This is a genomic window from Vibrio sp. L85, from assembly GCF_963871815.1.
In the GTDB taxonomy this organism is placed as follows: Bacteria; Pseudomonadota; Gammaproteobacteria; order Enterobacterales; family Vibrionaceae; genus Vibrio; species Vibrio harveyi.
Genome location: NZ_CAWMYL010000143.1, coordinates 56,454 through 114,124, shown reverse-complemented (window position 1 = coordinate 114,124; position 57,671 = coordinate 56,454). Strand labels below are relative to the sequence as shown.

General features: G+C 43.1%; 59 protein-coding genes (2 of these 59 cut by a window edge). 28 read left to right on the top strand and 31 right to left on the bottom strand.

What is annotated here, in order from left to right:
• From AACR11_RS14805 to AACR11_RS14790, 4 genes are all read right to left on the bottom strand, one after another.
• Positions 1-349, bottom strand: the 5' portion of a protein-coding gene (locus AACR11_RS14805) for a hypothetical protein (protein ID WP_053409817.1). Its footprint begins 182 nt before the window's first position; the window shows 349 of its 531 coding nt (coding positions 1-349); the start codon lies at positions 347-349; its stop codon lies beyond the left edge, outside the window.
• Between the two features lie 128 nt (positions 350-477).
• Positions 478-1,386, bottom strand: coding sequence for a carbon-nitrogen hydrolase family protein (locus AACR11_RS14800; RefSeq protein ID WP_053409818.1), 909 nt, complete (start codon positions 1,384-1,386; stop codon positions 478-480).
• Between the two features lie 239 nt (positions 1,387-1,625).
• On the bottom strand, positions 1,626-3,044 hold the full coding sequence (locus AACR11_RS14795) for a hypothetical protein (RefSeq protein WP_053409819.1): 1,419 nt from the start codon (positions 3,042-3,044) through the stop codon (positions 1,626-1,628).
• A 7-nt stretch (positions 3,045-3,051) separates the two neighbouring features.
• Positions 3,052-3,900, bottom strand: a complete 849-nt coding sequence (locus tag AACR11_RS14790; protein WP_139374581.1) for a hypothetical protein — start codon at positions 3,898-3,900, stop codon at positions 3,052-3,054.
• A gap of 133 nt (positions 3,901-4,033) precedes the next feature.
• On the opposite strand from AACR11_RS14790, the gene AACR11_RS14785 reads away from it, so the two are divergent.
• From AACR11_RS14785 to AACR11_RS14775, 3 genes are all read left to right on the top strand, one after another.
• The gene (locus AACR11_RS14785) at positions 4,034-5,200 is read left to right on the top strand and encodes a hypothetical protein (RefSeq protein WP_139374580.1); all 1,167 of its coding nucleotides are present in this window, start codon (positions 4,034-4,036) and stop codon (positions 5,198-5,200) included.
• A gap of 10 nt (positions 5,201-5,210) precedes the next feature.
• Positions 5,211-6,284, top strand: a complete 1,074-nt coding sequence (locus AACR11_RS14780) for a S1 family peptidase (protein WP_053409822.1) — start codon at positions 5,211-5,213, stop codon at positions 6,282-6,284.
• A gap of 85 nt (positions 6,285-6,369) precedes the next feature.
• Positions 6,370-6,939: a hypothetical protein gene (locus tag AACR11_RS14775; protein WP_139374579.1), complete on the top strand. Its 570-nt coding sequence runs from the start codon at positions 6,370-6,372 to the stop codon at positions 6,937-6,939.
• A gap of 25 nt (positions 6,940-6,964) precedes the next feature.
• On the opposite strand, the gene AACR11_RS14770 is transcribed toward AACR11_RS14775, so the two are convergent.
• The gene (locus AACR11_RS14770) at positions 6,965-7,387 is read right to left on the bottom strand and encodes a hypothetical protein (RefSeq protein WP_053409824.1); all 423 of its coding nucleotides are present in this window, start codon (positions 7,385-7,387) and stop codon (positions 6,965-6,967) included.
• A gap of 69 nt (positions 7,388-7,456) precedes the next feature.
• Here AACR11_RS14770 and AACR11_RS14765 point away from each other — a divergent pair, with 69 nt between their 5' ends.
• From AACR11_RS14765 to AACR11_RS14740, 6 genes are all read left to right on the top strand, one after another.
• Positions 7,457-7,915, top strand: a complete 459-nt coding sequence (locus AACR11_RS14765) for a DUF6884 domain-containing protein (RefSeq protein ID WP_053409825.1) — start codon at positions 7,457-7,459, stop codon at positions 7,913-7,915.
• 71 nt (positions 7,916-7,986) lie between these two features.
• Complete coding sequence (locus AACR11_RS14760; protein WP_053409826.1) at positions 7,987-8,664, top strand: hypothetical protein; 678 nt, start codon at positions 7,987-7,989, stop codon at positions 8,662-8,664.
• Between the two features lie 12 nt (positions 8,665-8,676).
• Positions 8,677-8,973, top strand: coding sequence for a hypothetical protein (locus tag AACR11_RS14755; protein WP_053409827.1), 297 nt, complete (start codon positions 8,677-8,679; stop codon positions 8,971-8,973).
• 113 nt (positions 8,974-9,086) lie between these two features.
• A complete protein-coding gene (locus AACR11_RS14750) occupies positions 9,087-9,782 on the top strand; it encodes an NYN domain-containing protein (protein WP_053409828.1) in 696 nt (231 codons plus the stop codon).
• A gap of 48 nt (positions 9,783-9,830) precedes the next feature.
• On the top strand, positions 9,831-10,229 hold the full coding sequence (locus AACR11_RS14745) for a hypothetical protein (protein ID WP_139374578.1): 399 nt from the start codon (positions 9,831-9,833) through the stop codon (positions 10,227-10,229).
• Positions 10,230-10,237: 8 nt separating this feature from the next.
• The gene (locus AACR11_RS14740) at positions 10,238-10,999 is read left to right on the top strand and encodes a hypothetical protein (protein WP_053409830.1); all 762 of its coding nucleotides are present in this window, start codon (positions 10,238-10,240) and stop codon (positions 10,997-10,999) included.
• Between the two features lie 39 nt (positions 11,000-11,038).
• On the opposite strand, the gene AACR11_RS14735 is transcribed toward AACR11_RS14740, so the two are convergent.
• The 6 genes from AACR11_RS14735 to AACR11_RS14710 form a co-directional block, all read right to left on the bottom strand.
• Positions 11,039-11,191, bottom strand: coding sequence for a hypothetical protein (locus AACR11_RS14735; RefSeq protein ID WP_258718588.1), 153 nt, complete (start codon positions 11,189-11,191; stop codon positions 11,039-11,041).
• 74 nt (positions 11,192-11,265) lie between these two features.
• Positions 11,266-11,784, bottom strand: coding sequence for a hypothetical protein (locus AACR11_RS14730; protein ID WP_053409933.1), 519 nt, complete (start codon positions 11,782-11,784; stop codon positions 11,266-11,268).
• Positions 11,785-11,819: 35 nt separating this feature from the next.
• Positions 11,820-12,110: a hypothetical protein gene (locus tag AACR11_RS14725; RefSeq protein ID WP_079324404.1), complete on the bottom strand. Its 291-nt coding sequence runs from the start codon at positions 12,108-12,110 to the stop codon at positions 11,820-11,822.
• A 107-nt stretch (positions 12,111-12,217) separates the two neighbouring features.
• The gene (locus AACR11_RS14720; protein WP_053409832.1) at positions 12,218-14,122 is read right to left on the bottom strand and encodes a BRCT domain-containing protein; all 1,905 of its coding nucleotides are present in this window, start codon (positions 14,120-14,122) and stop codon (positions 12,218-12,220) included.
• A 234-nt stretch (positions 14,123-14,356) separates the two neighbouring features.
• Positions 14,357-14,980: a class I SAM-dependent methyltransferase gene (locus AACR11_RS14715; protein ID WP_053409833.1), complete on the bottom strand. Its 624-nt coding sequence runs from the start codon at positions 14,978-14,980 to the stop codon at positions 14,357-14,359.
• Between the two features lie 94 nt (positions 14,981-15,074).
• A complete protein-coding gene (locus AACR11_RS14710; protein ID WP_053409834.1) occupies positions 15,075-16,130 on the bottom strand; it encodes an ion channel in 1,056 nt (351 codons plus the stop codon).
• Between the two features lie 163 nt (positions 16,131-16,293).
• On the opposite strand from AACR11_RS14710, the gene lepB reads away from it, so the two are divergent.
• From lepB to AACR11_RS14695, 3 genes are all read left to right on the top strand, one after another.
• The gene (lepB, locus tag AACR11_RS14705) at positions 16,294-17,019 is read left to right on the top strand and encodes a signal peptidase I (protein WP_053409835.1); all 726 of its coding nucleotides are present in this window, start codon (positions 16,294-16,296) and stop codon (positions 17,017-17,019) included.
• Between the two features lie 101 nt (positions 17,020-17,120).
• Positions 17,121-17,438, top strand: coding sequence for a hypothetical protein (locus AACR11_RS14700; protein WP_053409836.1), 318 nt, complete (start codon positions 17,121-17,123; stop codon positions 17,436-17,438).
• Between the two features lie 23 nt (positions 17,439-17,461).
• The gene (locus AACR11_RS14695; RefSeq protein WP_157052367.1) at positions 17,462-17,632 is read left to right on the top strand and encodes a hypothetical protein; all 171 of its coding nucleotides are present in this window, start codon (positions 17,462-17,464) and stop codon (positions 17,630-17,632) included.
• 64 nt (positions 17,633-17,696) lie between these two features.
• Here AACR11_RS14695 and AACR11_RS14690 read toward each other — a convergent pair whose 3' ends face one another.
• The 4 genes from AACR11_RS14690 to AACR11_RS14675 form a co-directional block, all read right to left on the bottom strand.
• A complete protein-coding gene (locus tag AACR11_RS14690; protein WP_189338765.1) occupies positions 17,697-19,775 on the bottom strand; it encodes a tandem-95 repeat protein in 2,079 nt (692 codons plus the stop codon).
• Positions 19,753-21,225 (bottom strand): tetratricopeptide repeat protein, encoded by a 1,473-nt coding sequence (locus AACR11_RS14685; protein ID WP_053409838.1) that lies wholly within the window; start codon positions 21,223-21,225, stop codon positions 19,753-19,755. Before AACR11_RS14685 ends, AACR11_RS14690 begins: the two co-directional genes overlap by 23 nt.
• 117 nt (positions 21,226-21,342) lie before the next feature.
• On the bottom strand, positions 21,343-22,815 hold the full coding sequence (locus tag AACR11_RS14680; protein WP_079324398.1) for a tetratricopeptide repeat protein: 1,473 nt from the start codon (positions 22,813-22,815) through the stop codon (positions 21,343-21,345).
• A gap of 146 nt (positions 22,816-22,961) precedes the next feature.
• Positions 22,962-25,451, bottom strand: a complete 2,490-nt coding sequence (locus AACR11_RS14675; RefSeq protein WP_053409840.1) for a phosphoadenosine phosphosulfate reductase domain-containing protein — start codon at positions 25,449-25,451, stop codon at positions 22,962-22,964.
• Positions 25,452-25,576: 125 nt separating this feature from the next.
• Here AACR11_RS14675 and AACR11_RS14670 point away from each other — a divergent pair, with 125 nt between their 5' ends.
• A complete protein-coding gene (locus AACR11_RS14670) occupies positions 25,577-25,957 on the top strand; it encodes a hypothetical protein (RefSeq protein ID WP_139374577.1) in 381 nt (126 codons plus the stop codon).
• A 7-nt stretch (positions 25,958-25,964) separates the two neighbouring features.
• Complete coding sequence (locus AACR11_RS14665; protein WP_053409842.1) at positions 25,965-26,540, top strand: hypothetical protein; 576 nt, start codon at positions 25,965-25,967, stop codon at positions 26,538-26,540.
• 95 nt (positions 26,541-26,635) lie between these two features.
• On the opposite strand, the gene AACR11_RS14660 is transcribed toward AACR11_RS14665, so the two are convergent.
• The 13 genes from AACR11_RS14660 to AACR11_RS14600 form a co-directional block, all read right to left on the bottom strand.
• Entirely contained in the window at positions 26,636-27,391 is a 756-nt protein-coding gene (locus AACR11_RS14660) for a hypothetical protein (protein WP_053409843.1), read from the bottom strand.
• A 51-nt stretch (positions 27,392-27,442) separates the two neighbouring features.
• Positions 27,443-28,261 carry a PRTRC system ThiF family protein gene (locus tag AACR11_RS14655; RefSeq protein WP_053409844.1) on the bottom strand — a complete coding sequence of 273 codons (819 nt, stop codon included), beginning with the start codon at positions 28,259-28,261 and terminating at the stop codon, positions 27,443-27,445.
• A 16-nt stretch (positions 28,262-28,277) separates the two neighbouring features.
• A complete protein-coding gene (locus AACR11_RS14650) occupies positions 28,278-29,042 on the bottom strand; it encodes a hypothetical protein (RefSeq protein ID WP_053409845.1) in 765 nt (254 codons plus the stop codon).
• Positions 29,043-29,149: 107 nt separating this feature from the next.
• Entirely contained in the window at positions 29,150-30,535 is a 1,386-nt protein-coding gene (locus tag AACR11_RS14645; protein ID WP_079324394.1) for a hypothetical protein, read from the bottom strand.
• A gap of 105 nt (positions 30,536-30,640) precedes the next feature.
• A complete protein-coding gene (locus AACR11_RS14640; RefSeq protein WP_017190476.1) occupies positions 30,641-30,862 on the bottom strand; it encodes a hypothetical protein in 222 nt (73 codons plus the stop codon).
• A 20-nt stretch (positions 30,863-30,882) separates the two neighbouring features.
• A complete protein-coding gene (locus AACR11_RS14635) occupies positions 30,883-31,467 on the bottom strand; it encodes a hypothetical protein (protein WP_053409847.1) in 585 nt (194 codons plus the stop codon).
• A gap of 128 nt (positions 31,468-31,595) precedes the next feature.
• Positions 31,596-33,440, bottom strand: coding sequence for a ParB/RepB/Spo0J family partition protein (locus AACR11_RS14630; RefSeq protein ID WP_053409848.1), 1,845 nt, complete (start codon positions 33,438-33,440; stop codon positions 31,596-31,598).
• 247 nt (positions 33,441-33,687) lie between these two features.
• The gene (locus AACR11_RS14625; protein ID WP_053409849.1) at positions 33,688-34,122 is read right to left on the bottom strand and encodes a hypothetical protein; all 435 of its coding nucleotides are present in this window, start codon (positions 34,120-34,122) and stop codon (positions 33,688-33,690) included.
• A 329-nt stretch (positions 34,123-34,451) separates the two neighbouring features.
• Positions 34,452-34,853: a hypothetical protein gene (locus AACR11_RS14620; RefSeq protein WP_053409850.1), complete on the bottom strand. Its 402-nt coding sequence runs from the start codon at positions 34,851-34,853 to the stop codon at positions 34,452-34,454.
• Positions 34,854-34,873: 20 nt separating this feature from the next.
• Positions 34,874-35,500, bottom strand: a complete 627-nt coding sequence (locus AACR11_RS14615; protein ID WP_053409851.1) for a phage repressor protein CI — start codon at positions 35,498-35,500, stop codon at positions 34,874-34,876.
• On the bottom strand, positions 35,487-35,723 hold the full coding sequence (locus tag AACR11_RS14610; protein ID WP_053409852.1) for a hypothetical protein: 237 nt from the start codon (positions 35,721-35,723) through the stop codon (positions 35,487-35,489). The genes AACR11_RS14615 and AACR11_RS14610 overlap by 14 nt, the downstream gene beginning before the upstream one ends.
• A gap of 10 nt (positions 35,724-35,733) precedes the next feature.
• A complete protein-coding gene (locus AACR11_RS14605; RefSeq protein ID WP_053409853.1) occupies positions 35,734-36,144 on the bottom strand; it encodes a hypothetical protein in 411 nt (136 codons plus the stop codon).
• Between the two features lie 115 nt (positions 36,145-36,259).
• Positions 36,260-41,332 carry a DEAD/DEAH box helicase family protein gene (locus AACR11_RS14600; RefSeq protein WP_053409854.1) on the bottom strand — a complete coding sequence of 1,691 codons (5,073 nt, stop codon included), beginning with the start codon at positions 41,330-41,332 and terminating at the stop codon, positions 36,260-36,262.
• Between the two features lie 189 nt (positions 41,333-41,521).
• Between AACR11_RS14600 and AACR11_RS14595 the strand changes: the two genes are divergently transcribed.
• The 4 genes from AACR11_RS14595 to AACR11_RS14580 all read left to right on the top strand — a co-directional run bounded on the left by AACR11_RS14595 (position 41,522) and on the right by AACR11_RS14580 (position 43,991).
• A complete protein-coding gene (locus tag AACR11_RS14595) occupies positions 41,522-41,779 on the top strand; it encodes a hypothetical protein (RefSeq protein ID WP_053409855.1) in 258 nt (85 codons plus the stop codon).
• A gap of 271 nt (positions 41,780-42,050) precedes the next feature.
• Positions 42,051-42,221 (top strand): hypothetical protein, encoded by a 171-nt coding sequence (locus tag AACR11_RS14590; RefSeq protein ID WP_157052368.1) that lies wholly within the window; start codon positions 42,051-42,053, stop codon positions 42,219-42,221.
• 351 nt (positions 42,222-42,572) lie between these two features.
• Entirely contained in the window at positions 42,573-42,965 is a 393-nt protein-coding gene (locus AACR11_RS14585) for a phage protein NinX family protein (protein WP_053409858.1), read from the top strand.
• Between the two features lie 42 nt (positions 42,966-43,007).
• Complete coding sequence (locus AACR11_RS14580; RefSeq protein WP_053409859.1) at positions 43,008-43,991, top strand: hypothetical protein; 984 nt, start codon at positions 43,008-43,010, stop codon at positions 43,989-43,991.
• 316 nt (positions 43,992-44,307) lie between these two features.
• On the opposite strand, the gene AACR11_RS14575 is transcribed toward AACR11_RS14580, so the two are convergent.
• Positions 44,308-44,886 carry a hypothetical protein gene (locus AACR11_RS14575; protein WP_053409860.1) on the bottom strand — a complete coding sequence of 193 codons (579 nt, stop codon included), beginning with the start codon at positions 44,884-44,886 and terminating at the stop codon, positions 44,308-44,310.
• A 441-nt stretch (positions 44,887-45,327) separates the two neighbouring features.
• Here AACR11_RS14575 and AACR11_RS14570 point away from each other — a divergent pair, with 441 nt between their 5' ends.
• Both AACR11_RS14570 and AACR11_RS14565 read left to right on the top strand, forming a co-directional pair.
• The gene (locus tag AACR11_RS14570; protein ID WP_053409861.1) at positions 45,328-45,813 is read left to right on the top strand and encodes a hypothetical protein; all 486 of its coding nucleotides are present in this window, start codon (positions 45,328-45,330) and stop codon (positions 45,811-45,813) included.
• The gene (locus AACR11_RS14565) at positions 45,813-46,121 is read left to right on the top strand and encodes a hypothetical protein (RefSeq protein ID WP_053409862.1); all 309 of its coding nucleotides are present in this window, start codon (positions 45,813-45,815) and stop codon (positions 46,119-46,121) included. The genes AACR11_RS14570 and AACR11_RS14565 overlap by 1 nt, the downstream gene beginning before the upstream one ends.
• Before the next feature lie 99 nt (positions 46,122-46,220).
• Here the strand turns inward: AACR11_RS14565 and AACR11_RS14560 are convergent, their stop codons facing one another.
• Together AACR11_RS14560 and AACR11_RS14555 are read right to left on the bottom strand one after the other, a co-directional pair.
• Entirely contained in the window at positions 46,221-47,087 is an 867-nt protein-coding gene (locus tag AACR11_RS14560) for a hypothetical protein (protein ID WP_053409863.1), read from the bottom strand.
• A gap of 18 nt (positions 47,088-47,105) precedes the next feature.
• Positions 47,106-49,433: an Ig-like domain-containing protein gene (locus AACR11_RS14555; protein ID WP_223295710.1), complete on the bottom strand. Its 2,328-nt coding sequence runs from the start codon at positions 49,431-49,433 to the stop codon at positions 47,106-47,108.
• A 346-nt stretch (positions 49,434-49,779) separates the two neighbouring features.
• Between AACR11_RS14555 and AACR11_RS14550 the strand changes: the two genes are divergently transcribed.
• The 8 genes from AACR11_RS14550 to AACR11_RS14515 form a co-directional block, all read left to right on the top strand.
• On the top strand, positions 49,780-50,094 hold the full coding sequence (locus tag AACR11_RS14550; RefSeq protein ID WP_139374576.1) for a hypothetical protein: 315 nt from the start codon (positions 49,780-49,782) through the stop codon (positions 50,092-50,094).
• A 17-nt stretch (positions 50,095-50,111) separates the two neighbouring features.
• Positions 50,112-50,939 carry a thioredoxin fold domain-containing protein gene (locus AACR11_RS14545; RefSeq protein WP_189338764.1) on the top strand — a complete coding sequence of 276 codons (828 nt, stop codon included), beginning with the start codon at positions 50,112-50,114 and terminating at the stop codon, positions 50,937-50,939.
• An 84-nt stretch (positions 50,940-51,023) separates the two neighbouring features.
• A complete protein-coding gene (locus AACR11_RS14540; protein WP_053409867.1) occupies positions 51,024-51,539 on the top strand; it encodes a hypothetical protein in 516 nt (171 codons plus the stop codon).
• 81 nt (positions 51,540-51,620) lie between these two features.
• A complete protein-coding gene (locus AACR11_RS14535; RefSeq protein ID WP_053409868.1) occupies positions 51,621-52,070 on the top strand; it encodes a hypothetical protein in 450 nt (149 codons plus the stop codon).
• Positions 52,071-52,073: 3 nt separating this feature from the next.
• Positions 52,074-52,457, top strand: a complete 384-nt coding sequence (locus AACR11_RS14530) for a TraR/DksA family transcriptional regulator (RefSeq protein WP_053409869.1) — start codon at positions 52,074-52,076, stop codon at positions 52,455-52,457.
• Between the two features lie 39 nt (positions 52,458-52,496).
• Positions 52,497-52,805: an HU family DNA-binding protein gene (locus AACR11_RS14525; RefSeq protein ID WP_053409870.1), complete on the top strand. Its 309-nt coding sequence runs from the start codon at positions 52,497-52,499 to the stop codon at positions 52,803-52,805.
• A 193-nt stretch (positions 52,806-52,998) separates the two neighbouring features.
• Positions 52,999-57,213 (top strand): Ig-like domain-containing protein, encoded by a 4,215-nt coding sequence (locus tag AACR11_RS14520; protein WP_079324390.1) that lies wholly within the window; start codon positions 52,999-53,001, stop codon positions 57,211-57,213.
• A gap of 387 nt (positions 57,214-57,600) precedes the next feature.
• Positions 57,601-57,671, top strand: partial view of a S26 family signal peptidase gene (locus AACR11_RS14515; protein WP_169780639.1) — the start only. It continues 466 nt past the right edge of the window; only the first 71 of its 537 coding nucleotides appear in the window; it begins with the start codon at positions 57,601-57,603; its stop codon lies off the right edge, out of view.

The window sequence follows — 57,671 nt, the reverse complement described above, 5'->3', positions numbered from 1 at the left end:
TGTCCAATGAGCTCACGTCTTGAGGAAGATCGTCGTTTATTGCAAGAGCGGTAATTGCTCGCTTAACCAGTGACAATAAGAAGGCATCTTGACTTTGTTGAATCGCTAAGCGCTTACACCAAAGCTTTGTTAAAGCACCAATTGAAGTGCCGTCTAGCTCTTCGTCGAGTACAAATATTGAAGCTGGGATCGCTTCATCAACATCTGCGCTTTGCGGGAGGGATACAGAGCATCCTTCAATTGCTTCTATAAGCATATCGATGGTGCCATTGAATTCGCCTGTTGCGGCAACCACGTTGGCCAACTGGTGAGGAAGAGCGTTGCGTAGTATTTGTGGTACATTTTGCATATTTAAAATCTCAGTCGTTTGTTATCTGATATTTCAAATACTGCGGTCAAAACGAGATCGCGCAACTCCCTGGGCAGATACTAAAAGAGCCGCGTAATTGCAGCTCTTTTATCAAATAGAAGTTGGTATTAATTCGTCACTCTAAAAGTAGCTATTTCGGAAAACCTAACTGTAGACTCTGTGTATTTGCCTGACGGTGAGCTAAAACCGCTTGAACCGCAATAGTAGGATGGTAAGTTGTTACCGTATAAACGTTCTCCGGTACCATTTGAACCAAGCACATAAGCCGATAGATATTTTGCAGCATGACTAGCCATGCCGGTTGCATTAAAGCCGGGGTTCCCGCATTGAGATTGCTCGGACGAAGTGACGCCCCACGGTACAATTATAACGTTAGCGTTTGTTTTTTTTACTCGATCTAAAGTACCTGTGATATTGCCTTGACCTGGCACGTAGGCATCCGCACAAACGAGTAAGGTTGTTTGGCCAAAATCAGTCTTGACCGTTTTTATGTCTTCGACTTTTCCTGGTGTGTAGCCGCATTTGGTTTTGTTTAAGTACCGTTGGCAGTCATCGGGGTCAAACGCATTACCTAATACATTCACTTTGCGATTATGGAGAACTATTTCTCCATCAGGATTAATGAGTATTCCACTATCATAGACGTTATAAGCGCCTGGTAAGCTGCCTGCTCCAGCGCGCTCAGCTCTCTCTGCAAGGCCAACGGCGACCCAAATATTTAAGCTAGATGCAATCTGGGCAAACTTCTCACTATATTTTCCGGGTATTGGTTCTGCCTGCATAAATGCGTTGGGATTTAGCCAGCCAAAAACAGAGCTCTCAGGGAAAATGACCAGTTCGGCGCCAGCGGCTTTGGCACGAGAGGCAAGTAGCTTCATTTTGAAGAAATTACCTACATCAGATGATTTGAGTTGAACCGCGGAAAACGTAAATGGTTTTGCTGGTGGTTCGGGCGAAGCGTTTGTCATGTTAGCGAATAGCATTACAGCACCGCACAAAAGAAGTCTGATTCTCATTTATTCACTTAAATTTGTTGTCCATAAATTTCAATCATTGTTGAATAGCCTTAGTCCCTCGGATGCGTTCTTTCCCTCTGCCGTTGCAACTGCCACACGGAGGCGAACCATTAGAGTCATAATACCCACTGCCATTGCAGGAAGTGCACGGAACTAGTATCCAACCATAAATAAACCGGAAGTAATATTCTTTTCTCGATGCCTTTCTTTCGTGAAACGTAGTCAAAACCATTTTCCTTTTAATTTAGTGTCTGGAGAAACTTTGTTGTTACTGCAAAGGCATAATCGATCGAGCTTTCCAACAGTTCATGATTTAGTTGTTCACCCGCTTCACTTAACTTGTGATCAAGTGCAGAAATGAAGTTTTTTACTGTCAGAGATTTCAAATCGTCGTTACAAACCGGCAATTGAATATATCGGCCGGCGCAATTGATTTTTAGCACGTGGTCGTTATCAGTAGATGACCATTCTTTATTGAACTTATTACAGCCTGATTCGCGTAACTTTCTATTAATGAATGGCAGATGACTACTCTCAATGGATTCAAGTACGGTAGCAACCTTAGTCACGGATGCAGCTACATCCAACGCGTGTTGAGTTCTCTGGTTTTCAATGTCCTGATCGCGTTTGACCATAGCGGCTTGAACGTCGGTGATTGAAACGCGGCCACCGATCAAATCGGAAAATGTAGGCAATGCCGAACGGCTTGAATAACCAAACTCAATGTTATGGATGTTCGTCAAGATTGGTTCTAGTAGATCTGATGCATCACTATCGATTAGCGTGCTGACCACCAACTCAACAGGAGTTTTTGAGTTGAATATTGCCTTGTTCATGATGATAAAAGCCATTCTTCTCGACTGATAATCGATGCGGTTAAGTAGATGGTTATAAGCTTCATTCATTTTTTCTAGTGTTGGGGTGTCAGCTCGCATGAACCATCCGTGTAAGCAATCTGATAATTTCGTGCATTGTTCTTTTGCCGTTGATGCCCGGCGATAAGCGAAAACAGCGCTAAAGGCTTTCTGACCAATTCGGGCTTTTAGTGTTTCATCAAAGCTGGTGGCGAGTTCAATGAGCCTAGCTGTCTTGTGATGTCTAAAGAACCATGTATCAAAGGCCAACCACTCTGCAGCTGCGTAGTGGGTATCAGAGTGCATTGGAACAGGAAAATCACCCAGCAGGTGTCGGGCTGCCAGTTTTGCCGCATTTTTTTTCTTTGTTGAGCTTAACCCGGCATCCTGCTTTGACAATTTATTTGCCAGATGCTCAAGGATGTCTTTCATTGGATCAGTGCTGCAGCGGTTAGCCCGGATTAAGCGCCTAGCCAAAGATAGGGAATCACTGCACTCGTAGTTTGGTAATGTGCTGTCTTGAAAATAATCCTCGGTATTTGCGTCGAAGGTTATTTCAGTTGAGTCTTGTAACTGGCGAACAACCGAAGACACGTAGGCATCCGATCCGTTCGGTAGCAATTTCTTGATCGGAATATTTACCGATTCGCCGGCATCATCGATGCAAACTGCACTTTTCGCGTTCTTCTTCTCAAGCTTGAAAATAGAACCATCAGGCATTTTAATGTTGTCACCAATCGCCACTTTGACCCATGAAAGTGCTTTTTCATAGTGTGTACCTTCACCTACTAGCATTGTTCCCATGACAGCCTCACTTAACAGATTGTGGATATTGGTTTTGAGTAATTCGCTTTACGGCTGCACTTATTACCTCGTGCTCGGATTCCGAAAGCAGGCGGTCAAAGTGTTGGAAAGGTAAGTCCGTTTCTGTGCTAAGAGCTTGAACAAAATCAACATACTCACTGTCATCGTTAACATTTAGCCAGTGTTCGCGCATATTTTCCTTGGTTTCTGGTTGTACGCTGCCGAATTTAACTAGGTCGCAGTATTGTTGCTTATGAAGAGAGATCCCCTTAAGTGTTAAATCAGACTTCAAACGATACGGTTGCCCTGTGAGGTCAGACCAAAAGGGCTTACGGTAGAAAGACATCAAGGCATCACCTTGCAAAGCGTCCAATAACGTCTCTGTATTTTTTGTTAAATCTCTTTCCATGAAGAATGTAATAAATTCATCCGATTCAACCGCGTTTGTTGAGCGAAACAAATAGTGTCCGTCAGTCGGTACCAGATTTGCTTTGTCTTCAATGACAGAAACTACCGCCAGTCGATTTAACTCAGTCGGTTCATTTTCAAACTTCTGGTTGTCACGCCCAACAATTACACCACCAAACAAGTTTGCTTTATCTGATTCGAAACGACGCCATATGTCATTCGTTGGTAATTCAGAAAGAGAGTGCTTTTCATAAGTCTCGCCAAATTCGTTTTTTGGAACAAAGGACGCCTTACGAACATGTATAAGGAAGGTGTTATCACCTGTTTTCTCACCGTACATCTCGTATCCAGATGCGTCACCCGCAGTGAGGCCATTAGTCAGCATTACGCCAGCAGCTATAAGGTTGTTGTGAATCTTTCTCAAGACAATTTCAAACTTATTAATCATGTTCATTTCTCGTATTCAATTGGTATACATGTATTAAACGACAGATGTAAAAACGCGCAAATTTGAAAACGATGGACTGTGTTGTATTTGATCTTGCGCGATTCTGATAGTCGTGTAATTTTGGAAATATGAGTTGGCTTGTATACTGAAATTACAAGCTGAATTGTTATGTGTATATGGAGTAGTTCAAATGGGAAATGATTGCCAAGAATTGAGTTTTTGGAATCGCTTGTATGTCTTGTTTACAGGTAAGTTACCAACCTCTGCTTTGGAAGTTGAACAAGAAGATAAATCACCAAATAGTGTTGAGCTTATGCTCGATTCTGATTTGAAACAGTGGGTAGAAAACTGTTCATATCAACAAAACTGTTCAGCAGTAGATTTCATTCAGAACACGTTAACTTCTGTGAAAGAATCAGAGACTGGGAACATTTCTGTATGCCTTGAAACGGTATGTTCTCGCTTCCGCTATGTTTTTGAAGTGCATAAGATAAATCCGTTCGACATCCCTCTGTTAATCAACAGCAAGGAGATTCCACGTTCAGTGCTAATGGATGATGAAAAGCTTATCGATACTTTAAATGATGATGTATTGGCTGAGGTATCGGAGCGTTTCAATGTCGACATCAAGTGGCTCAAAGGGACCGGCAAAGAATTCCAGAAACACGATGGTCAATTTAAAGTTTATAAAAACGTTGGTTCTCTAGCAGCAAAACTTGCAAAACTTAAACTCAAGAATGAACGAGTGGAACTTCAATTTGTGATTGGTACAGATGAACCAAACACAGAGTATGAATTGTCATTAGGAGATAGTGCCAAGAACGAAACTCAGATAGGAGTGATCTTCAAAAGAACGAAAGTAATAAATGGTAAAGAAATTGCTACTTACAGCGTTTCTGGAAGTGATGATTGGAACTACAAAAAATGCAGAAAACATTACAAGCTCTTGATGATGTTTTGTAAAAAAATGGACATTACGTACTCTGGTCTGTCACTTTCAAAAGATAACTTTAATAAGGTATTTTTTGGTGAATTACCTGCCATTTTAGTTGCTAAGTTCAAGAAAGATACATGGTATCCAACTAGCTACGTATCAAATGATTCTGAAAAGAATCCTGATTTCGAAGGCTACGAGCAATTAAAGAGCATTTACGGCACCCGAGAGGACGAATGCCATATGACTGAAATCGAGCATATCGAACGGGCGTATCGTTTCCCACATTTGGTTGTTGATCGTGACTTATTCGAAGATGGCTTATACGAGAAAAGCTTCATCAAATCAGAAGAAACAGAGAAGTAAAAAGGTTCAAATGAAGAAATTAAGTCTATTCGGTGCTATCTGTTCCGTGTTGCTCCTGACCAACACCTCCACCGCAAGTAGTGAGGAATACAGCACATATATTTATAACGGTTTGACTACTACTACAGATACTTGGCCTTCCTACGCGGCTCTTTATTACGACGCATCAAGTTACACTGGTGTTTATGGCCAATATTGCGGCGCAACAATTATAGATGCTAATCATGTCGCTACGGCTGCGCACTGTATTAGTGATGGAAGTGGAGGGTTGAACGAGGAATATCTTGTGTATACTGCAGTTCTTCCGCAGCTGTCGAATTCAAATCAATTTTTATCTGGTGCAGTAGAGAACATCAGAATTACGAATGTTTACCGTCATCCAGATTATGTGGATTCATCTAGTGAAAGCTCGGTGCCTTGGCCAAATGACATTGCAATCTTAGAGCTTGAAGATGATATGAATGTTTCCAGTTCTGATTACGCGGTGTTGGCAGAATCTACACAAGCAGATTCATACAGAGTAGAAGATGAAAGCTTCATTGCTGTTGGTTTAGGAATGACAGAGAGTGGTAGCTACTCAGATCAATTGTTATACACAACACTGACATATGTCCCAACTGACTCATGCGACATGGGAGCTGGGGAAAATCAGCTGTGTATGCAAGGTGCATATAATGCAAGCACTGGCGTTCGGAACTCTACATGTTCAGGAGATTCGGGAGGTCCTTTATATTGGTATGACGATGACTTGGCTGAATACGTGCAGGTAGGCATCACGAGTTATGGTTGGGATGGCTGTAAGAGTTCAACATCGAGTGATACGTCCGTATTCACTGAGGTTGCGGATTATAGTGACTGGATTGAGTCTGTGTTAAACGACGAAATTACTCCCGATCTGGTTGTGACATCAACAATGCGCGATTCATACAATACAACCGTTGAAGATGCCGATGACATCGATGTTTCAGGCGATGATGAATCAGATTATCAGGCAAACAGTGGTAGCTCTGGTGGTAGCACATCTTTTGGCGCCGTATTCTTCCTGTTAATGGCTGCTTTCATTCGCAAAAGATCTACAAAATAAATCAACGAAAGGGCGGTTTCACGTGTTGCGCGTTTTTTACTTCGATTTTTAATTGTGGGAGTCGAAACGAATAAAGGGCAACACAGTGAAACTATTCCACTACACACTTGGCATTAAACTCGAATCTATCTTTGAAATGGGGCTTTTACGTACCAGCCCGTTAAAGCCTCAGTATCCTGAGAAGCCTATATGCTGGCTATCATCCAACCCTAACTTTGAAATGTCGGCTCTAAAGCTTGGAATGGATATGAGCGGCCAATCCTCTCTGATGACACTCGCACAGATGGCAAAATATGGCGATGGCCTCTACCGTTTTGTTTTTGACTCTGAACAAATGCCGGTAGATATTTACCCTTGGGCGATCTTGAAGCCGCGTTCGAAAGCAAAGCCGAAGATTACTAAGCGACTCATTGAACGGGCTAAATTGGCCAATGCGAATCCAAATGAATGGTTTGGTACTTTGGACCAACCAATTTCAATTGCGAATGCTGTGCTTGAAGTAGGGGAGATTAAGCATAATGGTGAAATTGAATGGTCTGCAGTACACGGCCCTATTAATATTGATAGCCATGTTCTGCAAGTAACTTTAACAGATTTAAAGCGCGCTGGCTTGGGTGTGGAGTGCAGCAATCAAACTTGGGCCGTTGGTCAATAGCCAGTTAGTTTCTAGAGTCCTCGGCTTACGCTGAGGGCTTGTTCATTATCCATAACACCAATTCTTTTTTAGAGTTACCAGGTAGGTCGAAACAAACTTCATCACCATGCCAATGTACACCCTCTGTATCTTGGATACGAAATTCATTCCCCATGAAGTTCAAGTCGAGAGCAAGAACACCTAATTCCCCAGTGCTCGCGCAAATCTTAAACTTAGCCCAGTTACCCAAATCAGTAGAATCCACCTGCTCAATAGTTACGCTTACGCTATTAATAGTTAGCGTTTGTGTTGGTCTGAGAGTTATACTGTTAGATATGTTCTCACTTTTGTTGAACATGATCCGCAGTGAAACACTATCTTCACTTGGGATTAAGACTTGAGCTGATATTGGGAAATTAATTGCGTTCATCTTGATTTTGGGCTTCCACAGTTTTTGTTCAAGTTTCATAGTCTAAATTAGCAGCGGTTTTAAAGCCACTAACTTTCAAAATTGAATTCGTAATAGCAAAGGGAAAGTATGTCAAAATACGAGGTATACATTGTTTCTGCATCCGTAGAACAAGACTGGTCAGAAAAAGCGATTGAGGCTCATTCGTTGTATACGTCACCAATGTTCTGTGCGTGTAAGACATACGTTGAGAAAAAAGGCTCGCCTTGGCTGATTCTTTCGGACATGCATGGAGTCGTTTGGCCAGATACTATGCTTGCACCATATGATTCGGCTCAACTGAGCGATCAGGAAAAAAGTCATCGAATAGAAAGAGCATTTGACCCGGATGCTTTGGCATCAACCTTGATAGTTACCCTGCAGATTCAACCCGAACGCGGATTAGCAATGTCTCAATGGAAGAAAAATATTCTTTCCCAAACAAAATTCATACTCCTTGGTGAGTCTGATTCTCTAGGTTTAGCAGTGACAGAGCTGGGTTTAATTGGATCTCAGGTCGAGTTTTCGCATAAGGGAATCCCTGCATAATTGGCATATTGCGCGTTTACGAAACTGCAATTTAATTGGGGTATCAATTCACTAAATAGAGAATACCCCATATGAATTCTATCAATATCAATCTTACCTTTTCCGTGGAAGGTGTTGTTTTCCCCGAGTCTATATCAGAATCTCTCAAAGAAAATGTTCGTGCAGCAATTGAGGCAAGCATTGCCAACGGTCATCTAACAGACCCTGACGATACACAATCGGTCGTAAAACTTGAGTCTGTGAACGCAATCTCACCATCAGTTTATATTGAGCAAGAAAACGGGCGGTTGGACCGAGTTTTCACAAATGTTCCCGGATTAGAAGTAAACGCAGTAGACCTTGCAGATTGCGAGGAAGAAGAGAATATTTTCGTTCGTGAGGGAAACCATTTCTACCTTTATTCTGGACTAGATTTTAACTACCTATCAGACGTATGCGAAGACGGAACTTTCGACGCACAAGCCTTGAAAATAATCCGAAATGGTAACTTTGTTTCGGTTAGCAAAGAGGATTTTGTTCATAGCAATGCAGATATTGAGATGCGCGATGTATTCCATTCAATTGATGGTGGCTGGTCGACAACAATGCCTACAACGGAAAATGAAGGGATTATTGAATCTGGTTACGAACTTTTCTATGTCAAAGATGGACAAGAATATGTGTTGCACCGTTTTGCTAGAAAAAAGGCAGCTGAACGAGCTATGCCAATCTTTAGCGAAATCCGAGAACGCTTACGTGAAGAATACTAGGTAGGAGTACATATGATCCCAACACCAATATTAATCATGAGTATCGCACTGACGTTAACTATTGGGCTTTACTTTAAGTGGCAAGAGTTGAAGCAAAAGCAGGTATGCATTTCCGAAGGGTGGCAGGAATGCCGTGACAACATAGCAAACTATGAACTTGCAAGAGAAAACACGCATTTAGTTTACATTGGAATAACGCTAACCCTAGCTGTGTTGATTGCGATTGCTGGTGGAACCAACAATGTCGGCAATACGCTGGCAGCAACAGCTGGATTGTTACTCGTATACGGAACATCACGTCAGAAATAATGAAGACAATTTGACGATAATTACGCGGCCATTGCCGCGTTTTTTATGCCTTGCAGGTTGAGTGTTCCATGATTTCATTGGGCTTAACCTAGAAAAATGTGGAGCAAGACCCGATGAAAAGAACGATCTGTTTGATTGATGCTGAGAACTATTCAGCCAAGAAACTGAGTGAAGTGACTAAGTTTATTCAACGAACCGACAACCTTATAGAAATGCGTGTGTATGGTGACTTCTCAAGGCCGGGGCTCAAGACCTGGAAGAAATACGCCATCTCTAAAAGCATGGTTTTAGTTAATGAACCTGGGGCTGTTGCTGGGAAAAACAGTAGTGACATATCTTTAGTGGTAGATGCAATGACCTTGCTGTATGAGCGACGCAGTGAGTTTGACCAAGTAGCTTTGATCACTTCGGATTCTGATTTCGCAGTTCTAGCTCGACGATTCAGAAACTTGGGGGTCGATGTTCAGGGGTTTGGTGAAGCTAAGGCTCCTGAGAGCTTCCGTATGGCTTGCAATAACTATTGGTGCTACAACGAGGTGGTAGAAGAAAACAAACGTCCTCACGGTCTTTCTGGGCCGCTTTTAAAGCTTATCAAATTACTTAAGAAGGCCATTAAACAGAATTTGAATTCTGATGGCTGGGCTATGACCGCCAGTGTTAATAGAAGTGTACGTTCACTAAACCCTAGTATCCATCATAAACGTTATGGTGCGAAAAAATTCTCTGATTTGTTCAGGAGATCGGATTTGAGAACTATGTTCGAATTGAGAAGAGTAGGGGATTCATTACAGGTAAAAATAGCATGTTAACTTTTCATGGTGTTACAATAACGCTAAATATTGAAAGCGGAGTAATACGTGTATTTTGAAAATGGTTATCTGAGAAGCCGTACAATCGAGCAGTATCTAGAAAGACATCGATCAGGTCATTTAAGCAAGAAACAATCTACTCTGTTCCTGTTTTGCCTGTATATCCAAAACATTCTTGAGTCTTGGCTCTTTCACGGATTAATGGTTGTAACTATTGCGGTTAGCGCTACAGGCGCATTTGGAATTGAGCCGCCATTGTGGTCAATCCTGGTCACGAGTTTTCTTACGTTAACGTCACCACTGTTTCCTGTTGTGAAAGTGCTAAAAATTAGCTCTGCATACAAGGCAGGACGTGCAGATGCTGAAAACAATAAGCCATACAACAATCGATATAAGCGTTATAGCCAAGCCTTTGACGCATATAGCGCGGGCTATTCAGAGGGCTGATTCTAAAGATGGCAGTACTCCCGAAAGCAGAGAGACTGGCGTTACTTGCGCAGTCCACATACGGTAGTGGCAAGCATACTGGCAGCAATAGTAAAACAGCCAGTAAACAGCGTCGAACTGGGTTCAGGCAAGTTAGTGCAAAGCAACTACCTCAAAACGGAACCCTATCACTTGTAGAGTTCAATGACCTTACTGCACAGCAAGAAAAAATTGAAACCAATCCACATAAGCAAGAGATCATCCGTTTAGACGAACGTCCAGACCTGATTTCTAAAGACAGGGAGCATTACGAGCAAACTCTATTTTTTGACTACGTATATGAGCGTTATCCTGAGTATTACAATTTTTTAGCAGCAACACCAAACGGCGGTTTTAGACGCAAAGGTGAGCGTTTCAGGTTGTGCGCAGAAGGGCAGAAAGCTGGTTGGCCAGACTGCCAATTTGCCTGCCCAAAACTAGGGTTTCATGGGCTATACATTGAATTTAAACGACCTGTTGATTCATATCGCTCAATATCAGAAGCCAGAAATGCATTAAAGCCTCACCAATTGGCTACTCTACGGATGCTCCTATCACAAGGGTATGCAGCTAAAGTTGCTTACGGGGCACATGAGGCCATAGCGATTTTTGAATCGTATATAGGAGTTGGAGGTGATTATGACAACGTAGTGTTATTCTGTCCTAAATCGGTATTGAAACCACCTGAACCTGGGGAAGTATTAGAGCTTAAGCGAAATTCATTTGAAATATTAGAAGCCGAGTACGCTTAGCCCAAAGTAAAGGCGCATCATAGAATGCGCCTTTAGCTTTTATGACGTTAAGACAATACCAACCGTGGCGGTCAATATGCTTAGGCACAATACAAGAACAGAGAGTTGTACCAGTATTGGTTTGTCATCGAGGGTTTTGATCAACTTTGTTAGCGCGTTAATCAGCACTGTTAGAGCTTTGATATATTTCATTTGCTTTTTTATTTAAAAGAAGCATAGAAATTTTCTCTGGTGTACTGCAAGGGCAGCTTAGAAATAAATGCAATTTATTTTTTGCCAGAGGGTAGGGTTAGGTATAAGTCGTCTGCCGTGATTCGCCCCATAAACAGCATTATGTCAAGCACGTCCTTGTAGCCATCCAAGATTGCCTTTTTGGTCTGTTTGTAGGCTTCCTCTCTACCTCTGTTTCTGATCGAACGTACAACAGACTTCATCTTTCTTTGACCATTAACAACAACAGGGAATTTAGCCAAATAGCATTCATCAATGGTATCACCCCGTGGTTTAAATATGATCTTTGGTTCAAGTGTATGAGGCAACCGTGTGAAGAGATACCTATCTCTTAATACTTGATGCCAGTACTTACCCCAAGCTCGTTCGCCAATCTCGTCACGTATTTTAACAGCCTTTATTAACGCTAATCGTTCATTACTCTTTATGAATCCAATACTTTGAAAGGTTGTAGTGTCATCAGGTAAATGGACGTGGATTTTCACGGCTACATCCGATTTTGATATAAACCGGTATTTCACAGATGAAACCAAGTTCGACTTGTTTACACTCATTTTCTTCCCAGTCATACGGTTGTGATAGTCGATGTTTAGAGATCTTTAGGCACGTCTATCGTAGACATGAAATCAGTAAGATCTCTTGATGCTTTGATGTTCCTCTCTACACGAGAGACAGAGAAAATAACGCCAGATCCTGCTTGCCATGTTCCGCAGTGACCGTCATTCACATAAAACAAGGTTAGGTCTGAACCGTGCTCACTATGCTTTTCGGTAGTTATACTACAGTCAGAATATAGCGATTCAATCTTGTTGCGAAAAACGGCTAGTGAAACTGTGCCATCAAAGCGGTGTGCATCTGAGTTGTTCTGTGTGTTGTTCATTTGTATCTCAATGAGCTGTTGGATGATTTAATTAGGCTACGTTACTTGCTGCAACCCGCAATGAACAAAGCCAGCGTTTTAAGCTGGCCTTGTATGGTAGGAGATGGTTAGTCTTTATAGCGCTCCCAGTATTCACTCTCGGAGATGATTTCAACACCAAGCTCTTTAGATTGCTCTAATTTTTTCTGTCCCACTTTCTCGCCGCAGCAAAGTACATTCGTTTTCTTGTTAATAGATTTCTGAACGTTAGCGCCTTTCGATTTCGCATCTGCCTGCATTTCATCGCGGCTACCGCTCATAGTGCCAGTGAATACGATGTTAACGCCACTTAGTGAGCCATTCGCAGATGTCTCGCTTAATTCCTTTTCAATGTCCTGTGTATGCTGGATATTGAAGCCACGAGACAAAAGAAAGTTCAGAGAGTCACGACGCGCTGTAAGCGATTCTGAGATGTGCTTTGAGTTTTTCTTACCGAATCCATGAATAGCACTTAAATCACTCTCAGTAAGGCTACCCAGTTCGTCAATGCGGAAGTGTTTTAGAATGTTCATACTCGCTGAACGACCGAGTTTTGAAATACCTAAACTAGCGACAAGGAACTTATCTTGAATAGGCTCACGGATTCCTCGTTGAATTTCAGATACAAGGTTGGCAGCTTGTCCCGAACCAAAACCAATATTGATAAATGACTCTTCGTTCATTAGATAAATCTGTTCAAAACACGTGAAATCATTGTCAATTAGACGCTGAATCGTTGCGCTACCAAAGTTGTCAATACCAAGCATTTTGAAGTGATGCGAGATAGCGCGACCTTGTTGTGCAGGGCATGAAATGTTTTTGCACGCGATGAATGTGTTAATACCAGTCATAGGATTTTTAAGCCATTCTGTCGGCTCACCGCAGCACGGACAGTTAGTTGGAATGTTGGGGGTTACAGGCTCTAAAGTTGTTAAATGATTTGGGATAACTTCACCAGATCTTATCAAGCGAAATTTTGCTCCAATACCTAGACCGTGGTCTTTCACGTACTTTGCATTCTTCCCTGAAATCTTTGTAATCACTGCACCAGACAGTTCCGTTGGTGGGATAGTGAATACGTGGGTAATACGACCAGTCTTGCCAACAGAAAGTGTTTCACCAATGATTTCCACATCTACGGTTTCACCAGCCTCTTTCTTGGCTATTTGCCAGTTGTGGTAGCGATTGTTGCTACCCATTTTTACTTTGAGTTCATCAGATTCAACTTCAATGACAGTTCCGTCCAAAGGATATGGAGATGATTCTTTTGTGCGTAGTACAAGTTCATCAAGGTTAGCCAGTAGTTCGTCACCACTCACTACAATCACTGGCATGTCGCGGTACAGTACAAGGTGAATGGCTCCGTCCTTGAGAGCTTTTAAAGCCGCGTCGCTATATGTTGATGCACTAGCTGCTCCGCTTACGAAATTACGTGGATGTGCGAAGTCATCTGCTAGATTGTCTTCGAAATAGGCAGTAGGCATTACCACCTCACCCACGCCATCACGACTCGCGTCACCGACAATCACAAGCCCATTATCTAGCAGTTGGCTAATGTCGTTACCGAATGTTCCATCGCCTCGTGTTACAAGTTGGCGAGTGGAAGCTACATAGCGGCCTGCAATACCGTCCAGTTTTGCTAAGACACGGAACTTAACATCTTCTGGATTCATGCCAATTGAGGAAGCGATTGAATGGCAGCGATCAACATAGGTTTTGATTTCACTTAGTTCATACGCCTTGTCTGTCGAAAGCATGGGGGTTGGATGCCCTATACGACCTTTCGCATTGTCAGCGGCGGTGTCAGTAGGTTGTGGTTGTGAGAAGAAAACATTTTCAGGATCTTGAGCAAAAAGCTCACTAGCATAAAAGTCAAATGATTCGTCAGACACGACTGGAGAGCCTTTACGGTACTCGCTGTTTAGGTAAACACATAGCTCTGATAGCTGAGTAGTTGATAGTGTCTGAACTGGTTGCGTAAGTAGATTTTGCATTTAAATTTCCACAGTGTTTTGGTTGGTTTAAAACAACTATATTTACAATTGGAGATCGCACAATAGCTGAAAACATAGCGATATATGGGCAATAAGAGGGGAGGTTTAGGGGTATTAAAACTACGTTGAAGATAAACAGACAGAAGTCCCACAAGACACCTGCCTGTTATTGTTCTTCGGTGAGAAAATTGATTGTGACTTCTATGCAGCCCGGCGCGACTGCTCAACAGTAAGTTATTGTACTAGGCTAAGTTGCGTGGAGTTCCCTGTAACCTCTAAGAAGTCATGTGAGCACTCAACTAATCGAAATGCGCCTTTGGTTGGAATCTCTCTAACGGATGCAAAATACTGTTGTGCTTCCAGCTTTAGCTCGTTTTTCAGGTAACCTTTTTGGAATGTTGATCGGAGCGTCCTTAGACCGTCTTGCTCACGAACACCCTTTAAGCCACGGTCAGTGGAAGAACGAGCGGCAATGTACGCTTTTCCTTTACAAACCGAAGCCATTTGTTTCCATACATGGTCACGTGCAGCTGGTGGTAAAGTGTTAACGACGAAAGCAGAAAATACCGTGTCGTATGAATTACCCAGCAGTTCCGGGAAGGGAGCGTACACATAATCATAATCGTGGCAAAAAGCCACTTTGTTAATCGCGTCTGAATCTTGGCTAGTTCTGCCTTTGCCATAATTCAAGACACTACCTTTAATCAATCCTGCTTTGAGCAACTGCTTGAGTGGAGCCGATGGAGAGCTACGAGCTATAGAAGTCCTCGCACTGATTTTGAAGTCTTCTATGAGCGATTCTGTAGGCACTGTAGGCTGTAGAGAATCAATTGGTACAGAGAGTAACTGTTTGGGCATGTCTAAATCCTTCATTGTTAATTAGGATCTATATTTGCAGGCACTTTAAAACGCGCAAAAAAAATGGCCGCTGAAAGCGACCATTGATACGTGTTTAAGCAGCTTGCCAATCAACTTCATCGCTCATGACTCGATTAGCGGCGATGTAGTGAATAAAATGACCAGACTCTACCAAATGGTTTTCATCGGGATTAAGGATTACGTCATCACCAGACTGTAGTGTTGAAACTGCAATCAACGTGGCTTTATTTCTTTTCCTCATTATGTCGGATAGTTGCCCAATGCTTACTGGAGAGTGTAAAAGAGGGACTTGCAGAGAAAATTGAGTCGCACCCGTTAGAGGATTTAGCAACTGGCTAATCACTCGACTAGAGCCGGGGTCTTGCATCGATCGTGCAAGTAAAGATGATGTCCGGTTCGTGCCGCATTCAACATTCTTGCAGTGTTTGTCTAACAGCTCTGCGTTCGCAGGTGAATCAAAGTAAGCAACGATGTGGCATTTTTCATTTACAGCAGATGATAACGACAAAGAGGCCGTCAAGGTCTGTTCATCATTCTCTGCGTGGATAATTACTCGATTTGCCGCGTGTGCCGCGATTCGTTCAAGTTCATTTACATCTGAAAATGAGGTGACTTTAGCAAAGGACACCTCTGATAAGTCAGGCAAAGGGTGTGTCATTGAAGAATCTTTTACGCATAAGAGAATATTTCCGTTTTGGCGTCGTTCGTCAGATAAAATGCACTTGATCAGTGAATCCGTTTCTTCGCCCCGGTAGCCGACAACGAGAACGTGTTTATTAAAGCTATTAAAATCTGAGGTTCCATTCATGTTTCGCTCGATAATTTCCCGTGTTTGATTAATCATTTTCCCAAGTAACGCCCCGAAGATGGCTAAAGATACCGGTAACTGGTAGATGGCCATGAACAATGAGCCTGGGTCAGTTACAGGGGTCAGTACGCCGAACCCAACTGTGCTTCCTGATACCGACATGTAGCGGATAAAATTAATAGGTTGAATTAGTTCAAATTCACCACATAAGTAAAAGCCAGCCCAACAAATCGCGTAATGCAGCCCAACGACACCGAGCAACGACCGCCATGTCACTTTGTGTAGGTGGTGTGCAACAATCTGATAGACCTTACGTATCATTATCACTTGTTCACCCTGTAATTAACGAAAAATGCAATTCTAACGTTGAATATTGAACATGCAAGATGCGTGAGGGGAATAAAGTCTGCGTCATTACAAAACTGAGAGATTTTCAAGAGGTAGAGTGTAGGGTAATATTTACCACACTTTCAAAATATAATGTATGGCGGTTACCGTGGTAAACTTTTTCGTTTTGACACTGGCGTTTGTTACGTTGGTTTGTGCAATCATATGGCTGTTGGAGCGCCATGTATGGATGCCTGCACGCTATAAATCAATAGTTACATTGCATAGTGAGGTCACTAGCGACGTCAAGTTAACAGCCCGTCGCCCGGTGTTGATCTCAGTCATTTGTATGCTGTTTCCCGTTATCCTCTATGTATTTCTAGTACGCTCGTTTTTCTTTGAAATCTATAAAATCCCAACAAAATCCATGTTGCCGACGTACAAGGTTGGCACATCAGTGTTGATCGATAAATTTGCCTACGGGGTGAGCGACCCGTTATTCCACAATGTTTTGTTGTACCGGGAGAAACCAGAGCATGGTGATGTAGCTGTGTTTATGCTGCCTGATAATCCTGGAATAAATTACATCAAACGTATTGTAGGCGTCCCTGGCGACACGGTTATATACAAAGATAAAGTGCTTACTGTGGAATCTAAATGGCTAAAGTTAGTTGAGTTCGATAACGCCATTCAGATCGATAACACTAAATCCGACAGAATAGATAGCTTCTTCATTCAGAAAGACATGGAAAAGGGAGTCTGGAAAGTTCCAGAAGGTCAATACTTTGTTATGGGAGACAACCGAGATGAAAGTCAGGATAGTCGATTCTGGGGCTTTGTCCCTCAAAGCAATCTGGTAGGGAAAGTCATATACAGTTGGTAATCGGATTCAAGAAAAAGAAAATCATAGGGAAAGTCGACGTTTGGATACACATATCATTTCTTGCTGACAAAGGGCAGCATAGACTACAGGAAGAAGAGTAAATGAAGTCTTTGAAAGCGGTACGCAGTAAGTTCGTGGTTGCATTCATGGTGGATAAGATGGATATACCAAGCCGACTTAGTTTGTTAATCGCTATTGTCGGATTAGGCTGTCAGTTTTTGAGCACGTTGCTCGGTGGAGTGAATCACTTTGTCGGTAGCAGTGTAATTCCTCATGTTGCGGCAATACTGTCGATCACCTCCAGTGTATTTATATTAATCCTGTGTGTGGTTGTGGTGCAGGGGTTTATGTTACGTAACTATCTAGTTAAAAGGCGCACAGCCAAAAAATCAGCATTACAGTCTTCGGGATCTATCTAATCATGTAACAAGGGAAAAAACATATGCATTGGGTAATTGGCTCTTCCGGTGTGGCACTTTTAATTGTTCATTACCTAATAGAGCAGAATGTAATTTTAAATACTTTTGGTTGGATAGGAATCGGTTTAGGTGTGGCAATGTGGTGGCATAATGAAAAGGAATTAATTGCAAAAATCAGCAACAAGAAAATGTAGTGTAATTGCCAATAAAAAAGCCACCGTCTGGTGGCTTTTTGTTTATGTCTAACAAGGAGTTTTGTTACTTAACATCAAAGCTGATTTGGAAGTTAACAACACCATCTTCACCTGCTACTACCGGGATAGCTTTAACATCAACAACGCCTGGTGATGGAATGTCATAGGTAATCACTGTAGGTACACCCGGTTCAATTCTTTGGCCAAGAATAGTCACAGGGAAAGTTACTGAACTATCCATCGTGATGGTTAGGTCATATGTACCGGTGATTAGATTACCAAGACTGTCTTTAATGCCGGTAAAGTACACCGCGTTCATCTTCTTACCTGCTGGTGTTTCGAATTCCTGTGGAATACTGAACGTCTTAAGCAGGATAGAAGTTAGAGTTACTGGACGATCATCACGTACATATACCGCAATGCGTTTCATTGCCATACCGCTGTGGCCATCATCGACAAGTAATTCAAGTGTGTAATCACCCATGTCTGTATCACTAGGGCTCAACGTCAGAGTACCTTTTGAACCATCAAATGCGAACTTAGCCCACTCAGGAAGTGACGATTTGTTAAGTTCAGTCATTGTGGCCGTCAGGGTATCACCGTCAACGTCATTAGCGAGGTACGTGTAATCCTTAGTGGTTTCCACAGTGATCTTGATTTCCTCTTGTCCATCGACTGTAGGAGCATCCTGAACGCATTCAACGTTGATGTTTGATGTTGCTATGTTCGATTTGCCACCCTCAGTGGTGATTTGGTAGGTAAATGTATCAAAACCACAGTAGTTCTCTGCCGGGGAGTACAGTATGTTGCCATCTACCCATTCAGCTGTACCATTTGCTGGGTCAGAAACGATGTCATACTTAGAAATTACGCCGCCATCGATGTTGTAATTTGGCGAAAGTAATTTCGGTGTATCTTCAATAACAGTTTCGGTCACACCATCGAGTATTGGAGCGTCTACGACACACTCGACAAAAACGTCACCTTTCGCCAGTTCAGACTTACCTGCAGAGTTTGTCACGCTGTACTGGAACTCATCGTTACCACAATAATCAGGGTTTGGCGTATAAAGTAGTGAAGCACCTTGCCAAATTACCGTTCCGTTTGCTGGAGCAACTTCGATGTCACGTGATACGAGGTCACCACCGTCAAGGTTAACAGTCGGTGTCGCGCTCTTAGAGTTGTCTTCTAGTGTTTCAATGAAGACGTCACTAACAATCGGCGGATCAACAATACAAGTAACATTGAGGTTTGCAGTACCTACGTTTGAGTTGCCGGCTTCTGTAGCCACTTGATACGTGAATGTGTCAGCACCACAGTAGTTAGCATCCGGGGTATAAACAAGATTGTTACCATTCCAAACTGCCGTACCATGTGCAGGCAGAGACTTGATAATTCTCTTAGTTATTGTACCACCATCAATGTTGATGCTTGGACTTAGAGACTTGTTAGTATCTTCATCAAGCGTACCGCTCACATTACCAATGATCGGTAAGTCAACAACACAAGCAATACCAACAGTACCGGTTGCTATGTTTGAGTAGCCACCTTGAGTTTTAATGCGGTATTGGAAAGTATCTGAACCACAATAGTTATTCGTTGGGGTGTAAACAAGTTGGTTACCTGACCATGAGACAGAGCCGTGAGCCGGTTGAGTCGTCACGTAACGCCCAGAGATGGTGCCACCGTCAAGGTTCATGCCTGGCGATAGTGTTCCTTTAGTGTCTTCTGTGATGTTGGTGTTCGAATTACCAAGTACTGGAGCATCAACTACACAGGTCACGTTGATAGTCGCGGTACGCGTAGCAGACCAACCAGAAGAGTTGGAAGCAGAGTAGGTGAATGTATCTCGACCACACCAGTTAGCAGCTGGTTTGTAATAGACATTATTGCCTGACCAGCTTGCTGTACCATGTGCAGGGCCGCTATTGATTCTACGTCCAGTAATGGCAATAGAACTGCTTAGGCCCGGGTTCATTGTCGTAGCGCCGTCTTCATTGATTGAGCTAGATGTATTGCTCAATGATGGGACAGGAGCGGCAGCTGGTGGAGAACCACCACAGTTAGCACTTGCCTGATGACTTGTGACTATAAGAGCCATCATCAGCGCAAGTTTACGATTAAACGTTGGAGTTATTTTCAACTTGGAAATCTCCCTGTTTTGCATACACATCTAATTTCTCTTTTGCGCGTGTATCACCAATTCGATGCGCTTCCTTATATAAGCGAAGGGCAGCTTCGGTATTGGCATTAATCCCACGGCCTTTCTCATACATTTCGGCAAGGTTATAAGTACCTGATGGGTCATCTAGATCCGCGGATTTTTGATATAGCTTTATTGCCATTTCATAGTCTTGCTTGGTGCCAATTCCGTTCTCATACATCCAGCCAAGGTTGTAAATCGCGTTCGGATAGTTCATGTCAGCTGCGGCACTAATCAGTTCAAAAGCTCGCTTTTCGTCTTTCTCGATGCCTTGGCCGTGGATTAGCTGCCAACCTAAATTAACCATCGCATCAGCATTACCAAGTTCGGTACCGCGAATAAAATGCTCGACTGCTCTAGGAATATCTTGTTTTGTTCCGGTAGATGACAGGTAGAACTGCCCGGCATATGAGTGGGATAGTGGGTAATCCTGCTCTAATGATTTTTCTATCCAATGGAAAGCATCTTTATCATCAACCGTAATGCCTTCTGGTGCTAAGTCATTAAGGGATGAAATGGCAATTCCTAGCATGGCTTGAGCCCGAGGGTTTCCATTGGTCGCTGACTCTTTTAGCCACTCGACAGCTTGAGCTGGATTTCGGTCAACGTCATGGTCATACAACAAGATCTCGGCAAGCATTGTGTGCGCAGAATCGTTTCCTTGTTCTGCTGCATCTTCGAAAAGTTTTAGTGCCATCTCTTTGTCTTGCTTTACCCCGGTGCCTGAGTAGTAAGCATTACCGGCATCTAGCATGGCTTTCATGTCGCCAGTTTTAACAAGAGAGAGGTTCCATTGCATCACTTGAGCTTTTTTAGCAAAGCCTGGCTCAAAACGGGCACGTTCGACTAACCAACGAAGAGCTTTAGGACTCTCATTGTTTGCGGCGGTTAGATATAGTTCAGATGCCTTGTTTATGTCTTCTGGTACGTTGATTCCTAACTCATAGAAACTTGCTAAAAGTAGCGTGGCATCAATAGAGCCGAGGTCGGATGCAGTTTGATATAGCTTTAGTGCACGCTCTATCTTTGGTTCGCCGCCGATAGCACCCATTTCAAGGAGCTCAGCCAGCTTAATAATTGCGGATGTGTTTTTGGTTTGTGCTGCTGCAGAATAAAACTTATATGCAGCAAAATAATCATTAGATGACAACGCCTGGTCGCCATCTTCAATTAGCTTAAGGGCGTCAGGTTGCTGAGCAAGTGTAAGTTGATTTGCAGAGATTTCATCGGCGGTTAGGTAATCACTTGCCGATATTTGATCTTGCACTTCTACGGCTAACTTATCGTTTGTTGTCGCTTCACTAGATGGCAGGGGTAAAACGCCCTTGTAGCCAGCGATAGCGACACCAAGAGAAAGTGCCAATAGTGAATATTTAAATGGGCGTTTCATTGACCCCTCCGGTTACTTTGCAAAGTAACCTAGAAGGGTAGAGGTTATTCAAATACTGGGTGTTTAATAAGTAGTAGTATTTAGGTGGTGATAATTACTGGCTGAACAGCTGGGCTATTAATGATCACAAGCGTTTTTAACATCGAAAGACCCATTTTTATGGTAGGTATCGAGTTTGCGCTTTGCGCGTATATCACCTAACTCATCTGCCTTTTTGTACCACTCCAAAGCTTTGTTGGTATCTACGATTAATCCTAAGCCTTGTTCATACATAAAACCTAAATGGTATGCCGCCGAGGATATATTTAAGTCTGCAGCTTTATGGTAGTACTCCATTGCCTTTGCATAATCAACAGGAACGCCAGCACCTTTCTCATAGACAAAGCCTTTTTGGAAAATCGCATCCGGGAAATTCATCGATATTGCCTGGTCGATTAGCTGATTTGCGCGGTCATAGTCCTTATCAATACCGGTTCCCGACTTAAGTCGGAGAGCAAGACCAATCATAGATTTTGGGTCACCCAACTTCGCACCTTCTTCGAAATGCTCAACAGCTTTTTTAAGATCTACACCTGGTCCAAATGACGCTAGATAGAAATCCCCAGCGTACCCATGAGCTAATGGTAAGTTTTGGTCCAGCGCCTTCTCGATCAATTTAAAAGCCAGTTCGTTATCTGGTTCAATACCAAACTCTTTATAGTCGTTAAAACCGGATAGGGCATTACCTAATAAAGCCTGAGCTCTCGGATTGTTGTTGCCAGCAGAAATTGACAAAAGCTCTGTCGCTTTTACTGGATCGGTTTGTATGTCATGGTCATCGAGAAGTATTGTTGCCAACATAACTCTTGCTGAATCATTGTCGGCCTGTATCGCTTTCTCTAATAATTTGATAGAGGTAGTTTTGTCGATTTTAGTACCTAGCCCAATATAATACGCGTTGGCAGCGTCAATCATTGCTAGGGCATCACCTTGATCGACTAGAGATAGGTTCCATGCTAATACCTGCTCTTGACTTGCAAATGCAGGCTCACTTTTAGCACGCTCTATTAGCCAATGAATTGCTTTGGAATTCCCTTTATTTGCGGCTATTTGATAGTAATGTGATGCCTTATCAACGTTCTCTGGTACGTTAATTCCCAGCTCATAGAAATTAGCAAGGATAAGAGTCGCATCTAATGACCCCAGATCAAATGCGACGTTATAGAGTTTTAACGCACGATCAATTTCGGGCTTCCCGCCAATGGCTCCCATTTCCAGTAGTTCAGCAAGTTTGATAATGGCCGTGGTATTGTATTTTTGCGCGGCTGCGCTGAAAGCTGAGTATGCTGCGAAGTAATTGTTCTCAGAGAGGGCATTATTACCGATGTTTAATAAATCTAATGGGTCAGGGTGCTCGTTCAGCATGATTAGGGATGACTGAATCTCTTCATCAGTTAAGAACTCAGTTGCCGGTGGCAGACTGGCAGACGCAGTATCCTGCAGTTTGTTTGAAGCTGTAGGACTTAGAGTTTTATCGGAATAGCCGTGATAGCCAACAAAAGCCGCACCTAATGCAATTGCTAGGAGCGTAATTTTAATAGGGCGCGTCATGACCCCTCCATTTGATTGTTACAATTCAGTTGCTAATGTAAACGTTTGTTTTTTATTGAGCGGATGATAACTACTGCTATTTAGCTGGGGTTGTTTGATTGCATAGCACCTTGGAAATAGAAACCAAGGTGCTTTTGGTCGCGGTATTAAGCGGCTAGAAAAACAGATAGGTCCAATTCAATTTGGTCTTTTTCATGAACCTTGATGACGATATTTCTATCCTGCGTACAAGATGATTTATGGCCACCACCTTTATACCAACCGGTTAGTGACGCTTTGCATCGCTGAATGCTGTCTCGAAGCTCTTGTTTGAACTGGGCAGGTGCAATCCGGGCGTAATCAGCAAGATGATCGGAATCGAAATGATCAAAGTTTCCAGATTCAAGGATAGTTAACCATTTTTCATTCATCTCTAATTGATGCTTGTAGCCTTTCTGAATGTACTTTTCAGTTTGAATCTCACGTAGAGAAGTGATCTCATTACGAAGGCCGTTCAGCACCTTTAAACGACGGGGAAGCTTGTCACTGTTAAGGTTTCCTGAAATGGTATCAACTTGAATCTCAGCATGAATGCTGGTGGCCATGACAAACAGAGACTTGAATGACTGTTCGTTGTGGCGCTGCATCGAAATTTCTTTCTTGAGGCTTTTGGCTTTTGCTGCCAATTTCGGATTGGCTTTAGCCCAAGCTTTACGCTTCGCAGCGATTCTCTGTTCTTTTTCTTCTCGAATAGCTTCGAGCTCTGCAGCCTTGTCTTGTTCAATTTTCAATTCTGCAGCAAGTACTTTGTACGCCTTGTTATCAAGGATTAAACCCTGATATTTAGGGTTGTTGGCAATCTCTTCCATAGATAGTTGGCCAGTTAAACCAAGCGTGTGGTAGGTCTGACCGCGTTGAGCCATTTCGTGATAGCGTGCAGCCTGACCTTTTCCTAGTTGTACAGCACCAAAGCGAAGTAAATATGCAGCCGCGTAATAAGGCGTGTAATAGCCGTCATGGGCTTTTGGACGAAGCCGCGTGTACTCTTCGTTGACAATGAATCGCGCTGAATCGATGTCGACATCAAACAACTCTGATTCAACGTAGTCCACAACACGTCGTAAACCTTCCTTAGTACTCACTAGGCGGTGAGTTTGGTCTTGGTGACTATCAAAGTAAGCGAATTCCGTCATATTGTCGCTTAAACCATCAAGGCCAGAGTTGTCACCCCATTCGCCAACATGCAACCAAAATGGTGCTGGTTGGGGAGTTTTAGGGGTGGCGACCATGCTATCTACTTCTTCTAGCAGCTCAAGCTCACCATCTGTATAAACCTGATGCCATATATCAAGCGCTTCAAATGGGCGCTTCTGGAAGTGGTGTAGCGACCAAAGCATCTCGATAGCAATCAGTTGGCGTTCATCAATGATCTGGAATTGTGGCTCTGACATACGCAGGTTGTATTCTGTCTCAGGTAATGTGCCGTTAAGTACCTTCTGCTTAATTTTGGCAGCTCGTTTTTGTTCAAGATAATCGAAGCTAAGAATCGCGTGTAGAAGTCGTTTAAGAACAGCAGGTGAGTATACGTCCGGCTGAATCTTAATGTACCCGCCGATGTTAATTGTTCGGCCAACAGGATGACGCATATCCCAGTTGTAACGCGTAAGCTCAAGAAAGCGCTGTACGCGGTTCAAGCCCGTCATATAACCATAACGTTCTGGATCAGTTTCAAGCAATGTAAGCATAGATTTATCAGCTGGAGAGGCGAGGCAATATACGCAACCATGACGACTGCCACACGAGCTTTGTCCAGCTCCACCGTCTGTATCAGTATCCGCTTGGAAAACTACGCATTCACCCGCGCCGCTATCGCGGTAAATGTCGACCGTCTGGTAGTGGTCTTCAAGGTAACTTGGTAGCACTGAACTTGGGCGGTTACCCGAATAGGTCAGGTACTCCCACACATTAGCTGATGACCAAGTTTTTATAGGGTATAGAGAATACTTGTTACCTGATTTACTGATCTTGATGTCATCACCACCCATTTTGGCGATGTTGTTTTTGCGGATAGTACCTTCCAAGTCACGAGAGCCAAGAAGCATGATCAGTTTTGCTTTCTGCTCTTTCGACATCAATTTTGTATGTTTAGAAACAACTCGGTTAGCGCCAGTGATTTTTAATTCATGGGTACACTGACGGAATTTTGATGAAACAAAGGTTGGTAGGCCACGACCACCAAGAACGCGAGAAGCCCATGTAGAAGATAAGCTAGGGTGTGCAATGTAGGTCACTAAAGGAAGCGAGTTTTCCATAATGAAACTATCAAGGCTGTTGATTTTGTTTTGGGCAAGATTACGAATTTCAGGGTTATCAATACCTGTATCAACATGCACCAAAAAGTGGGCGTTTGAAATAGCTTTACCTTCACGCTTAGCACGCATTAACGCAAGCAAGAATAACCCTAAAACAGTCTCACTGTCCTTGCCTGAGCTGTACTGAATTTGGTAAGTGTAGCCTTGTATAAGATAGCGATAGATTGCATCCACTGAACGTAATGTAAGAGGTGTGATTTCACCGTCAAAGTCTATAAGATCTTGTTTCCATGTATCCCATGAATCCAACTCTTTTACGTCGATAGTGTTAACTGCATTAATCATTTCTATTCGCCTTACTCGCTATTTGAATTCCCAAGATACTGCAGAGTTTCAAACGCACAAGAGCGTGGTATTATGGCAATAGAAACATAAAATACTTCGATATTAAAAATAACGTTTAGGTTGATATGAATACATTGATGAAAGTCATCCTCACGGGTGCAATTCTATCGGCTAGTGCTTCTGTGGTGGCTGTTAGTAAAAACGATACAGGGATTACAAAAGTGCTCGCGGATACTGCTGAGTACTTCATGGAACAGTACCCAGAGATGCGAAGGGAATCTGAGTATTTCAATGTCCAATTAGTAGAAGATTTTGCTTTCAAAGCCACGGAATCCACCAGCTTGAAGGAACAAAAAGATGCTTTGGCATACTTGGAGTTGTTCAACAAAGAACTCAAATCCAGATGCGATGAAGGTATAACGGACGAACGCGTATGTGAACGGTTAGTGCATCTAAAAAGTGCAGAATCAATGTTACGACAACTTGCAGCAGCAAAACATGAATAGGTCACTTATGGAATATGCACAGACCACCCATAACTCAAAGTTAATTTGGGTTGGTATGAACGAACTGGCATTCATGGAAGACGCGGCCATACAAGAAAACGTAGCAGTTGGTCCGGTTGTGCAAGATGTTGTTCATACACCAGAGAAGTACGAATTAACGCATAAAATTGTGTATGGCATTTTGCTCGTGAACCGCGATGAAGATTATGAACAATCCTTCCAAAGACTGACTGAGAGCACCAACAGTTTTTTCAGCACCATATGCTCAAATCAGTGCCATACATACCGCTTGGTTGATTTGGTAGTGAAGCAGGATAGTCGGTTAGCAAAAGCGCATAAAATAAAGTTTGCTGCAGTAATTAATGTACCTGGAGACTTTTCAATTCAAACAGGGAATAGACGTCTTTTAACGGGTTTCTTAAGACCTCAGTCAAGCGTTGACCCGGTAACTGACATTTATAATCGTCAGGGGTTAATCCTTCTTACTGGGCAGGAAGATGACCCAAAAGAGAAGTGGAACGGAAAGGGGTGGAAGCAGTACATCAACCTGTCGCGCTTAAATGACTCAATCAAAGACCTTTAGGTGAGTTATAAGACAAAAGCCACTGTAAAAGTGGCCTTTGCTTTAGATATTGAAAATATGCCCCGACAAATTGAAGGCTGGTGGGCGTTCCCGCGTTAGTCTTGATAATGCTCATGGTAATAGCGATGCATTGAGCAACCACCTTTAGAGCAAGGCTTTGTTGATGCAAGACTTGCAAAAGCAGCTCTCGATAAATGAGTGATAATGTCTTCGTGTTGCTCATTCATCAGTCGAAAGCCTGTATCAACGGTTTTTATCTCTTCGAATTCGCTGAACAGGGAAGATAGAACTCGTTTAAACACTTCACTTCGATATTCTAAAGGCACATAGGCTTTTTCTACTGGTACACCACTGATCCCCAGTTTTGGCCCTACAAAGTCAAACATTGACGCTGACATTTTACGATCAAGCATAAACAGGTCTAGAGCCGCAGTACTAAACTCACTGTCTGGTATTGGCTGAGTTGCTTCGTCACTAGCACGTTCACTGGCCGTAGCTTGGTAGGTCAGCAACCGTGACGCAGAATAGGCGTGTCTGCCAATCTCTGCCGGTAAGAACGTCATGTTGGTCAAGTGCAGGAAGTTGTCGTGTCGCTTGATAGAAGTATCAACGTCAGCCCCAACGATGTCAGCGGCATACGACCAGATTGTTTGCACCGAATGAAGTATGACAGTTAGACCATATCGCGCTGCGTGGCGATAAATGGGGTTAGGAACTGGCTCACCATCTTTGAGAATGCTCAGTACAGGGAATTCATCAGTCGCTTGTTTTACCCACGACTCGTAAGCCGCATCAATAGCTTGAGTTATATTCGTGAAGTATTCTCTTGTGTCTTGCTCTCTCTTTTTCATTCATGTTCCTTGGTTAAAGCAAATGCAGGGGCGACCCCCTGCAATAGTTGGTTAATTAATATTTTCTTCTTGGTAGCCATAGAAAGACCACTGCAAAGGATCTACCGGCATTTTGGTAATCTCGGCTTGATGCAAGTCGATGAATAAACCGTGATGCTCAAGCTTTCCGAAGCGAAGTAAGGGAAATAGCAGCATTGAAGCTGCCGCACGTGCAGTCATACCATTGATGCCGAATGTCTGCTTTTGAATGGCTTCCTCGGTACTACATGAAGCGGTATCGACCTCAGTTTTTGCGGCTTCTTCCCATTGCGAACCAAACAACTCGAAAGGCGTTGGAAGTCGTTTTTCACCGTAGAACTTTTGACGACTCGCATTACCGAGCAGGACATTTGATTGATGGTTATCATTGCCCATATCTAGCCATAGAGCACGTTTAACCGAGGTATCAAGTGCGCGACCAATCTCATATCTTACGGATGCTTTATCTACAGCCGTGATTAGTAGGTCATATTCCTCAGTAGCTGCCATTTCGCCAGTGAAGAAAACAGGTTTTGATTTCCAGTTAACGCCACCGAATTGATTAAATCGCGTGATCAGAACATCAGCTTTGTTGTTGCCAACATCGTGTTGCCAGAAGTTTTGGCGAAAAACATTGCTTTGAGAAACAAGGTCACCGTCATAGGCTGTCACCTCGAATCCATCACAACCTAACTTGGTGAGGATCCCGAACATTTGGAAAAGCTCGGTCAAAATCGAAGAGCCAGTGCCACCACAACCTACGAGGGCAATTTTGAGTTTACGGTCTACCCAATCACTAGGGACGTAGAATGTACGAGCTGTGTTTTCGAAGCCAAATTTTGAATTAGTCATATCTGTTCCCTTAGTCTTATAGTTCTTCTAGTACTTTGCTTAGTTTCTCGTATGGATAAAGCTCATTAGCAACATCCACCAGCTCACCTGTTAGGTTTTTACTTTCCCAAAACGCACGTTGGTCGGGGATGTCGTCTGGAAGCTTGATAGCGAGGTTATGCTTAAAACCATCAAATGCACTCATGTACAACGTATCTTGAATTTCTTTGATGTTGCTTGAGCTAAGTTGCTTCGGTAGGGGAGCTGACCCCTGACACAAGTAATGACTATCAAAGACGTTTGCCAGAGGCGCGTAATAAGTCATTGTGTCGAGGGTTGGGCGTTCATCACTTTCTAAGGCAAACACATACAGTGTTTCGCTGTGCTTATTCAGAACAAAGAGCAACGGTGTCCAAGTGACATTACGAAGTGCCTTTGGGTGAGTGCCTGACATTCTGTACCACATCGGGCATTTAGTCGCAGGGGTGTGCCATACAAGCAATCGATCTGATTCTAATAAGACATTTTGAGGGATTAGGGAGTACTTGGCGACTTCCGAGCCTTTAGCTTGTGCTTTGGCTTCTGCTGCCTTTGCTGCATCGTTAGTGTCTTTGATTTTTTCAAGCAGCTTAACCACAGCATCGGTATCAATGATCACGCCACCTTGCATTTGTTCTTCATGGAACTCATGGCGCGTGACCGCGTAACCTCTAGGACTGTCGAAGAACACTAAGCCGAATTCTGGCTTAGGGTCTTTATGTTGGTTATTGATGCTTAAGCGCGGTTCTTTCTGAACTTGCATGGTACTTCTCCACAGTGATTTTGTTGGGTGGTTAGCCCTTGGTTAAATGGGTTGAAGTGGTTAGCCTCAACCGATATTTAAGATGGTATGCTAAGTTTGAAATCGCGCTAGACCGAAGCAAGCAACATCAAGCACTTGTCAGCTAGATGAATGTTTTCGATAGTGCGTAGACCTGTGTCGTTAGCCGATAGGTCAAGGCGAAGTGCGCCACATTCACCGATTGATTGACGGTGCTCGTTTTCTACTTCAAGAGTGTATTTCTCGATGTCGCTACCAGTTGTGATAAAAGCGAAACAATCGATCGGATTATCACTGCCAAGTAACCACGGTGAGTCATATGCTTCATGCCCCAACTCAATGACAGTGCGTAACGCAGTTTTTAGCGCGGCAATACCTTTAACGTCATTTGGATTTAGTGGGTTAGGACGGATTTTATTTACAGTTTCTAACAGTCCCATAGCGTTCATAATGACAGATTGACCGCGATAGAATGGGGTATCTTTCTGATACCATTTCGTTGCTACGGTTGCTTTGTAGTACAAGGCAGCGTTGATAACGTTATGTAAATCAATATATTCATCGTGCGAACCAATAGCTTTGAAAATTAGTGGGTTGATGTCGTTCAACACTTCTTCGATGGAATCTTCATCGCAGCCAGTGATCTTCTGTACTTGTTCAGAAGTCAGGTCAAATACTTTGAAAATTTCAGCGTATGCTTCAAGCGTTCCCTCGGTATCACAATATTCAAGTGCCATCGTTTTAAAGTTCATAAGTGATAGCAGACGCAGGGTTTGAAAATACATTGTGCCGACACTTGGGCTGAATTGGTCTAGGTCGAATGACAACGCTGATACGCGAGAGCAATGCTCAATACGGATGCTTAGGTCATTGAAGCTTTGGTCTAGTTCATCGTAGTCTTCGCCATAGCACTCGTCTTCATCGAGAGTTAAATCAAAACCCCAATTTGATTCGGTCGGAGTAACGTACCAATGGGCAATGTCAGCACGGATAGAAACAGGGGCTTCAAATGCCTTAAAACATGCTTCAATTTTGTATTGCTGATTAGTTAATCCAGTTTGGTAGAAACCAAGTACCTTTTTGCCAAGCTCTTTAGCAGCAGAAACCTGCTTTGTAGTGCCGATAGGAGCTTCTATAAGGTTCTCGATGTCGAACTCGGTCAACATGCCGTGTTTGAGTCCAAACAGCGCGAGAGCTTCCCAAAATGAGGTTTTTTCGATGATGGTATCTTGGTAAACATCTTCGCGTTTATAACCCAAATTATTACGCACACTCTGGCTTAATATAAGCTCTTGCGGCTTAACCGCAGCGTACCAAGGGGCTAATGGCTTAAAGCCACCAGCCGCCTTGCTTGAAGCTTTCTTAACATGCGCTACATTAGCGGTGGAATGTCCTTTAGTTCCATTGATTCCGGTAAGGATGGAGAAAGGTGTTTGATTTTGTGAACCACTGAATTCAACTGATGTATTACGCATGATTTTTCTTCCAATTCAACTTCTTCGACAGAATGATTAGCCATGTTGGTGGCGCACTTATCGCGCCACTGGTTTAACTTCTCTTTGATATTGTCTGCCATGTGCTTAACCGTTTGTTTTCACTGGTGGCGGAACAACAGGTAAAACCATACAACCATTCTCTAATCGCGCATCTTCCTCGTAGATTTCAGTCCAACGTAATTGAGGAAAGTGCTGTGCCAAAAGTCGTTTATTGTCTTGGATTGAACCAAAAGGGTTTGGGAAATCAATCAGTGTATTGCCTAACTTGAATTGCCATTTCAATTCTGGTGTTGCTGTATTACTCATATCTCGGATACCCCTAAACCTTAAAGTGCGCCATTCTGGAAGAAATCAAAGTTGTCGCTCTCAAGTGACATACCCTCGTCATCAGCCTCTACCGCTTCTGGCGCATCTTGAGTTGCAACTGCATCAGTTGGTGCGGTTTCTACCTTATCGGCTTTCTCTGGAGCTTTTGGCGCGGTTTCAGTGGTGTTTTTAGTTTCTACTGCATCTGGTTTTTCAGTTTTTGCAGCATTCTTTTTGTTACTTGCTTTTTTAACCGTAGTTTTAGGGGTAGTTGTAACGGCTTGAGTTGAAGCCTTAGCAGCCGCAGCGTTAGTTTTTACGCCTTTCAGTTGAAGTGAAGCAGGAGCAAAGCCCTCACCAAATTCTGCAAGCTGTTCATCAAAGACCGCATCAACATCTTCTATCTTGCCTAAAACACGCATAGGCGTGGCTAGAGCTGAACGTAGTGTCATCTGTTTGTCGTCTTCAACCTTTGGAAGACAAGCAGCGTTAGAGGTTGGAATATTAACGATGATTACTGCATCTTCGTTATTAGTGTCAATTGTGATGATTGCGCGAGTTTGACCGGCAGCTTTAACTAATTCACATACGTTTTTTAAATTCATTTTGATAATCCACAGTGTTATTGAGAGTAGGGAGTGGTTAGTTCCCGTTGGTTATGTAATTCATACTGAGCGAGTTTCCGCATCGCGCAATAGGGTAAGTTTGGGGAGTGTTGCCACTCCCCGAATGGTTAACGAACTAAGGCAAGGTAGTCAGAGGGTGCGAAGTGTGACCAATCGAATTTGAAGCCCATAACACCGCTAACGATGTCATCCTTACGGTTTTTGAATAACAGAGAGAATGACGCTTCACCGTTGGCAGCTTCATAAGCCTTATCGAATCCTGCCTCAACACACATTTGGTTAATTTGCGCGATGTTATACATGCCAAGGCGTTCTTTACTTGGTTTCCATGCTTCGATTGCGATGCTCTGACCTTTAGGGTTCTTGCCGAGAACATTAATCATCAAATCAGTGTTGGAATTCTTATCTCCAACGGTTGCATGGTGAATGACCGCCTCTGCCATGTATTCTTGGATTTGTTGTAGGCTCAGATCCATAAATGCAAGCACACGGTCATTAAAGCGAGGCCAACGGTTCTTTTTAATCGCGTCAACAGGTGGCTCGTAACCGCTAACGTCACACAAGGCGGCTAGGGCAGTAGCCATACGAAATTGTGGGTCGGTAATTGCAACGCTTGCACTGGTTGCACGTAGAGACTTACGGTAATCCTCTAACACGGCTGCAGATGTTTTACGCTGAACTGGAGCGGTAGTAACGACAACTTCTTCTTGCTCAACGGTGACTTTCTTTTCTTCTGTCGGTTGGTCAGCCACATCAACATTTGAAGATTCTGCCTGTTGTTCCTGGGCGGCAACTTTCTCTTTCTCTTTAGCTTCACGCGCTTCTTTCTGCTTACGTGCTTTCTCTGCCTTTGCTTCTTTCAAAGCACTTACACATGAATTGAAACAATCAGTATCAATACACTGATCTTGAGTGTATTCACCCCATTTCATCGGGCGGTCATCGACTACAGTGCATTTGCTTTCACAACCCATGCATCCGCTAGTGAATTGCTTCTTACCTACCACTTCCTCAGTCACTGTGCGGCGGTCAGATTCTGGTTTGGCTTCCCAAGCAATGACACGACCATACTTTTCTTCCAGTTCAGCTGTGCGCTCGTTGTGTACCCATGCCTGAGCCTTTTCAATAAAGCATGAGGCTTTACTACATTTCGCATCGGTATCGCCATTGCCAAGTAGGTCTAGCTGTTCCCCTGTGTTGTGGATACAGCTGTCACATGCTTTGGTGTCGAAAGGAGCCTTAGCTAATGGGATCTGGCGCTGAGAGGCGCGTAGTTTCAGATTTTTAACTGTGTATTCGGTAGGGTTAGCCAGAATTGCAGCAAGTGTTTTCTCCTGCGTTTCAGCATCAAATGTACTCAGGATCAGTGCGTGACCGAGAGTAAATTTGTTAGTTGGATCAGCTAGGTGGTCCAAAACGTTATCAGTAAGGCGTTTTAGTTGCAGACGTTCGCGGAATGTCTTTTCTGACAGGCCTAGAGCCACAGCAGCCGTAGCGTAATCACCATCATGGTAAGACAGGTAGTTTTGGGCCAGATCAGCTTCATCAACGATCGTGATATTTTCACGGTCGTGGTTTTCAGCAAACATCACCGCCAGTGCTTCACGGTCTGAATATTGGTTTACTACAACTGGCACAGATTCAAGGTCAAAACGTAGTGACATGTCGCGGCGACCATAACCGGCGCACAGCTCTAAGCGGTGTGGGTTATCAACATGAGGACGAACAGACAGGGACTGAATAACACCGTTAGTACGGATACTCTCTGCGAAGTCATCGCTTCGCTCTTTCTTACGGCGTTTGTTGCCTCCAATGGTCAAGTCATCGATCAGCTTTGGTGATACACGTATAGGCGTACCAGATTCTAAAGCGGTGAAGTCGAACTCTTGGCCCTCACGGATAACAACAGGAAGGTATAGCTGTTCAGTTTGTTTTACTTGCTCGGTTTGCATGATGATAATTCCACATAATTGAGTTGTAAGAGTGGTTAGCTCTTTTGGTTACTTCCCAATTCTCTGATTCTTTCCGTAACGCGCAAGTAGCGATTTAAAGGAAAAATATCGAAGGGGATATCTCTATATTTTTCAAAGTTATAGCTTGAATGAAGTGTTTTAGGGGGGGGAGGAATAGATTGAATTTTAGATATTAAAAAAGCGGGTAACCCCGCTTTTTAGTAAGTTTAGTGATAGTGAGTTATTTTTAATCATTTTGAATTTCACATCCATTATTAGGGTCTTTGAAGTCTGCAATTGACCCTGAATTAACAAAGAACATCTTCTTATCCTTTTCGCATATTACGAAGTTCAAATCTGTCGTTTTCGTAATATGTTTAGCGATGCCAATTGCTCTATCAACCCAGTTCGAGTTCTCTTTAAGCACGCTATTAATCGCCATTATGTTTATACGGTCAGGCCTAATCTGATTTCGTTCAACACCATTGACCTCTGTATATTCCTTAGTATAAGTCCAGCCTGTATCTTCGAGTGTAATTAGCATTGCGTCATCAATAGTTCTTGTAAACGAAATGAGGCAAACATAAAACACCAAAAACAAAAACAGATTAACCTTAACAAAAAAGAAAGCGATTCCTCTTGATTTCACTATTTCCTTTAAGCAAATTTTTAGATACTTCACTATAGATTCCTATTTATCCGTTTACGTATTTTCTTATTCATGGCGTATTAACGAAGATGTGTCTTTTCCTTCCTAATACACCAACTTACTTTTTATAAAATAATTCACATATGTTAATAATATTTAAAGTATTATTATTTACTGACTCCAATTTTAACTACCCAAAAATATCAAGACTTAAATACCAGAAACCACTCCAAATAGATAATGAGTTAGATATTCGTGTGTTGCGTCTAACCAATAGAGTGAGCATTGTATAGACCATCCGAAATTCTACAATTTGCAAGTTATAGCCTATCTGGTTGAATGAAGGTTTTGTGCTCATACCATTATTGTGATTCGGTCATGTTCCACTTGGTCAGAGCTTTGCCAATAGCAACGATCATGTCTCCTGACAATTGCTCGGTACGTTTGGGGAACCAAGTATATTCATCACCATCGAGTGTCGCAAATACCCCAAAATTGACGTTATTGATTTCTACTTGTACCAGACCCTGACGATCTTCATTTAAGCTAACTTCAACGGATGCGGTGTCATCCTCTGGTAACATGTCGTCTGTCAGTGAACTTAATGCCACCAATTCGTCACGATATTCTTGACCAACCTGGATCAAACTGCCTTCAAATTGTCGACCTGAAATGATGAACTGGCGGTCAAAGTACTGTCCTACAACTGGTGACCAATAGACTGCGTTGTCGGGCGCGTTTGCCAGAATTTCTTGTGCATTCATGTGGTGAATCCTTCTAATAATTATCGTTTGTTCATTGCCATTTTGACTTTGCCGGCAATCAACAGATCAGCTAAGTTCAAATCGCGGTTACTTGTTGAAAATTGGACTTCAACTTTTTTGTTCGGTAATCGTTGAAGCTCGTAAATACCGAACGCACCATCTATAGCTACAAGGTATCGCCCTGAACTTGGTAATGACTCTTGACGGTCGATAAACAGGGTTTCATCATCATGGTCAACGATAGTGAGATGTTCACGGTTTAGCCCGAAGAAATCTAATGTTCCTTTACCTAATATCATTGTTCTACAGACAGATAATTCGCCATTTTGAATCATGTGAACAACATTGCTTTCTGGCTGTTCATTACTTACAGGAAGGTTGGCAGCTTGCTTCCCGTTAGGGAATGGTTCGCCTATACCAAACGCAAGATATTGGATAGATGCACCAGTTAATAGGTGAACAAGGATCATTGCCTCATGGTTAATTCTGTTTTTCTGCTTCCACGTGGCGATTGTAGATTTCGGTTTACCTAAGATTATTGCTAACTCACCATCTCTTTTTTCACCAGTGGCGACTTTCAATCGGTTTATAAACGCTTTAGCGTCTCCGTAATCTGGCATTGGGACAGTTGGGCTATCGGCTTTCATCGCCACCTCGCAATGCAGTTTTTACCGCGTCTTGGTTAATCTTCTCGCCGCAATTCATACAGTATTTGGCAAACTTGAATTCTGGCGGTGGTGTTACAACGTGGGTTCTGTTCTTCTCGTTGAAATCTTCAACCTGGGCTGTCCACTCACGGTACTGTGTCGCAACATCGCCAAGTACTATGAACTTACCGCCCACAGAGGCAACTACGTGACTACATTCCATTATCGGTACCTCAAATGCCGTACTGAGCGACAAGCTTTTGTGATGACCCTTGATAGATGCGGTCGAGTTCCCCTTGTGCGCTTAAGCCACTCTCGATGATAGAGGTCTTGATTTCGGCCTTACACACACAAGCAACGCTTGGTGATTGGTGATGGATGATGTACGCATCCGTTTTACGTGGGTGACCCTTTTGAAGAATATAAGGGGTAGACAACTGCACTTTACGGTTTTCAGTGATCAGACCGATTACCTCTGCATCCTCAATAGAAAACATGTGTTGCTCAATAACCGGCAGTTTATCCACTGAAATACCTGAAACTGGCATGTACTCAGTGACTGGGGTTAGAACAAGCTCGCCATACTCATTGGCATAAGTAATTGGAGCTATAAGGTCAGGTGTTTGTGCTTTTGAATTCGTCATTTGTGTTACGCCTCTAACTAAGATTCTTCAACCTTAAGCGAGAGTAGTAATCGCGCAATACCATTACAGGTAGAGAAAAGGCGTAATAACAAAAATTTGTTACTACGCCATAATTTTAAGCAGCGGCTAGAGTTTCCTCATTTTGTGTCATAAGTTCATGCTTAACCTCGGCTAATCGTTTCTTAGCGTCAATCAGGTTCTGTAGACCGTCAAACTCGCGCCCAATCTGAGACTGTGCCGTTTTCAGGTTAACGCGGATTTCTTCTAAGTAGCTTTCTTGGTTTTTAAGCGTTTTGTCTAAGCCTTTAAGCTGATTAATCACTGAATAAAGGATCGATGTTCCACTTGTTTTAGCGCCACCGGATAGGATAACGGAATACTCGTTATCACCCTCGATATAAACGGCGTGGCTACCGTAATTCACGCCAAACCTAACCGCAAAGCCGCAATAGTACATAACAGGTTTGTAACTGGTTTTATTAGCTTTAGACCAGTGTTGTAACTCAGCTTCTAACAGCTCCGCAGCTGTAGCGAATTTATTAACGTCATAGCCTGACACTACGGCCTCAAACTCACCTTTTGGCAATGCGTTTGCTTCATACTTTGCCATATCGTTTTTAATGTCTTGAATCAATTGTGCTTGCGTCTTCTCACGGCTTAGGTAACGTTTAATACCGTCCTCGTATTGGTGCTGCTGTTGCTGGTGGCGTTTGTGTTGCACCGTCAGTTTAGTGATTTCTTTGGACAATTGAAGATGTTCAAGCACTAGCGGGTTACCTGAGATCTCCGCTTTAATCTCAGCAAACGTGATGCTGTCTGCTGATAGGGCGTTCATTGTACGTAGGTTAGTTTCACCAGCGCGGAATGCTTCAATCCAGTTCGCCTTTGTTTCCAGCGTTTGATATAGGAAGCTATCAAGGCTGTTACGGGTCGCGTAATAAATTACATTAACACCTTCAAAATTAGCTGGGTCGGCTTCATACAGGTGGTTGCCTTGGCGCTCTAATCGACCTGTGCGTTGCTCCATGTCAGACGGTTTGTAGCATGGATCTAAATGGTGCACCGCTACACCTAAGTTGTTGATATTACAACCAGTTCCCATTAACTGAGTGGATGCTAGCACAACGCGTTTTACACCGTTATTGATCTGCAAGTAAAGCTCTGCCTTAGCCTTTGGTGTTTTGTACTCCTGAGCAAAAGCGATCTCATGTTCAGGGATGCCAAGCGCAATTAGCTGTTGCTTAATATCGTCATAGACTGAATAGCTAGATTCAGCCGCCATGATTTGGTCATGACCGATTGTTTCTAATTCTCTCTGTGCTGCTTCGTCGCCAGTGTTCGCATCTTTCATTAGCTGGCGAATTTTGGCGCGTAACTTCTCTTTACCTTTATTCGGAGTCGACAGGTCACAAAAAATTAGTTGTGTGCCTTTTACCGCGTCATATTGACGGTAAATCTCCGCGACTTTGTTTGCACATGCTGTTGCTTTTGAGTTCTCATTTTCGGCTTTGCTCGGGTCAAGTACTCGCAAATCCAGTGACGCGCATCGTGCGTGATACATCAACAGCAACATATTGTCGTTATCGATTGGAGAGCTTTTGAAATCCTTAGCTCTTTCTACTAATGAATCGATGAATTCTTTTTGTTGATCTGATGGGTCTACAAAAATTGTCTGCGGCTTTCCTCCGACTACTGGCGGTATCATGTTATAGCCACCAGCTAATTTAGGTAGGTAGTCGTTAAGCTGTTTCTTAGTAACGGTTTCCGCAATACAGCCATAAATAGCCTGCAGCTCTGGCAAGTTATTGAATGAGCGTAGGCGTGACACTGGTTTGAAGTTGATACCTGTCGCGTCGATCTCAAATTCGCTGCTGGTGGTTGTGTACAAGTCAGCCCATGAATCCAACCAGTGTAAATTAGCTTGTTTCAGCTCGTCGTAGGCAAGGTATTTCTGAATGCTCCAAAGCTCGATAATGCTATTTGAGATCGGTGTACCAGTACTAAATACAACGCCTGCATGGTCGTTATTTTCGTTTAAGTGACGGATTTTACAAAACATATCCCAAGCGCGCTGGCTACCGTCAGGGTTACCAATGCCGCGAACATTTGACAGTGCAACCGTCGAGAATGATAAATTTTTATAGCTGTGCGCTTCATCCGCAAGAATTGAATCAAAACCCAGTTCAGCGAAGTCTAAATACTCGTCTTTCGCTTCACGGTTGGTCAGTGATTCCAGTTTGAATTCAAGGTTTTTCAGTTTGGTTTCAAGCTTCTTAACAGAGAAACGAGCGCTTAGAACTTCGATAGCGCGGCGAGTCTCCCAAATTTCATCATGGATGATCTGAGATTCGGCTTCTTTCGGTAATGCAATAGCTTTAAAGGTCGACTCAGGGATCAGTACAATCTTTGCACCTGTCTTGATTCGGTTAAGTGTCTCGCGGCGCTTTTGTGCGCTCATATCTTCCGGTGATAGTACCAGTAGCTTTTCAGTAGGGTATAAAGTCAGCCATTCTACAGCGATTGCTTCAACCAAATGGTTAGGTAATACAACAGCTGTACGCTCTTTAAGGCCTAAGCGGTGCCACGTGTTACAAATAGCAGCTAGCGCGTAAGTTTTGCCTGAACCTACCGACATATCCATGAGAAAAGAACCTTGCGCCAGTGCGCGGCGTACACATGTTTTCTGGTGTGCACGTAAAGAAATACTGCTATTCATGTTCGGGAATACAAGCATTTCACCGCTGTATTTAGGTTTCACATAGCGGTTAAATTTCTCGTTATATAAGCTTTCAAGTTCAGCGCGGCGTTTGTCACATGACCAAATCCAATCCTCGAATCGAGTTGTGATTTCTGTAGCTATTGACTCAACTTGAACGGTCGCTTCTCGGTCAATGAACGTACCGTGTGTGTTAGTACGACGTACAATTAGGTCACGGCCTGCCATCATACGAGAAATGATTTTTGTCGCTGGGTAGCCATCGATGCCGAATTGTTGAGTATTGATAACACTCGGCACACCTGTGGCTTTAACGAACCATTGACCTAAAACGTGTTCAGCATCGACACTACAGCTCAACAGTTGGCTAATGAAGTCTTTCACTACGCTAATAGGTAGCCAACCCGCGTTAAGTTCGACATTAATGTCTACAGCTGGGACGTCTGCAGGCTGTATAGCTTTTAGAGCCTCGTAGTTAGGCAGTAACGAAGAGTTACCGTTTACTAAAGCACTGACAACCTCAAACTTGCTCTTTACATCGCCTGATAGGTAGGTTTCTGCAAATTCATATTGGCCGTTTTTCGGGTCTAGAAAGATTAGGTTACCTACGAGTTCACGTTTAGTCTGCTCGATTGATTGACCGCAAAGCGCAGCAATACGCGGAATATCAATAGTGTGGCTGTCATTCCAACACACCCACAATGCGTCAGTGCTGTTGTCTGCAGAAGTAGGCGCAACCCACGGCTTGATGATACGACGGCTAAAAATCTCTGCTTTGTCGGCGTGAGGTTTTTCTGCTGGTACGTTTAGGCGTTTAGCTTGCTCACGAGTAACACCGCGATTGAAATTAGACTCAAGGCTAGCCAGATTTGCATAGAAAGGGTCTTTACCGAAAGCGCGGCGGTTGGCGCTTTCCTGAATGAAGCCGTGTTGACGAACAAAGGCATCGTAACGGTCGTTCAGTTCTTGACGGGCTGTTTCAATAGCCAGTTCGTGACCATCTGTGCGCTCTAGCTCAAGTAACTGAGCCATAGACTGTTTAACTGCAATCATAGAAGCGATACGGGCAGCGCGTTTGCCTGTGATCTCCTGACATACGTCAAACGTCATGTTTCCGTGTTCGTCGTCCTGCTTTCGAATCGCTACTTTGTCATCTTCGGTTAGCGCAAAGCCGCCAAAGTCGATATAGGCATTGTCTGAGACTAGGCCAGCCATAGGCGCTAAGAATTCGTCATCATCACTTTCTGAGGTCTGAGTCGATTCAAAGTAAATATCTTTCGGGAAATGAGCGGCAAAAGCTCTCTGAACATCAGCTACGATGTCTTTTGAATCTGACATGCATTGGATCTGTTTACCTTGAATGCCTGGCTGTACTTCCATGACACCGAGAATTGCATCTGGATTTGCAACGTAGTGGTTGTTTAGGTAGTACGATTCGCCTGTAGGTAAAGTTTGTTCGAAAGCATGAACCCAATCAGCCGTCGCCGCAGTTGCAGTGTTAGAACGTTGCAGTAATAGGACGTCAACCGAAGCGTTAGCGCCGCTGTGCTCTTGAAACACACTTTTAGGTAGTCGTATAGCACCGCGCAGCTCGGCAAGGTTAGCGACGATTTCTCGAGCCTTAGTGCTCTTGGAGTCAAGGAACGAGGTAGACACGATAGCGACCATAAGGCCACCCATGCGTAAGATTTTTGCACCTTTAGCCATAAAATAGTTGTGCAGAGTCATACCGTTAAGCTGCGAATCCAGCTTATCAATCACTTTTGCACTGCCAAAAGGTGGGTTCTGGATTACTAGATCTTGATTAGCTTTGATGTTCAGTTCTTCAAAACCCTTATTACCATATACGGTTGCATTCGGGTAAAGGTGTTCTAGTGCCTCTGCAGTCACGCTATCAAGCTCACACAGCGTAACTTTGGAGTTTTCAAACATATCGGCAGACATAGGAGCTATAAGGCCACCCATACCAGCTGCAGGATCGCAAATTCGGCCACCAGCATTAAAGCCGGCATTAGCTAACATCGTGTAGATGCCACGCGTCAAATATAGGGGCGTGTAAAATGCCGATAGGGTAGATGTGCGCGCACTGTAGTACTCACTTTCGGTGAGCATGTCTTTTAGTTGCTGGCGCTTTGATTCGGTCTTTGTGTTCTTCTCGTCAAAGATAGAACTCAGAGCGCCCCAACCAACGTATTTGGCTAGCTTCTCTTGCTCTAAGCGAGTAGCACTGCTGTTACGACCACGGAGAGCTTTAAGGACACGTATAGCCGTTACATTAGCTTTAAATCGCTGCGCGTCTGTCGATGCTACATTCAGAGCGTTTGATATAAGGAAATCACGGGCAGCCGCCATTATAAGATCACGTTTTTTTGTATTGTTGTGCTTTTCGGTAAATGTCTGCAATTCTTGGTTGGTACCGAAGAATAGGCCCATTTGACCAGATTCATAAGTGATAGTTTGAACGTCTGACATGATCTGTTGCCCTTAATATGTTGCTTGTCTGAAAGTTACCTTTCTATAAAAACATCGATCATCATTCCCGCAAGTAGTAGAGCTCTACTACTACATTTTCAAAATTAGAAGTTTTTAAAATCTATTCAGATGATAAAATGACACCATTAATCGGAACGCATAATCACCAATAAGGCAGCAACTTAAGGTATGGCAACTACAGAGAGCGTTAGAGAATTAGAGTTCCTGTTTAGCGATGATAAGCAGGGCGCTTTGGCTCAAACCCCATTTGGACAGTATGAGGTTTTCATGGGGCAGTCCGGTTCTTGGTGTGCAGAGTTTCAGTTTGGTAATGCTTGCAGAGTCCTATCTAGGAAGCTCGGTGTGACTTGTGAGCAGGCAGTATTGATGTGCCAAGAAGATTTCAAAACACGGGTGCATGCCTGTCTAACAGAAAATGAAAAGTAGAGATTGAATGAGTTATAGAGTTGCACATAAAAGAAAGGTAAACGCTAAGAAATTCGGTAGAGTTCTAGTCCGTTATTCAATGGCAATAGCTGGTACTCCTTTCACTTTCCCAGTAAAGCCCGGGACTGGGAAGAATATAATCCATCAATATGTCGTCGGGGTTGCTTCTCAGTCTGGTCGCGGCAGATCTATTATTTCAATGATGCAAGAACTAGATAAAAAAGACGGTGGTAACCGACTTCAAACTTTTTTGAATTGAAATGGGTAATTGATGAAAAAGATAGTAAGTTTTCTAGCAAGTATTTCATTTGGCCTTGCGGTATCAATGCCATTTTTCTTCAATTATGTGCCTGCGTATGTACTGGCTATCATGGTAGGGCTTCCTTGGGTTGCATTCATACTGCAGTTGCGTGACAAGGAGAAAACTAAGGTTGTTGACTGACGCGAAAGAATGGTTTTTTTCTATTGTACGAAGGTAAGCAGACAGATGAAATCCTTCATTTGGGAGCGTTGCAATTTATTCATTGGGTAAACGCCTTAAGCTTTAATGAGAGATTCGTTTTCTCTATCTTGACTATGCTGATTTTAACTGCCGGGTGTAAGTTGATTTTGAGGCTTGTTCGTCAACTACTTAACGTTGGACGTTAGTGTCAAAGATTATAAACTCCGAAAAAAGAATCTGAACCTGGATAGAGAGGGCGATAACGCTGTTGCGCGATCGGAGGCTTGAATTAACCTAAATTACATTGAAGTGATAGTGATGGTCGCTATCCAGTCGTAGTAAGGAAGATTCATGTCTCGCGTTAACGTTTCAACTTTAGAAGGTGCTGTTCTTGATTGGGCGGTAGCGAAATGCCAAAACCTTCCAATTAAGTATGACCCTATGGGCTTTGGTTCTGGCTCAGAGGCTGGGTTTTGGGTATGGGATGATGACCCTAAAGGTTATATTACAAAAATCGGTCGTGGCTACAGTCCTTCCACTAACTGGCAGTTGGGCGGTCCAATCGCTGATGCACAAAACATTAGCCTCATTTCTCCAAGTGATGGCTCAACAACCTGCTCGGCGTATGTGAAGGGCGGTGAATGTACACAAAACGGAAATACGTTATTAATTGCTGCTATGCGCGCTTACGTATGTAGTGTGCTTGGCGAAGAAATTGATCTACCAGAGAAAGCTTTCCATTAAAGCCTCTGTAGACCATACACAGTAAGACTTAGGTAAACACGAATGCAGTCAACCGCAGAATTTCGAAACATTACAAAACTTCCCAAAGGTGAGGGGTTTCAACTGAAATTCAAAGCTAATGGAGAAGAGTTCCAACCATACGCAGCGAACATCAGTGAAGCTATATCAAAACGTAATGACTACTATCTGGATAACAATTACCGCCCAGCCAGACTGTTCAAGAAATTCTATACCTTGGACTGTCTAGCGCCCAATGTTGGTATAGAAACCAAATCTGGTAACCCATTTCATCGCTGGCAGGTTCATTCACGAACCCTTGAAACAAGCACATATAGCCCGAAGTCATACAATGACCATGATGCTGCCGTGGAATTTACGACTAAATGGATTGCTTCTCATAACGCAATTGCAGCGGTTTACAATGGCCGTCGTGAAGAAATGTTTTTGCAGTGGATTGAGCAGGAAGCAAAGCACGGGACACCATATATTGATGTCGAATTTGACGCAGAGTTATGGCGCCGTTCAGCTCGGTTACTGTTTGGCACCAACATACCTGAATACTTTGTAGAAGATAATGAGCGCTCTCCAATATGGGTTCCAAACACTCAACACGTTTTTACTGCAAAGGAAATGGGTTACGGAAAGGGCAAAGAATCAAATTTCCGATCAAAGAAGATAGCTACGGGTTTCACAGCTGCAATAGGCAAATTTAATAGTGGGTATGGGGGCTACTTTAGACCTGGTTTTGCAGTCTCAGGCGGAACTACAGGATACAAGTGGAAGTTTTTTCGAATATCCGAACAAAAACCTTTTTTAAAGGCTTATCTTGAAGCGGTAGATTACTACGTGTTTATACACGCGTTAAGCAAGAAAGAAAAAGAACAGTTGTACTCAAAGTGTCCACCTCGAGATATTTTTTATCTCGACTATAAGCGTCGGTATGATCAGGGAGAAGATATTTCAATTATCGAAATTCTTGATATGTTGGATCTGGATGATTTCAATCTCAACAATATCAAACCGTGAGAAGTTACCCTTAAAATATACACTTTAAGAACTCTGGTCGCACGATCCTGCTATCGTAGAACAATATCGATGCCTCTTTGCAGCAACTGCAATACATTCGATACTGAGCACCCGAAGTGTTAATAGTGGCTTCCTTGCTGCTACACTTCGGGCATGCTGATGGCAACTGGATAAATCCATCGCATGCCATGCAAAGACAAGAGTATTTTCCTCTACCTTTTTTATCCCTACCCATAACTTGGCCGACCAAATCTGCCTTGCTGTTACATGACGGGCAGTTGATTAGTGCTTGGTATTGCTGTGTTTGAGTCATAACTTATTTCTTGCTTACCAAAGAAAATGCAAATACGAAAAATGCCAAACTGCCTGCCAGTAAAATACAAATAGAATACGTAATCGATAACGAGAGAAGACCCGAAGCTAGGTGGTCGAGTAAAGATTCCCATGCCTGGTCGGAAATTAAACGAACGCAACCGAGTACGAGCAGTAATAGTAATGCCCCTTTAACAGATCCGCGCAGGTCTGCCGGGGAAGGTGACATATGCAAAGCGATGGCCGCGGTTAAATACATCCAAATGGCAAATTTGCCCGGACTGTCTTGAGCAATCACCCAAAGAACCGAGCTCAGCTTTAGCACTGCGTCAAAAAGGGCCGTTACAAATGTGGTAAATCCTGATGTGTGGCTGAACGGGGCGCTTAACGAGTCAATGACATCAATAACGTTTTCACCGTATGGCAGAAACGAATAGGTTAATATGTAGATCGCCGCAGTACCACCGAACAGGGGAGCTACACCAATAAAAAAGTTGCCGATCTGCTGCCAGAGGTTCGCGGGGTTGTATGAGTGAGTCACGTAGCCTAATGTTCCAGTGCCATCAGGCTTGAATAGCGCCACCTCGTTTATCTTATGGAAAAATGGGAGGCAGATAAGAGCGTGCGATATTTCATGTACAGGGGTACCTACGATCGCGCTAAGGTATATACTTTTCCCTCCAAATTGTCGTGCAGCTAAGCCGCAAGTCAGCCTTTGAAGTAAGTATAGGGTCACAACGAACGCGAGGAATAACCCGGAAGTCGATAGTAGCGTTGTTAGTGTATCGATAAAAAACGATGTGACTGTATTAGGCATTCAGTAAGGTCCGATTGATTCCATTTTAAACGTTCAGTTTTGAAGTCGTGGTATCTTATCAAAATTCGCTTGAGGATATTTTCTTTTTAAGCACACTAAACGACATATTAATAAGCCTTGTACGAGAAATACACAGACATTGCCCGAGAAAAGCGCATCTGGATAGCCGTACAAGCAAACAACTAGCTAATAAGATAAAGGGATGTAATGACCTATCAGACGACATTGAATGAAGACGATATAGAACTAGCCGAGCGTACTGCAGCATCTTTACGACGGATGCAGATCTTTTTTAATGAAAATAATATTGGACCGGAACTTGGCAATGAATTGTTCTCAGCTTTTGTGAAGTTTACGTTTGATGGTAACGCGTCTTTTGGCCACAGTGCGGAAGACTCTTGCAGAATTGAGCGAGAAGACCCGCTACTTAAACAATGGATGGCCGAAGTTCAGCATATCATTGACTATATCCGTCTGCAGAATGCCGGCACTATTTCCAGCATGTATGCACATAAAGAATCTGATCATTCAAACAACCCAATGTTGAAAGGGGCGTTCCTTGATGTCCTGTTGGATGCTGGCACGAAGGACGAAAATCCGGTGGAAGGCACTGTAGCGGTATTGACTTGTTTGTGTGTAAACCACATCAAGAATGCTCAACATGCTCCAGCTGGTGGCCGGGCGTTACACTGATGTCAGAACAAGTACAAATAAAAGTTCAAATGTTAGCAGCTACCTTGAACGAAGTAGCAAATGAACTAATCGCAGAATGTAATTTTGATTGGAGTCTACTTACTGTTGAAGGCAAATCAGTTTGTGGAATGATGGTAAGCAATGCGTATTTGCTCGTAAACGGAGCTAAAAAAACTTTATTGGTTACGCCCGAAATGGGTAATCGTATTCGTGATTGTAGTAATAGCCTCAGCGTTCTCGATGAACGTATAGAATCTTATTTATTTACAGTGAACAGCAATGGTGAGTACGAATTTGAAATGCATTAACATCTGTTGATATAGCTGACGACGTTACTTGTATTCTCCATTCACTAAGGGACTCTCAATGGAGTCCCTTACTATTTCTAATCACTATCAAATTTCGCACTATTCATTGGGCTTGTTGTCACTGAGTGATACAAAGTGAGTTTTGCCGATGTTTGGTATAATGAATGTGTGGTTATACACGTTAAAATTTAAATTCTCTCCAACCATTTCATTAAGCGCTTTTGCTTGCTCGTACTCAGAAGGGTCGACTAATAGCTCAACGTTACCAGTGTCTCTTTTAACCGTAATAACATTTTTTCCCTGACCACGATCGACATCAACATGTAAAAGTTGGCCACTTAAATTGTAAGTGTTCTGGTGCGAAATATAGCTCTCTATCAACTTGTCTGAGTTTAATACAAACACAGCGGTACAAATGAGTGCAATAGCTGTCTTGTTTGGGCAGTATCGTCTAAACCCCTTTTCTTTGTTAAATATCACCAAGTTGGTTAGAAACGACTTGTTAACCCAAAGAACCGTTGAAATAAGCACCCCAACAATCACGGCAGTAGCGGCCATCAGTAACGATTGGTGCCCAATGAGTTCAATTATGGACAAGTCTTTTTGTAGGATAAAGGAAGCCGCGAAGATGCCATAAATTACTATTGAATGTTTGGTCAGGTTGTTTGTGCTGATTTTGTTTATAGTATTTTTGGCAACATTCAACTTAGAGTTTTTATCATCATCCGATGTAGATTGCACTTTACCTTCACGCTTTGAAATCATGCGTTTATAAAAGATAATTGCGAAATATATAGCTATGAAAAGCGGCGATATTGTTGCGAGGAAAGCTATCCAAAAGAAGAATAGTTTAAGTACTGGCAGGCTGTCCTGTAGTAGCTCACCACTTCCAAAATATACAGGGAGTGTAAGAAATGTCCCTAGTGCTAACCAAGCGTTTCTAGTTTTTCTGAACGTATCATTCATGCAGGTATTTCCTCGGACTTAATCGTATTTACTTGTTAGCTCAGGCACCTCAAGCATAAATGATGCAATGCCTTCTGAATTTGATGATGGATAAATCGGTACATCGAGTTTTCCTCCCAAATCACCCAAGTCTAATGGGATACTTTTTGTTTGACCTGGTGATACCTCAACACCTTCAACCATCAAGCCGAATGGAGCGTCAGAACGGAGTGTAACAAGAGCATCCTGCAAACCGGTTGCTAAGTTTCCAGAGTCAGTACGTAGTTCTGATGATGTGACTCTAGCTAGTGGCTCTCCCTGTCTGTTAAGCAGGTTTTTGCTAATGGCTAATGTCTTCAAATTCTCTAGTTTTATCCAGTTCTCAGGGGTGTATTGAAATCTCGCGGTACCAGTGCCTATGTTGTTATATTCATCTTTAACTCGTACTGTCAGCGTGTAACTTTGTTGTTCCTGCAAAGCAGGGAAAATACGGGGTTGTTCGAGTTTCCATGTGTCTTGGCCAAGGTCAGTAATCGCAAGATAAACTAAATCCTCACTTGGTCCACCTGATAAGCTCGCGTCGAGAATAGTCATGGCTGTGTTGTCTATGGCGCTAACGGTGATGCCGTTAATACCTTGGATCATGTCACCAATAATGGCACCGTTATAAAGCAGCGTAACTGCTGGTGGGGTAGTGTCATTTGTGAAGGATACAACGTCTTTTCTAGCGTAATTGTGGTGCTTCTCCATCACTACTGCTTCAACGTTGTATGAGCCTTCGGGTAAAGTGCTCAAATCAAATTGGTACTTATAGTTAGTGCCATTTTCCTCAGATAATATACGTTTGACAGAGAGTTTCTGACCATTCGATTCTAGATAGGCTTGAGTGATCCGGGTGTTATCAAAGTAATAGCCGCGGTTTGGTTGGTAAGCATAGACCGTAACGATCTTAGTATTCTTATCCCATTCCGTACTAGTGATTTCAGGGTGGTGAGTATCGTTCCAGTGAACACTTGCCCAACCGGGTTGACCATACAAACTACCATCCAAGTTTTTGATTGAAGAACCACTATGCAGGTTGCCGTAGGTGCCTGTATCTAAGAGCTTTGGTGGGTCGTAGGTGATAACACACTCTGTATCCCCAGCCGGCACAGTACATTTCCCCATATGCTCAAATACTTGGTCATAGTCTCTTGGTTCAACTATGATCTTTGCAGCCGTGACAGAAACTGGTAATTCCTCCGTGTACACTTCACGGCCCCAACTGCTCCAACCTATATCGGAATACTGATACTGGTTACCTTTACGAACGGGCTCTTTAGGCGCGGAATCATCAAGCTTTAAATTGTAACTCACACCTTGAATAGACCAAGAACGGCGGTCATGAAATCGCACATAGTTCCCGTTTGTAAAACCATAAGGCCGCGTGAAAACAACATACACATACTGGTCATCGACATCATCGTAGATTGCTGAGTGCCCTACAGGAGTGATACCACCACGAACTAGGTTGGCGTAGTTAGATCTTGGTATCCGATACATAAAAGAAATAGGGTTCTCTTTGACAGTCATTGCCGCAACATAGGGCTCGTAACCTGCTTGGCCACCCATAACATTTGTAGAATCTGGGTCATGGATTGCGAAAAGCTGCGCGTTGCCTCCAACGGTATCAAAATACAGGTCTTGTTCTTTCGAATATGCAATGTTGCCGGCATTATCGACCACTTCAAACTGTAAGCTGTAAACAGTCTCCGCGTTGTCACCACTAGGAAACCACGATGATCCATTGCCTATATAAGCTTGCATGGCTTGAGGGTCAAAACTTGCGGCGGCTTTTTTATAAACCTTTTCGCCAATCCTGGTTATCGCGTTAACTACTGATACGCCAGAGTTTTCATCGGCAATATCGGATACATAATATTTGTTTGTACTGTAATAGCCGGTATACCAAGTGTCTGCAGGCATGTTTATGCCATCTAATCCACCATAACTGGTTGCTTGTGGAGAACCGAGAGTGGGCGCGGTCGTGTCGATAACGATAGGGTAGGTGTTGGTTTGTATTATTTCACCAGATAGATCCTTTATGTCAGCAACGACCGAATAGGCTCCATCATTTGGCGCCGACAAAGTTAAGGTTTTACCGTAATAGTCACGTCCTAGCGCAGTAATCCTGTCATTTACACCTATGACATTGCTTTCCGTAGAGCTAATTGCGTTTCCGCTGCTGTCTTCAATCCTTAAGGACAATTTGCGGTCAAGGCCACCAGATACAGAGAAGGTTATGTCTGTTGTCGGGTTGAAAAACTCATTAGCACTATCTAGCTCAACTAAAGAATTGTTTGTATCAATAAAAGATAAAGACAACACCTCGGCATTAACAATGGCACTAAATAAAGTTAAAGGTATCAATGGCCATATGTACGTTATTTTCTTCACAGATCATCCCTCGAATAATTTCTGCCGATATTCTAGAGACATTAAAAAAATCATATGTTCATTAAGTAGCGGTAACTAGCAGTATTAAAACGACATCATTAGTAATGGTAGTAGTTTAGGGGCATTAGGATGGGTGAACACAAAATTGCTCCTGTTTGGTGCGTTGATTAAGTGCGGCTAAAAAGACGGGGAAAATCGAAGTGTGGGTACTTGAAGATGCGTATAACTACACACTCAAACTTTTGAGTAAGTGATGCCAGTTCAAGAAGGAAACCCAATGATTATTCAGGAACAGTCAAAATTGAGAGTAGAACCACTATTGGTTCTGGCTACTGAGCTAATTCAACTACGTAATGTTTCCAATTGGACAGAGGCAACCATCACTTCAAGTTCTAATTTTGGCATGATGTTGACGACTCTCTCATACAAAACGACCTCGGGCGAAACTATCGCGTTAGAGATCCCGACTGAATTCTGTGAGCGATTCAATGACTTCAAAAAATCGTTTAACCAACAGAGCCAAAATCAAATCAAACAAATACTACTCAAGGTGAAAGCCGCTGGTGGTGTTTACGAACTCCGTATGGAATGAATGAGGTCTTCAAAAAAATGGTAAGTAGCCGTAAATTATCAACATTACTAATCGCTGGAGCACTGTTCGGTGGGTTTTCTGCTCAAAGTATGGCAGCAATCAACTCCAATACAGATCAGCCTATTGCTACAGGGAGCTCATTGCAGGTAGCGCCACCACAACTGAAAAACCTCATTGACCAAGGTGTCATTGAAGTTATCGAAGTGTTCCAACATGATTCATTTACTGGGTGGCTAGTCAAAAACCAAGGCGAATACCATTTATATTGGGCAACTAAAGATAATTACGTTGTTGCTGGACCTCTAATTGATCAAAACGGTATCAACATAACTTCTAAGTATTTAGATGCGAAGAAGCCCATTCCTGACTACAACAAAGTTTTTGAAAATTTTGAAAACGAAGGTTGGTACTTCTCAACACACCCTAAAGGAAACAGCAAAGGCACGATGTATGTATTCATCGAACCATTCTGTGGTTGGTGCTCGAAATTGTTTAATGAAATTGAGCCAGCAATTCAAGATGGTTTAGAAGTTCGCTGGGTACCTGTGTCATTCTTGTCTGCTCAAAGCCCGGATGTGATTGAGTACATTACTAGCCAGCCAGATCCATATGCAGCTTTGCAAGAGCATGAGCATATTCGAGCTCAACGTGCCCGTCCAAATACTAAGCCTGCAACCGTTAAAACTCGTGAACTAATAGAGAAAAACGGTGACTTCATGAAAGCGTTCGACATCGCGGGTACGCCGGGTATTGTCTATGTTCAAAATGGAAAGGCTAAGGTGGCTGGCTATATGAAACCTGCGCAAATGCAGGAATTCATAAAAATGATTGAAAGCCAAAAATAACCAATATGACCCGCTTTCTAGCGGGTCAAACATATCAACAAAGCAAATAACGCTAGTGGACGTAAAATCACTATGGGAGAAGGCATGAAGGCCTTGAAGGTTCAGTTATTAGGCATATTAGCCACTGTGTGTTTATTTAACTCCATGAGTGCATCTGCTCATGATTCTACACCCAACAACGTAAGAGAGCTGACAACTGCCGAAGTAGAGCTCCTTGGGTCTGATATTGATAACAATGGTGTTCGAGATGACATCCAAGAGTATCTAGAAGGTCGTTACTCTGGGTACCCGATCATTCGTCATGAGATGGAAAGGTATTCAAAAGCAATTGATAAGCTGATGATTGGTAGAACAATCAAGGAGCGGTTGGAGGCATATCAAGAAATGGATTCAACCAAGTACTGTGCGTTTGGCTGGGGGTACACCGAAGATGAATTCACAATGCATGTATCACAAATTTACGACATGCAAGTAAATACGCCGCAAAGAATACTGGCTGCCAGTCGCGCCGAGCGTTCAATGAGAGGGTTTGAACGCCCACAATATCGCACTAAACCTTACAAAGAATACTGCCATCAAGAAAAATCATCACAAAACTAAAAATTAGGGCTTGCACATTCAAAGTTTAGCGTTATAAATGTGGAAAGTCCTGATTAATAGGGTGGAAGCTTGGAATTCAAAATGATTGATACCGTCATAGCAAAGGGGATTAACCCAGATATGACGACCAACGTCCTTGTTTCCCCACTACCAGAAGAATTGAAGCAAAAAATCGTCGATTCTGGCTTATGTCTGCCTAATCGCTGCTTCGATAACAGCTGGTCGATAGTGATGAATGATTTGTTCCCTGGAGCGGAATACGTTTTAGCCTTTGCTTGTCGAGTGCTTCCTGTTGAGCACTCGATCATTTGTGTTAATGGCAAATACTACGATCCGACATGGGAGCTGCATTTGGGAAATATAGGGACGAAATACGTAATGCTGGCTAAGTGGTCTAAGAAGGAGTTACCCGAAGTTGCCAAAAAAGCAAAAGGTCATGATGGGTATTTATATCCTCCAATGGTCCGATTTTTGGAAACTAGTCATCATTTTAACAAGTTATTTTTACGCTCAAATGTATGTAAGGTTTGAATAATGCAAGTACACGATTTTCTGTCAGAACAACAATTAAATTGCATCCGAGAGAAGGTTTCCCAAGGGATTGCCAACATTCAAGAAAGACTAAGTTCAGAACAGAACACATGTTTGTCAGAAGGTGTGAGTATGCCTGACCCGACAGACCGAGCAACTCTTGAGACTGAACGTAGTTGTGGTGCAGCTTTACGCAATCGTGAAGAGAAACAATTGCTTAATTTACGTAAAGTACTCGGCCGTTTAACGCATAAACTGGATGAATTTGGCTTTTGTGAAGGCTGTGGAATAGAGATCGATTATGACCGCTTGATTGGTGTTCCTACAGCTGTGAAATGCCTAGAGTGCCAGCGCATTGAAGAATACAAGAAAGGCCAAATGCATTAATCGCATTGCGATCAGCTAAATACAATGAAGGGTTATTAAATGACATTAACTAAGCGTGATTTAGGAAGAAGTCTCCAAGAGGTATTGCCCGTAGCGTCCCGCGAGGCAGAATCCTTGGTCACTGATATTTTTCAACAAATTAGTGATGAACTCCAGAATGGTAACGAAGTAAGTTTGCATGGTTTTGGCCAGTTCCGAATTCTTGAAAAAAATTCTCGTCCGGGGCGCAATCCAAAAACGGGTGAAGCTTGTGATATTTCAGCCCGTAAAGTCTGTGTTCTTAAACCTGGAACACAACTGAAAATCTCAGCTAAAAATAATGCCAAGAAAATGGCTGTTTGCATGTAATTCTAGTTACAACCATTTCCCTCAAGAACATCAAATAAAGCCACTTTTTATTAAAAAGTGGCTACTTTCATGCGCCTTCAATTTGCCAAATCATGTTGATTAATTGCCCTTACAAAGTGGGTTTTATTCACCATGCGGCATAGTTCAATTCAGTAAAGTACTGTTGACTTTTAGCTCTTTAACTGGTGCTTACATGAAATCCACAAACATTAAAACCTTAGCGGTAGCAATACCCTTAGCTTTGTGGGCCAGTCACGCCGTTTCAAAATCGATTCTTGTAACAGGTTCGATTGAGGCGGTTTCACCAAAAGTATCTTTACCCGTACTAAGGGACCAACAAGCTTACGTCAACCCTTTCCAAATGGTTGCAGAAGAAGCTGACGGTTCCGGTTGTCAACTTACGGGAGATCCTAGTGTGGCGAAAGCTGACCACGGGGATAGTTTAGTCTGTTTGTTTGAATGGACCGAGCTACCGTCGGGGATAACAGCTGCAGGGATGGCCGTAGATGGTTATCTGTTGAAGGAAGGTGCTAACCAGTTCGGTTACTCCATTTCATACTTCTCAGGTACAAATCTAGACAAAGTAGAAATTCTATCAGATGCAATCAACGTAAACGCGGTTGCACCGATCGCCCCTGACTTCACCGGGGTTAAAACTACGTTAAGTCATGGAGCCTTTACTGGCCTCCAAGTGACTAACTACAACAAAGCGTCTGGAATTTCAAAAATCCAAGTTTCAGCAGAATCTAGAGACTACCGTCAAGTTGCGACTGTCGACGGGCTAGGTTCATGTATTATTGAAATTGGTAACACCGCCTGTGATATTAATGCCGGTTCAAGAAGCATTGGTGTTGAAGGGCAGGTTACTGGCCAGACAAAATACAGTCTAACGATTGACTCTCTAAACGGCTATTTTGAATCTAAAAACAAAGTCGTGCCAGAAGACTACGTAATGAAATGGGACTACCGTACCCCAGAAGCGAAAGGTCTTTATATCCAAGCTCGTTCAAAAAGTAGCGCGACAACTGATAAATATGACGTTGAAGGCGTTAGCGTAGTTGTTGAAAACGAACAAGCTAAGCTGATTGTTGATACACCACACTTTGGGTTATCCGGTAGTTGGTGGGTGCCATCCGCTAAACTTGAGTTAACACCAGACCCTGATTTTGAAGCTTTGATCCCGGTATTTACTGTGGACGGTTTGAACGTGGTCGAAACTCAGGAAATGGTCTCTCAGCCGCAGGAGAACTTTGTCCTAAACGCAGTCGGTACGCCAGAGGTTCGTGACGGAAAGTATATCTTTACGTATGACCTTCACTCGGTTGCAGATGGTCAATTCCTTCCGATTGTCACGTTAACGGACCAATACGACAACAAGACGACGAAGCAATATCCATCAGTTACGTTAGACCGTAATCCACCTACAGTGCAGGTAATGTACAAAGGGCAGAACTTCATCAATGAAGGTGACGTCTACTTCTTTGAAAACATGGCCATCATCGCGTTGGATACTTTCGACGGGGGTGCTGAGATTGTTTCGGCTAAAGTGAATGGTATTTCATTAGAGTTGAAGGGCGATAGTAAGTACATTAAATATCCACAAGCAGCCTCGTTGAACCTTACTCCTGCTAAAGAGTATCCGTTTGAAGTGACTGTTAAAGATACTGCCGGTAACTACTATACCCAGTCATTCATCGTTAACTACATGCCAATGGACTACTCATTGGATGGTTCTGATCTTGATTACTACAAGAAAGTTCAAAGATTGGACTTGGAAGTTGACCAGATAAAAGGTAATACGTGTGCGCTTTATAGCTCAGAAGAAGAGCTGCATGAGCGTGACTTCCGTTATGGTGAATCAATTCGTTGTTGGTTGGAGTGGACTAACTTGCCACCTGGCACTGCCGGCTCATATATCCGCGGCATTCACTCTTTGACAGGTAGCTTTACCATGTCGTCTGATGAAATGACCAACGAAGTGGGTTATCGAGTATGGATGTACGATAGCAATGGCAACCATTCGCTAGCTGCAGAAGAAAGTGCGGTAATCAACGTTGGCGAAGTGGATCCACCAGCACTTACAGTGAAGCAGGATAAAGTGATCAGCGAAAACCTTTTCCCTGTAGAACTGGACGGTAGCCGTTTCACTACAGCGATTGCTAAAGGTGTGAATGCTGACCTGCAACTCGTCGTTAATGATGGTTCAGAAGAAACTACGACTCTTGCGGTTCAACGTAACGGCCGTACTACAAGTGTTTCTGCTTATGACACGCTTGAGGTACCAGCAGGTAAATTGTGGGCGAGAAAGCAATTCAATGTTAACGCTAAGTACTCTTTGGACTCATCTAAGAGCACAAAAGTTGACCTAGAAACTGTATATGTTCCATCGCGTCGTATTCGTAGCCGTATTTCTACAGATGATCTGAGAACGTTGGACACAGTTAATCCAACTGTAACGATGAAGCTTGGTATCTACGACAGTGATAGCCGTGACTTTGTATACAACAAAGAAACAATGGGTGATTGGAAAGTCTACCTTGCTATTGAACGTCGTGATAAAGAAACGCGTGAGACTTACTACGATAAGATTACTGATGTTAAAGACTTCTCTGGCCAATCAGTAACTTTTGACCTTGATGTTAGCGATGTTGGTTATGGTTCATACCGTTTTATCGGTGTTGCTGAACTGCAATCACCAGTTGATGGTTACACTCGTACAGTACTTTCAAACTCAGCGTTCTATCGAGTCCTTAAAGGTGGCCCGATTGATGGTGAAATTAAGACGTACCGTATTGCGGCGCCAGTGCCTTTCACCGCGTCTGTAACGTATCAACCAGAAGAACGTGAAGACCGTGAAGCAATGGGTGACATCACTTGGGAAATGTCTGTAGATGGAACCAATGACTGGACAGTCATTGATGAATACCAAGGTTCACCACGTCTACGTCAGGTAATTGATAAAGCGGCACATTACTTTGTGCGTGCAACTGTGAAGAACAAGCTTTCAGGCGCTATCAGTCGAACCGATACACTTGAAATCCTGGGCTATGAAGTTCCAGATCTTAAGTCCGATGGTCCGATAGCTCTGTATGAGGGTGAGAAAGGGACAGTAACGCTTTATGACAATGGTGAGTTGGCTAACGAGCTTAAAGGTAAGATCGAATGCTCATTCGATGGTGATAACTGGGAAGAGGGCGGCAATACTATAGACATCGTTGGTACAGGCGATCGTATGAAGGTTTGGAGTCGTATGTCTTACTTCAATAATGAATTGGCAGAAGATAAGCGTTACGACGTTTACCGACGTCAAATATCAGTGAAGAAGCCAAAACCAGTTCGTATCTCAATTCAACAACCTCGTATTGTTGAAGCGGGTGTACCGGTAGAATTGAATGCTGTAGTTCGGTTGGCCACAAGTCAACTTAAATCAGAAGTGGTGAATCAGTGGGTTCTACCTGATGGCACTATTGTTGATGGAACTAAGCTGACTTACACCCCAACTGAATCGGATGCTGCACTTGGGCATACTGACATTACGTTCGTCTCTTGGGTTAAACAGCTTAAGGATGATACTTATGCTACTAAAGACTTGAGCATCCGTACTTGGAAGTATGAATTCCCTGAGTATCGATTTGATGTGAACTACCGAACTCGCTATGCACCAGTAAGTGCAACAGCAATTGCTCGTAAGCTTGAAAGTCAACCAGTAGCTGTTGAGTATACCTATAACTTCTTGAAGTTTGATGGTATGGAAGTCGACCGCCAATCAAATGAGCGTTTGTACTTCTCAGCAACGAAACCTGGCTTACACCAGCTGACTGTTGTTATCTCGGACGATCGCGGTAACTCGAAAGAAATTACTGAAATCATGGAGGTTCTTGAGCCACCTGAAACTAAGATCGAACTGACAGCTAACTACAGTACCGAGTTTATGCGTGACCCGTTAGATGCGTCGATTCGAGCTCGCGTAGAATTAGGCCATCCTGATGATCGTGTAGATACCTATGAATGGTACCTAGATGATGTATTGCTCGATGACCAAACTTCTACAAGGGCATATGTTGAGGGTATGACCGAAGGCAAACACCAAATCAAAGTTAAGGTAACTTCTGAGTTTGGTATTGTTCAAGAGCAGCTACTTGATGTCGAAGTCGCACCAAACAAGGCGCCGGTATGTAATATCACATACAAGCAGTACAGTAGTACTATCGCGGTTCAATCAGGTTGTGTTGACCCTGATGGTGATATGGCAACGCATAACTGGTTTGTTGATGGTGAACTGGTGCACGTCCATGCAGATAACCTCTCTGTAGCGGGGCGTCCTGGTAAGTCGATCCACTTCCGAGTTGTCGGTTACGATGATAGTGGTGATAAGTCTGAGGCTACTTTGGTAGTAACACCAAACTAATCAGGCATAAATAGAAAAGGGCATCGATTCGATGCCCTTTTTATTGCCTGCTAAATACGAAAAAAGCCGGGCAAAGCCCAGCTCATTCGGAGGGAACCACCCCTCGTGATTATGTCGGAGGACACAATCGGTGGGGACAACCAAATCCCCGATTTGCAACACTGTGGAGGAGTCGCAAAACTTTTAATTCTTTTCGCCCATACTGCCGGGCTGATGTTTGTAATATCCCATAGTGAAAACGTTCCGCAAGCCTTTTTTTAAGAAATTTAGCCAATTGGTTAAAAACTAACTGACTTGGATTTACTTGACCTAGATAGGTGCACTTAATCGCCACGGTGAATGGGGGGGAGTGACAGAATCAATACCATTAATTCATTGGTGTTGAAGATGTCAGAACAGTCAGCAGTTATTCCAATTACAGGAAAGCTAACCAGCAAGCGTAAAGAGCGGCTAATCAA

What these genes read in the sequence shown, in the direction of transcription:
- AACR11_RS14725 (WP_079324404.1), bottom strand. Translation starts at nt 12,110, where the DNA reads ATGAACAACACACAGAACAACTCAGATGCACACCGCTTTGATGGCACA.
- AACR11_RS14530 (WP_053409869.1), top strand. Translation starts at nt 52,074, where the DNA reads ATGCAAGTACACGATTTTCTGTCAGAACAACAATTAAATTGCATCCGA.
- AACR11_RS14685 (WP_053409838.1), bottom strand. Translation starts at nt 21,225, where the DNA reads ATGAAACGCCCATTTAAATATTCACTATTGGCACTTTCTCTTGGTGTC.
- AACR11_RS14670 (WP_139374577.1), top strand. Translation starts at nt 25,577, where the DNA reads ATGAATACATTGATGAAAGTCATCCTCACGGGTGCAATTCTATCGGCT.
- AACR11_RS14635 (WP_053409847.1), bottom strand. Translation starts at nt 31,467, where the DNA reads ATGAATTTAAAAAACGTATGTGAATTAGTTAAAGCTGCCGGTCAAACT.
- AACR11_RS14655 (WP_053409844.1), bottom strand. Translation starts at nt 28,261, where the DNA reads ATGACTAATTCAAAATTTGGCTTCGAAAACACAGCTCGTACATTCTAC.
- AACR11_RS14520 (WP_079324390.1), top strand. Translation starts at nt 52,999, where the DNA reads ATGAAATCCACAAACATTAAAACCTTAGCGGTAGCAATACCCTTAGCT.
- AACR11_RS14715 (WP_053409833.1), bottom strand. Translation starts at nt 14,980, where the DNA reads ATGCCCAAACAGTTACTCTCTGTACCAATTGATTCTCTACAGCCTACA.
- AACR11_RS14750 (WP_053409828.1), top strand. Translation starts at nt 9,087, where the DNA reads ATGAAAAGAACGATCTGTTTGATTGATGCTGAGAACTATTCAGCCAAG.
- AACR11_RS14720 (WP_053409832.1), bottom strand. Translation starts at nt 14,122, where the DNA reads ATGCAAAATCTACTTACGCAACCAGTTCAGACACTATCAACTACTCAG.
- AACR11_RS14615 (WP_053409851.1), bottom strand. Translation starts at nt 35,500, where the DNA reads ATGAAAGCCGATAGCCCAACTGTCCCAATGCCAGATTACGGAGACGCT.
- AACR11_RS14780 (WP_053409822.1), top strand. Translation starts at nt 5,211, where the DNA reads ATGAAGAAATTAAGTCTATTCGGTGCTATCTGTTCCGTGTTGCTCCTG.
- AACR11_RS14800 (WP_053409818.1), bottom strand. Translation starts at nt 1,386, where the DNA reads ATGAGAATCAGACTTCTTTTGTGCGGTGCTGTAATGCTATTCGCTAAC.
- AACR11_RS14640 (WP_017190476.1), bottom strand. Translation starts at nt 30,862, where the DNA reads ATGAGTAATACAGCAACACCAGAATTGAAATGGCAATTCAAGTTAGGC.
- AACR11_RS14665 (WP_053409842.1), top strand. Translation starts at nt 25,965, where the DNA reads ATGGAATATGCACAGACCACCCATAACTCAAAGTTAATTTGGGTTGGT.
- AACR11_RS14545 (WP_189338764.1), top strand. Translation starts at nt 50,112, where the DNA reads ATGGTAAGTAGCCGTAAATTATCAACATTACTAATCGCTGGAGCACTG.
- AACR11_RS14590 (WP_157052368.1), top strand. Translation starts at nt 42,051, where the DNA reads ATGAAAAAGATAGTAAGTTTTCTAGCAAGTATTTCATTTGGCCTTGCG.
- AACR11_RS14535 (WP_053409868.1), top strand. Translation starts at nt 51,621, where the DNA reads ATGATTGATACCGTCATAGCAAAGGGGATTAACCCAGATATGACGACC.
- lepB (WP_053409835.1), top strand. Translation starts at nt 16,294, where the DNA reads ATGGCGGTTACCGTGGTAAACTTTTTCGTTTTGACACTGGCGTTTGTT.
- AACR11_RS14525 (WP_053409870.1), top strand. Translation starts at nt 52,497, where the DNA reads ATGACATTAACTAAGCGTGATTTAGGAAGAAGTCTCCAAGAGGTATTG.
- AACR11_RS14795 (WP_053409819.1), bottom strand. Translation starts at nt 3,044, where the DNA reads ATGGGAACAATGCTAGTAGGTGAAGGTACACACTATGAAAAAGCACTT.
- AACR11_RS14770 (WP_053409824.1), bottom strand. Translation starts at nt 7,387, where the DNA reads ATGAAACTTGAACAAAAACTGTGGAAGCCCAAAATCAAGATGAACGCA.
- AACR11_RS14645 (WP_079324394.1), bottom strand. Translation starts at nt 30,535, where the DNA reads ATGCGTAATACATCAGTTGAATTCAGTGGTTCACAAAATCAAACACCT.
- AACR11_RS14760 (WP_053409826.1), top strand. Translation starts at nt 7,987, where the DNA reads ATGAATTCTATCAATATCAATCTTACCTTTTCCGTGGAAGGTGTTGTT.
- AACR11_RS14550 (WP_139374576.1), top strand. Translation starts at nt 49,780, where the DNA reads ATGATTATTCAGGAACAGTCAAAATTGAGAGTAGAACCACTATTGGTT.
- AACR11_RS14595 (WP_053409855.1), top strand. Translation starts at nt 41,522, where the DNA reads ATGGCAACTACAGAGAGCGTTAGAGAATTAGAGTTCCTGTTTAGCGAT.
- AACR11_RS14560 (WP_053409863.1), bottom strand. Translation starts at nt 47,087, where the DNA reads ATGAATGATACGTTCAGAAAAACTAGAAACGCTTGGTTAGCACTAGGG.
- AACR11_RS14630 (WP_053409848.1), bottom strand. Translation starts at nt 33,440, where the DNA reads ATGCAAACCGAGCAAGTAAAACAAACTGAACAGCTATACCTTCCTGTT.
- AACR11_RS14620 (WP_053409850.1), bottom strand. Translation starts at nt 34,853, where the DNA reads ATGAATGCACAAGAAATTCTGGCAAACGCGCCCGACAACGCAGTCTAT.
- AACR11_RS14580 (WP_053409859.1), top strand. Translation starts at nt 43,008, where the DNA reads ATGCAGTCAACCGCAGAATTTCGAAACATTACAAAACTTCCCAAAGGT.
- AACR11_RS14675 (WP_053409840.1), bottom strand. Translation starts at nt 25,451, where the DNA reads ATGATTAATGCAGTTAACACTATCGACGTAAAAGAGTTGGATTCATGG.
- AACR11_RS14660 (WP_053409843.1), bottom strand. Translation starts at nt 27,391, where the DNA reads ATGAAAAAGAGAGAGCAAGACACAAGAGAATACTTCACGAATATAACT.
- AACR11_RS14540 (WP_053409867.1), top strand. Translation starts at nt 51,024, where the DNA reads ATGAAGGCCTTGAAGGTTCAGTTATTAGGCATATTAGCCACTGTGTGT.
- AACR11_RS14650 (WP_053409845.1), bottom strand. Translation starts at nt 29,042, where the DNA reads ATGCAAGTTCAGAAAGAACCGCGCTTAAGCATCAATAACCAACATAAA.
- AACR11_RS14740 (WP_053409830.1), top strand. Translation starts at nt 10,238, where the DNA reads ATGGCAGTACTCCCGAAAGCAGAGAGACTGGCGTTACTTGCGCAGTCC.
- AACR11_RS14585 (WP_053409858.1), top strand. Translation starts at nt 42,573, where the DNA reads ATGTCTCGCGTTAACGTTTCAACTTTAGAAGGTGCTGTTCTTGATTGG.
- AACR11_RS14700 (WP_053409836.1), top strand. Translation starts at nt 17,121, where the DNA reads ATGAAGTCTTTGAAAGCGGTACGCAGTAAGTTCGTGGTTGCATTCATG.
- AACR11_RS14695 (WP_157052367.1), top strand. Translation starts at nt 17,462, where the DNA reads ATGCATTGGGTAATTGGCTCTTCCGGTGTGGCACTTTTAATTGTTCAT.
- AACR11_RS14710 (WP_053409834.1), bottom strand. Translation starts at nt 16,130, where the DNA reads ATGATACGTAAGGTCTATCAGATTGTTGCACACCACCTACACAAAGTG.
- AACR11_RS14680 (WP_079324398.1), bottom strand. Translation starts at nt 22,815, where the DNA reads ATGACGCGCCCTATTAAAATTACGCTCCTAGCAATTGCATTAGGTGCG.
- AACR11_RS14735 (WP_258718588.1), bottom strand. Translation starts at nt 11,191, where the DNA reads ATGAAATATATCAAAGCTCTAACAGTGCTGATTAACGCGCTAACAAAG.
- AACR11_RS14565 (WP_053409862.1), top strand. Translation starts at nt 45,813, where the DNA reads ATGTCAGAACAAGTACAAATAAAAGTTCAAATGTTAGCAGCTACCTTG.
- AACR11_RS14790 (WP_139374581.1), bottom strand. Translation starts at nt 3,900, where the DNA reads ATGATTAATAAGTTTGAAATTGTCTTGAGAAAGATTCACAACAACCTT.
- AACR11_RS14765 (WP_053409825.1), top strand. Translation starts at nt 7,457, where the DNA reads ATGTCAAAATACGAGGTATACATTGTTTCTGCATCCGTAGAACAAGAC.
- AACR11_RS14605 (WP_053409853.1), bottom strand. Translation starts at nt 36,144, where the DNA reads ATGACGAATTCAAAAGCACAAACACCTGACCTTATAGCTCCAATTACT.
- AACR11_RS14610 (WP_053409852.1), bottom strand. Translation starts at nt 35,723, where the DNA reads ATGGAATGTAGTCACGTAGTTGCCTCTGTGGGCGGTAAGTTCATAGTA.
- AACR11_RS14755 (WP_053409827.1), top strand. Translation starts at nt 8,677, where the DNA reads ATGATCCCAACACCAATATTAATCATGAGTATCGCACTGACGTTAACT.
- AACR11_RS14600 (WP_053409854.1), bottom strand. Translation starts at nt 41,332, where the DNA reads ATGTCAGACGTTCAAACTATCACTTATGAATCTGGTCAAATGGGCCTA.
- AACR11_RS14570 (WP_053409861.1), top strand. Translation starts at nt 45,328, where the DNA reads ATGACCTATCAGACGACATTGAATGAAGACGATATAGAACTAGCCGAG.
- AACR11_RS14730 (WP_053409933.1), bottom strand. Translation starts at nt 11,784, where the DNA reads ATGAGTGTAAACAAGTCGAACTTGGTTTCATCTGTGAAATACCGGTTT.